This is a genomic window from Pseudomonas sp. TH21 (assembly GCF_016651025.1).
In the GTDB taxonomy this organism is placed as follows: Bacteria; Pseudomonadota; Gammaproteobacteria; order Pseudomonadales; family Pseudomonadaceae; genus Aquipseudomonas; species Aquipseudomonas aylmerensis.
Map to the genome: position 1 here is coordinate 4,992,020 of NZ_JAEKEQ010000001.1, position 56,863 is coordinate 5,048,882.

At 61.2% G+C, this 56,863-nt stretch carries 53 protein-coding genes and 1 tRNA gene (2 of these 54 cut by a window edge); 29 read left to right on the plus strand and 25 right to left on the minus strand.

Features of this window, described 5'->3' with window-relative positions; genetic code table 11:
- A protein-coding gene (locus tag JFU04_RS21945) for a bifunctional protein-serine/threonine kinase/phosphatase (RefSeq protein ID WP_201145706.1) crosses the window boundary here: on the plus strand, positions 1-183 show its 3' portion. Its footprint begins 1,488 nt before the window's first position; 183 of the gene's 1,671 nt are visible here — the last part of the coding sequence; its start codon lies beyond the left edge, outside the window; it ends in the stop codon at positions 181-183.
- Positions 184-244: 61 nt separating this feature from the next.
- Here JFU04_RS21945 and JFU04_RS21950 read toward each other — a convergent pair whose 3' ends face one another.
- The 8 genes from JFU04_RS21950 to ppsA form a co-directional block, all read right to left on the minus strand.
- On the minus strand, positions 245-1,225 hold the full coding sequence (locus JFU04_RS21950; RefSeq protein WP_015885346.1) for an OmpA family protein: 981 nt from the start codon (positions 1,223-1,225) through the stop codon (positions 245-247).
- Between the two features lie 107 nt (positions 1,226-1,332).
- Positions 1,333-1,923, minus strand: coding sequence for an RNA polymerase sigma factor SigX (gene sigX, locus JFU04_RS21955; RefSeq protein WP_003193286.1), 591 nt, complete (start codon positions 1,921-1,923; stop codon positions 1,333-1,335).
- 87 nt (positions 1,924-2,010) lie between these two features.
- Positions 2,011-2,835, minus strand: coding sequence for a mechanosensitive ion channel family protein (locus JFU04_RS21960; protein WP_003175519.1), 825 nt, complete (start codon positions 2,833-2,835; stop codon positions 2,011-2,013).
- A gap of 2 nt (positions 2,836-2,837) precedes the next feature.
- A complete protein-coding gene (locus JFU04_RS21965) occupies positions 2,838-3,083 on the minus strand; it encodes a hypothetical protein (protein WP_005790375.1) in 246 nt (81 codons plus the stop codon).
- A gap of 86 nt (positions 3,084-3,169) precedes the next feature.
- Positions 3,170-4,165, minus strand: a complete 996-nt coding sequence (locus tag JFU04_RS21970) for a zinc transporter ZntB (RefSeq protein ID WP_065909525.1) — start codon at positions 4,163-4,165, stop codon at positions 3,170-3,172.
- Between the two features lie 25 nt (positions 4,166-4,190).
- Positions 4,191-4,682, minus strand: coding sequence for a ribonuclease E activity regulator RraA (rraA, locus tag JFU04_RS21975; RefSeq protein ID WP_032887592.1), 492 nt, complete (start codon positions 4,680-4,682; stop codon positions 4,191-4,193).
- 187 nt (positions 4,683-4,869) lie between these two features.
- Complete coding sequence (locus JFU04_RS21980; RefSeq protein WP_201145707.1) at positions 4,870-5,859, minus strand: alpha/beta fold hydrolase; 990 nt, start codon at positions 5,857-5,859, stop codon at positions 4,870-4,872.
- Between the two features lie 106 nt (positions 5,860-5,965).
- Entirely contained in the window at positions 5,966-8,341 is a 2,376-nt protein-coding gene (gene ppsA, locus JFU04_RS21985; RefSeq protein ID WP_106802940.1) for a phosphoenolpyruvate synthase, read from the minus strand.
- A gap of 178 nt (positions 8,342-8,519) precedes the next feature.
- Here ppsA and ppsR point away from each other — a divergent pair, with 178 nt between their 5' ends.
- Positions 8,520-9,338, plus strand: coding sequence for a posphoenolpyruvate synthetase regulatory kinase/phosphorylase PpsR (ppsR, locus tag JFU04_RS21990; RefSeq protein ID WP_034128357.1), 819 nt, complete (start codon positions 8,520-8,522; stop codon positions 9,336-9,338).
- Between the two features lie 166 nt (positions 9,339-9,504).
- Here the strand turns inward: ppsR and JFU04_RS21995 are convergent, their stop codons facing one another.
- Positions 9,505-10,929, minus strand: coding sequence for an aminotransferase-like domain-containing protein (locus JFU04_RS21995; RefSeq protein ID WP_065909519.1), 1,425 nt, complete (start codon positions 10,927-10,929; stop codon positions 9,505-9,507).
- Positions 10,930-11,089: 160 nt separating this feature from the next.
- Here JFU04_RS21995 and JFU04_RS22000 point away from each other — a divergent pair, with 160 nt between their 5' ends.
- The 7 genes from JFU04_RS22000 (at position 11,090) to JFU04_RS22030 (ending at position 19,904) form a co-directional block, all read left to right on the plus strand.
- On the plus strand, positions 11,090-11,983 hold the full coding sequence (locus JFU04_RS22000) for a DMT family transporter (protein ID WP_162946161.1): 894 nt from the start codon (positions 11,090-11,092) through the stop codon (positions 11,981-11,983).
- A 35-nt stretch (positions 11,984-12,018) separates the two neighbouring features.
- Positions 12,019-13,881 (plus strand): molybdopterin-synthase adenylyltransferase MoeB, encoded by a 1,863-nt coding sequence (gene moeB / locus JFU04_RS22005; RefSeq protein ID WP_201145708.1) that lies wholly within the window; start codon positions 12,019-12,021, stop codon positions 13,879-13,881.
- A gap of 24 nt (positions 13,882-13,905) precedes the next feature.
- On the plus strand, positions 13,906-14,820 hold the full coding sequence (locus tag JFU04_RS22010) for a PLP-dependent cysteine synthase family protein (RefSeq protein WP_065909869.1): 915 nt from the start codon (positions 13,906-13,908) through the stop codon (positions 14,818-14,820).
- Between the two features lie 32 nt (positions 14,821-14,852).
- Complete coding sequence (locus JFU04_RS22015; protein WP_120449465.1) at positions 14,853-15,845, plus strand: serine O-acetyltransferase; 993 nt, start codon at positions 14,853-14,855, stop codon at positions 15,843-15,845.
- 2 nt (positions 15,846-15,847) lie between these two features.
- On the plus strand, positions 15,848-16,576 hold the full coding sequence (locus JFU04_RS22020; RefSeq protein ID WP_201145709.1) for an alanyl-tRNA editing protein: 729 nt from the start codon (positions 15,848-15,850) through the stop codon (positions 16,574-16,576).
- Between the two features lie 245 nt (positions 16,577-16,821).
- Positions 16,822-18,567, plus strand: coding sequence for an ABC transporter permease (locus JFU04_RS22025; protein WP_065909509.1), 1,746 nt, complete (start codon positions 16,822-16,824; stop codon positions 18,565-18,567).
- A 14-nt stretch (positions 18,568-18,581) separates the two neighbouring features.
- A complete protein-coding gene (locus tag JFU04_RS22030; RefSeq protein ID WP_106805608.1) occupies positions 18,582-19,904 on the plus strand; it encodes an ABC transporter ATP-binding protein in 1,323 nt (440 codons plus the stop codon).
- 482 nt (positions 19,905-20,386) lie between these two features.
- Here the strand turns inward: JFU04_RS22030 and prpD are convergent, their stop codons facing one another.
- The 6 genes from prpD to JFU04_RS22060 all read right to left on the minus strand — a co-directional run bounded on the left by prpD (position 20,387) and on the right by JFU04_RS22060 (position 28,900).
- Positions 20,387-21,871 carry a 2-methylcitrate dehydratase gene (prpD, locus tag JFU04_RS22035; protein ID WP_201145710.1) on the minus strand — a complete coding sequence of 495 codons (1,485 nt, stop codon included), beginning with the start codon at positions 21,869-21,871 and terminating at the stop codon, positions 20,387-20,389.
- A gap of 212 nt (positions 21,872-22,083) precedes the next feature.
- Positions 22,084-23,274 (minus strand): 2-methylaconitate cis-trans isomerase PrpF, encoded by a 1,191-nt coding sequence (prpF, locus tag JFU04_RS22040; protein ID WP_201145711.1) that lies wholly within the window; start codon positions 23,272-23,274, stop codon positions 22,084-22,086.
- An 11-nt stretch (positions 23,275-23,285) separates the two neighbouring features.
- Entirely contained in the window at positions 23,286-25,880 is a 2,595-nt protein-coding gene (gene acnD / locus JFU04_RS22045; protein ID WP_120449476.1) for a Fe/S-dependent 2-methylisocitrate dehydratase AcnD, read from the minus strand.
- Positions 25,881-26,078: 198 nt separating this feature from the next.
- Positions 26,079-27,206, minus strand: coding sequence for a bifunctional 2-methylcitrate synthase/citrate synthase (gene prpC / locus JFU04_RS22050; RefSeq protein ID WP_065909502.1), 1,128 nt, complete (start codon positions 27,204-27,206; stop codon positions 26,079-26,081).
- Between the two features lie 92 nt (positions 27,207-27,298).
- Positions 27,299-28,192, minus strand: a complete 894-nt coding sequence (prpB, locus tag JFU04_RS22055) for a methylisocitrate lyase (protein ID WP_065909500.1) — start codon at positions 28,190-28,192, stop codon at positions 27,299-27,301.
- A 3-nt stretch (positions 28,193-28,195) separates the two neighbouring features.
- Complete coding sequence (locus tag JFU04_RS22060) at positions 28,196-28,900, minus strand: GntR family transcriptional regulator (RefSeq protein WP_065909498.1); 705 nt, start codon at positions 28,898-28,900, stop codon at positions 28,196-28,198.
- Positions 28,901-29,170: 270 nt separating this feature from the next.
- Here JFU04_RS22060 and rloA point away from each other — a divergent pair, with 270 nt between their 5' ends.
- From rloA to JFU04_RS22085, 5 genes are all read left to right on the plus strand, one after another.
- A complete protein-coding gene (gene rloA / locus JFU04_RS22065; protein ID WP_065909496.1) occupies positions 29,171-29,704 on the plus strand; it encodes a retropepsin-like aspartic peptidase RloA in 534 nt (177 codons plus the stop codon).
- A 5-nt stretch (positions 29,705-29,709) separates the two neighbouring features.
- The gene (rloB, locus tag JFU04_RS22070) at positions 29,710-31,242 is read left to right on the plus strand and encodes an osmotic stress tolerance membrane protein RloB (protein WP_065909494.1); all 1,533 of its coding nucleotides are present in this window, start codon (positions 29,710-29,712) and stop codon (positions 31,240-31,242) included.
- Positions 31,242-32,228, plus strand: a complete 987-nt coding sequence (locus JFU04_RS22075; protein WP_106802933.1) for an alpha-L-glutamate ligase-like protein — start codon at positions 31,242-31,244, stop codon at positions 32,226-32,228. The genes rloB and JFU04_RS22075 overlap by 1 nt, the downstream gene beginning before the upstream one ends.
- Before the next feature lie 157 nt (positions 32,229-32,385).
- The gene (gene pabB / locus JFU04_RS22080; protein WP_201145712.1) at positions 32,386-33,729 is read left to right on the plus strand and encodes an aminodeoxychorismate synthase component I; all 1,344 of its coding nucleotides are present in this window, start codon (positions 32,386-32,388) and stop codon (positions 33,727-33,729) included.
- A gap of 253 nt (positions 33,730-33,982) precedes the next feature.
- Positions 33,983-34,339, plus strand: coding sequence for a helix-turn-helix domain-containing protein (locus tag JFU04_RS22085; RefSeq protein ID WP_120449487.1), 357 nt, complete (start codon positions 33,983-33,985; stop codon positions 34,337-34,339).
- A gap of 74 nt (positions 34,340-34,413) precedes the next feature.
- On the opposite strand, the gene thrH is transcribed toward JFU04_RS22085, so the two are convergent.
- Positions 34,414-35,031 carry a bifunctional phosphoserine phosphatase/homoserine phosphotransferase ThrH gene (gene thrH / locus JFU04_RS22090; protein ID WP_106802930.1) on the minus strand — a complete coding sequence of 206 codons (618 nt, stop codon included), beginning with the start codon at positions 35,029-35,031 and terminating at the stop codon, positions 34,414-34,416.
- A 153-nt stretch (positions 35,032-35,184) separates the two neighbouring features.
- On the opposite strand from thrH, the gene JFU04_RS22095 reads away from it, so the two are divergent.
- The 3 genes from JFU04_RS22095 to JFU04_RS22105 all read left to right on the plus strand — a co-directional run bounded on the left by JFU04_RS22095 (position 35,185) and on the right by JFU04_RS22105 (position 38,605).
- Entirely contained in the window at positions 35,185-35,919 is a 735-nt protein-coding gene (locus JFU04_RS22095) for a phosphoadenylyl-sulfate reductase (RefSeq protein ID WP_065909478.1), read from the plus strand.
- A 417-nt stretch (positions 35,920-36,336) separates the two neighbouring features.
- On the plus strand, positions 36,337-37,863 hold the full coding sequence (locus JFU04_RS22100; RefSeq protein ID WP_065909477.1) for an NCS1 family nucleobase:cation symporter-1: 1,527 nt from the start codon (positions 36,337-36,339) through the stop codon (positions 37,861-37,863).
- Between the two features lie 13 nt (positions 37,864-37,876).
- Positions 37,877-38,605: an aspartate/glutamate racemase family protein gene (locus JFU04_RS22105; RefSeq protein WP_201145713.1), complete on the plus strand. Its 729-nt coding sequence runs from the start codon at positions 37,877-37,879 to the stop codon at positions 38,603-38,605.
- Between the two features lie 326 nt (positions 38,606-38,931).
- On the opposite strand, the gene JFU04_RS22110 is transcribed toward JFU04_RS22105, so the two are convergent.
- Positions 38,932-39,855 (minus strand): LysR family transcriptional regulator, encoded by a 924-nt coding sequence (locus JFU04_RS22110; RefSeq protein WP_120449492.1) that lies wholly within the window; start codon positions 39,853-39,855, stop codon positions 38,932-38,934.
- A 106-nt stretch (positions 39,856-39,961) separates the two neighbouring features.
- On the opposite strand from JFU04_RS22110, the gene JFU04_RS22115 reads away from it, so the two are divergent.
- The gene (locus JFU04_RS22115) at positions 39,962-40,708 is read left to right on the plus strand and encodes a 3-oxoacyl-ACP reductase family protein (RefSeq protein WP_106802926.1); all 747 of its coding nucleotides are present in this window, start codon (positions 39,962-39,964) and stop codon (positions 40,706-40,708) included.
- Between the two features lie 86 nt (positions 40,709-40,794).
- Here the strand turns inward: JFU04_RS22115 and JFU04_RS22120 are convergent, their stop codons facing one another.
- A complete protein-coding gene (locus JFU04_RS22120; RefSeq protein WP_106802925.1) occupies positions 40,795-41,484 on the minus strand; it encodes an HAD-IA family hydrolase in 690 nt (229 codons plus the stop codon).
- Between the two features lie 105 nt (positions 41,485-41,589).
- Positions 41,590-42,438 (minus strand): oxidoreductase, encoded by an 849-nt coding sequence (locus tag JFU04_RS22125; RefSeq protein ID WP_201145714.1) that lies wholly within the window; start codon positions 42,436-42,438, stop codon positions 41,590-41,592.
- 98 nt (positions 42,439-42,536) lie between these two features.
- Between JFU04_RS22125 and JFU04_RS22130 the strand changes: the two genes are divergently transcribed.
- The 7 genes from JFU04_RS22130 (at position 42,537) to JFU04_RS22160 (ending at position 46,530) form a co-directional block, all read left to right on the plus strand.
- Positions 42,537-43,433 (plus strand): LysR family transcriptional regulator, encoded by an 897-nt coding sequence (locus tag JFU04_RS22130; RefSeq protein WP_201145715.1) that lies wholly within the window; start codon positions 42,537-42,539, stop codon positions 43,431-43,433.
- 28 nt (positions 43,434-43,461) lie between these two features.
- The gene (locus tag JFU04_RS22135) at positions 43,462-43,818 is read left to right on the plus strand and encodes a DUF2784 domain-containing protein (protein ID WP_201145716.1); all 357 of its coding nucleotides are present in this window, start codon (positions 43,462-43,464) and stop codon (positions 43,816-43,818) included.
- 83 nt (positions 43,819-43,901) lie between these two features.
- The gene (locus tag JFU04_RS22140) at positions 43,902-44,480 is read left to right on the plus strand and encodes a DUF4337 domain-containing protein (RefSeq protein ID WP_065909463.1); all 579 of its coding nucleotides are present in this window, start codon (positions 43,902-43,904) and stop codon (positions 44,478-44,480) included.
- Between the two features lie 133 nt (positions 44,481-44,613).
- On the plus strand, positions 44,614-45,273 hold the full coding sequence (locus JFU04_RS22145; protein WP_106802921.1) for a M24 family metallopeptidase: 660 nt from the start codon (positions 44,614-44,616) through the stop codon (positions 45,271-45,273).
- A gap of 16 nt (positions 45,274-45,289) precedes the next feature.
- Positions 45,290-45,643: a gamma-glutamylcyclotransferase family protein gene (locus tag JFU04_RS22150; RefSeq protein ID WP_120449503.1), complete on the plus strand. Its 354-nt coding sequence runs from the start codon at positions 45,290-45,292 to the stop codon at positions 45,641-45,643.
- A gap of 101 nt (positions 45,644-45,744) precedes the next feature.
- Positions 45,745-46,080 (plus strand): hypothetical protein, encoded by a 336-nt coding sequence (locus JFU04_RS22155; protein WP_065909457.1) that lies wholly within the window; start codon positions 45,745-45,747, stop codon positions 46,078-46,080.
- Between the two features lie 72 nt (positions 46,081-46,152).
- A complete protein-coding gene (locus tag JFU04_RS22160; protein ID WP_106802919.1) occupies positions 46,153-46,530 on the plus strand; it encodes a c-type cytochrome in 378 nt (125 codons plus the stop codon).
- A 70-nt stretch (positions 46,531-46,600) separates the two neighbouring features.
- On the opposite strand, the gene JFU04_RS22165 is transcribed toward JFU04_RS22160, so the two are convergent.
- Positions 46,601-46,690, minus strand: a tRNA-Ser gene (locus JFU04_RS22165).
- A 336-nt stretch (positions 46,691-47,026) separates the two neighbouring features.
- On the opposite strand from JFU04_RS22165, the gene JFU04_RS22170 reads away from it, so the two are divergent.
- The 3 genes from JFU04_RS22170 to JFU04_RS22180 all read left to right on the plus strand — a co-directional run bounded on the left by JFU04_RS22170 (position 47,027) and on the right by JFU04_RS22180 (position 49,769).
- On the plus strand, positions 47,027-47,719 hold the full coding sequence (locus JFU04_RS22170; RefSeq protein WP_201145717.1) for a crotonase/enoyl-CoA hydratase family protein: 693 nt from the start codon (positions 47,027-47,029) through the stop codon (positions 47,717-47,719).
- 211 nt (positions 47,720-47,930) lie between these two features.
- A complete protein-coding gene (locus JFU04_RS22175) occupies positions 47,931-48,671 on the plus strand; it encodes a 1-acylglycerol-3-phosphate O-acyltransferase (protein WP_201145718.1) in 741 nt (246 codons plus the stop codon).
- 126 nt (positions 48,672-48,797) lie between these two features.
- The gene (locus tag JFU04_RS22180; RefSeq protein ID WP_065909380.1) at positions 48,798-49,769 is read left to right on the plus strand and encodes a magnesium and cobalt transport protein CorA; all 972 of its coding nucleotides are present in this window, start codon (positions 48,798-48,800) and stop codon (positions 49,767-49,769) included.
- Here JFU04_RS22180 and JFU04_RS22185 read toward each other — a convergent pair.
- The 3 genes from JFU04_RS22185 to JFU04_RS22195 form a co-directional block, all read right to left on the minus strand.
- Positions 49,766-50,491, minus strand: a complete 726-nt coding sequence (locus tag JFU04_RS22185; protein ID WP_201145719.1) for an amidotransferase — start codon at positions 50,489-50,491, stop codon at positions 49,766-49,768. The genes JFU04_RS22180 and JFU04_RS22185 overlap by 4 nt on opposite strands.
- Before the next feature lie 94 nt (positions 50,492-50,585).
- A complete protein-coding gene (locus JFU04_RS22190) occupies positions 50,586-52,730 on the minus strand; it encodes a 3-hydroxyacyl-CoA dehydrogenase NAD-binding domain-containing protein (protein WP_201145720.1) in 2,145 nt (714 codons plus the stop codon).
- A gap of 16 nt (positions 52,731-52,746) precedes the next feature.
- Complete coding sequence (locus JFU04_RS22195; protein WP_201145721.1) at positions 52,747-53,952, minus strand: acetyl-CoA C-acetyltransferase; 1,206 nt, start codon at positions 53,950-53,952, stop codon at positions 52,747-52,749.
- A 649-nt stretch (positions 53,953-54,601) separates the two neighbouring features.
- Between JFU04_RS22195 and JFU04_RS22200 the strand changes: the two genes are divergently transcribed.
- A complete protein-coding gene (locus tag JFU04_RS22200) occupies positions 54,602-55,408 on the plus strand; it encodes a c-type cytochrome (protein WP_201146438.1) in 807 nt (268 codons plus the stop codon).
- 318 nt (positions 55,409-55,726) lie between these two features.
- Here JFU04_RS22200 and JFU04_RS22205 read toward each other — a convergent pair whose 3' ends face one another.
- Both JFU04_RS22205 and JFU04_RS22210 read right to left on the minus strand, forming a co-directional pair.
- A complete protein-coding gene (locus tag JFU04_RS22205; RefSeq protein ID WP_065909371.1) occupies positions 55,727-56,530 on the minus strand; it encodes a transglutaminase family protein in 804 nt (267 codons plus the stop codon).
- A protein-coding gene (locus JFU04_RS22210; RefSeq protein ID WP_065909369.1) for an alpha-E domain-containing protein crosses the window boundary here: on the minus strand, positions 56,527-56,863 show its end. Its footprint extends 614 nt past the window's final position; the window shows 337 of its 951 coding nt (coding positions 615-951); the start codon falls outside the window, past its right edge — the gene reads right to left on this strand; its stop codon occupies positions 56,527-56,529. Before JFU04_RS22210 ends, JFU04_RS22205 begins: the two co-directional genes overlap by 4 nt.

Below are 56,863 nucleotides of genomic sequence, written 5' to 3' on the forward strand. Positions count from 1 at the left end.
CCTGCGCAACGTTATGAAACCGCCGAGGAATGGTTGTTGACGCTGGAACAGGCCGATCGCCGCGAGCTGAGTGTTCGCCCAAGGCCGCTGTTGGAGCGCGAGCCGCTGAAGGTCTGGCGGACGTTGGCGCTGCTGTCGCTGCTGATCAACCTGGTGCTGCTGTATGGACTTTTTCACGGCTGATGCCAAATCGCAGGCGAAAAAAAGCCCGGCCTAAGCCGGGCTTTTTTCTACCACTCAGTAATTACTGAGCTTGAGCTTCAACCGACGCTTCTACGCGACGGTTAACAGCACGACCAGCTTCAGTTGCGTTGTCAGCAACTGGGCGGGATTCGCCGTAACCTACTGCGGTGATGCGGCTAGGAGCCACGCCGTCTTTAACCAGGACTTGCTTAACAGCGTCAGCACGACGCTGGGACAGCTTCTGGTTGTAGGCGTCTGGACCTACGGAGTCAGTGTGACCAGCAACTTCTACGTTGGTAGCTGGGTACTGAGCCATGAAGTCGGCCAGGTTTTTCACGTCGCCGTAGCTGTTAGGCTTAACAACGGACTTGTCGAAGTCGAACTTCACGTCCAGCTCAACACGAACAACCTGAGCAACTGGAGCTTCTGGCTCTGGAGTTGGCTCTGGAGCTGGAGCTGGGGTAGGAGCTGGAGCGGCTGCGCCAGCGTTACCGCCGAAGTTTACGCCCAGGCCAACCAGTGCGGAGTAGTCCCACTTGCCGTTGTCCAGACCGTAGTCAGCTTCAACACCGGCACGAGCGTACAGGTTGTTGGTGAAGTAGTACTTCACGCCGGTACCAACGGTAGCGAAGGTAGTCTGGTCGCGACCGCTGTGGCCGTCAGCCTGAACGTTGGTACGGCTCTGGTGACCGAAACCGCCTTCTACGTATGGACGCAGGCTGTCTACGCCAGCTTGACCGAAGTGATACTGGGCAACCAGGCTGCCGGTATCGCCTTTGATCTTCTGGTTACCAGTACCGTCGTTCGAACGGGTGTGGTTGGTCTTGTCGTAGGACAGGTTCAAGGACAGGTCGTCGGTCAGGAAGTAACCGATGCGAGCGCCAGGATTGAAGCCGTCTTCGATGTGCTTGACGCTATCGTTGTACTGCTTCTTGTAGAACAGCTCGCCTTCAACTGCGCCTTGGCCTTGTGCCAGAACGCCGAAAGAAGTAGCGGCAATAAGAGAACCAATGGCCAAGCCCAAGGTGTTTTTCAGTTTCATCCGTTAAATCCCCATCTGGTGATTGTAAAGCAGTCCCACAAACCGGGGGACAACTCGGCGACAAGTCTAACAGAACTTGCCTACACGTAAGAGATATTTGCCACGCACTAAGTTTCAGTCTCGCCCGCAAATTTCTCACGTAATTTATCTAGAGCACGTTTGTAACGCATTTTTGTAGCACTCAAACCCATGTGCATGATGTCGGCGATTTCCTGAAATTCAAGCTCTGCGACAAATCGTAGCACCAGAATTTCACGGTCAATCGGGTTCACATGCACCAACCAGCGATCGAGCCCGCCCTTCTCCTCGGGTGCCGGCGCCTTTTCTTCAGACGCTTCCTCAAGGGGGTCCAGACTCAAGGCGTCCATCAAGCGACGCTTTCGCCGTTCCTTCCGATACTGCGTGATGCACTCGTTGTACGTGATGCTGTATAGCCATGTCTTGAACTTCGATTTGCCCTCGAAGTTCTTCAGGCCGTACAGCACCTTGAGCATCACTTCCTGACAGACATCATCCGCATCTCTATCGTTCCCTAAATACCTTGAACAAACGTTGAACAAAGTGCGTTGATATCTGCGCATCAATTCTTCGTACGCGCGAGTTACGTGAAACAGCTCCGTGTGCGAGCGCGCGACCAACTCCTCATCAGAGAGCTCACGGGGGTCATAGCGCGTGGACAGCGTTTGGGCTTTATTCAAAACAAGTCGTGCCGACAGTCAGGTCAATGTCCGCCACAGCCCGGTCAGCCGGGTTTGCGGCGGCGTACATTAGCAGGGTTTGCCGGATTAGCGGCTACTGACCTGCTGCTCCAGGAGAATCCGATTGGACAGCGACACCAGGTCGCCGTCATCGGTCAGCACTGTCGTCTTGACTGTGCCGATCTCCTCGATTTGCCCTTCGACCTCGCCTACACGCACCTGTTGCCCTACCTGATACAACTCACGCACATAGATTCCCGCAAGAATCTGCCCGGCAATTTCCCGGCTTCCCAACCCCATGGCCAGCGCAACGGCCAGACCAACGGTAATCAAAACAATCACAATCACGTGGTTGAGCAGGTCAGTCTTGACCTCCAACTGGCTGATCGCGACCGAAATACTGATGATGATCACCAGCCCCTGAGCGATACGCCCCAGGCCAGCAGCATAGTCCAACCCCACGCCTTCGGCGGCGCCGCGCACCAGCCCATTGGCCAGTTGCGCCAGCAAAACACCTACCAGCAGTACCAGCGCGCCGCCGAAAACCTTCGGCAAATACAGCGCCAGCATGTCGAGCGTAGCTGAAACTCGCTCAAGTCCAAGTGATTGGGCCGCAGAAACCAGAAAAATCAGCAAAACGAACCAATAGACGATCTTGCCGATCAGGGTAGAGATCGGCACCTGCAGCCCGGCACGGCCTAACAGCTTGGTCAGGCCGGTGCCTGCCATCAAGCGATCCAGGCCCAATTTCGCAAGCAATTTGGACAGCAGGGTGTCGAGCAGCTTGGCCACGACAAAGCCCAGCAATACCAGGACCAGGGCACCAAACAGGTTGGGAATGAAATTCGCCACCTTGGTCCACAATGCGGTCATCGCGGTGACCAGGCTCTGGGTCCAGAGATCAAGTTCCATATTCAATCAGCCTTATCAGCAGTGCGAGCAAGAGGTTTACGACGGGAAACCGGTGATACGTGGGCCGAACCGTTGTTCAGGGCCATCATCAACGCCGGCAGCCAACGGCCGAGCAGACCGAACAAGTCCCCCGCCCCCACCTGACGGTTGGCGGTTTTCAACACGCGGCCCAGGCAGGCGTCGTCGTCACGGTTGGACGGCGACGCATTGAGCATGTCACGCAAAGACTGTTCGAACGGATCGTGCATAAAGACCTCTCGCAAGTGTTTTAAAAGACGAGGGTAAAATTCTTGGGGTCACATAGGACCCTTCCTACGTTCAGGTCATATTCAGCTCAAACCCAGCGCAATCGTCGAAATAGCCACCATTGTCCGAGCGCGACCGACACCATCAACAGGCACGCAATCACGAATCCATAGGGGCTGGCGGAGAACGGTATCCCGCCCACATTTATACCCAACAAACCGGTCAGGAAACTCATCGGCAGGAAGATCCCGGTGATGATCCCGAAGCGATACATGGTGCGGTTCATGCGTACGCTCAAGCGCCGGTCTTCGGTCTCAAGCACAAGCCCCACGCGCTCCCGGGTCAATTCGAGCTCTTCCAGGTAGCGGGTCAGGCTGTTGTTCAATTCGTTCCAGTAGTCGGCATCGTCATCACAAAACCACGGCAACCTGATCCGCGTAAGCTGGGCAAAAATTTCCCGCTGCGGCGACAGGAATCGCTTGAGCCCGGCCGCTCGGCGGCGGATCTGCAAGACGCTGCCATGCTCCGGCGTGTACCGTTCGTCGGTATCGAGTTTTTCTTCCTCGGCATCGACGATTTCCGACAAGTCCGTGACCAGATCCTGGACCTTGTTTGTCAGGTACTGCGCCATATAAAGGATGAGTTCCGACGCGGTTTTCGGCCCCTTGCCATCCGCCAACTGCACCAGCAGTTCGTCAGTGGCGCGCAGCGGGCGCAAACGCAACGAAATCACCCGACTGGCGGCCGCAAAGATGCGCACCGACACCATGTCTTCTGGCTCAGCCCCCGGGTTGAGGTTGATCCCGCGCAGGAACAGCAGCAATTCCGAGTCCGGCAGCGGCAACAGGCGCGGGCGGGTGTTCTCCTCCAGCAACAGGTCACAGGCAAACTCGCTCAAGCCGCTGGATTTGCGCAGCCAGGTCTGGGTTTGCGGGTGACTGCGGTCCCAGTGCAGCCACAGGCTTTCCTGGGGCTGCAGTTGCAAGTCGTCGAGCTCAGTCCGGGCAATCGAACGCGCACCGCCTTTACCGTCCAGCACCAGGGCATGCACCAGCCCCCACTGCGCGTTTTCTTCCTCGAACATCCTTACCCCTGTCGTCTATTGCGGTTTATTCAGGCATTTTCAGCGGGCTTGGCGAGACGATCACGCCGTTGTTATCCGCATAGATGTACTCGCCCGGGCGGAACGTCACACCGGCAAAGGTGACCACCACGTTCAAGTCGCCGATGCCGCGCTTGTCGGTCTTCATCGGATGACTGGCCAGGGCCTGTACCCCCAGGTCGGTCTGGGCGATAACGTCGACATCACGGATGCAACCGTAGATCACCAGCCCTTCCCAACCGTTTTTCGCGGCTTTTTCGGCGATCATGTCGCCCAGCAGCGCGCGGCGCAGGGAACCGCCGCCGTCGACCACCAGCACCTTGCCAGCGCCAGGCTGGTCGGCCTGCTCCTTGACGAGGGAGTTATCTTCGAAGCACTTGATGGTGACAATCTCGCCACCGAAAGAGTCTCGGCCGCCGAAATTGCTGAACATCGGCTCGACCACCTGTACCAGGTCCGGGTAGGCGTCGCACAAGTCGGGGGTCACGTAATGGTTCATTGAAAAATTCCTTTCCGTCAAAGAAGTGTCTTTCGAAAGAAGCACGTCCGAAGCAGGTGCGAAACATCCCATCCGCCTGGCCGCAACGCAATAGCCACTGCGCGACTGAATATGACCAGAAGCGTTTACCGCGTCATATCTTAGCCGCAACCACACACGAGTGAAACGCCCTTGGCAGAGCACTGCATCAAACGCTGGCCGCGACCTCGGCCGGGGCGCCGAACAACGGTGTCAGCGGATCTTTCAGCCATTGCGCCACCAGCGGCCACACTTCCATTTGTGCGGCTTTGCTGACCAGCATCTCCACATGCCCGAAATCACCGGTAAAACCTTGCTGACGCCCCAGGCACAGGTACTGTCGATGCTGCGAACCGATTTGTTCGAACAACTTGCGGCAGGCCCAATCGGGGTCCTGGTGGTCGCCTGCAGCACTGACGGCCAGCAGCGGCACGTCAACGTCGGCCAAGCCTTTCCACCAATCCTGCTTGCCTTCGCCAAAGCGGCCAAACAGGCCATTCCAACGCATGGCTTCGACCAGCACGCCTGCCGGCTCGTCCTCCGGGCCGCGCTTGAGCCGCGAGCCGGACAGTTGACCAAACCGCTTGAGCAGCAAGCGGCCGGTCCACTCCACCGGCGGGATTTTCAACGGCCAGTGGGTGCGACTGACCTGACAGCCAAACAGGGCCACCGAGGCCACCGCCGGCGCGCCAAGATGCTGCCCGCCGAGGGCCGCCGCCAGGGTCGTGCCGCCGAGGGAGTGGCCGATCCAATGCGGGATCTGCGCACTTTGTTCGCGCACAAACGCACCAATCGCCGGCAAATCGTAACGCGCGTAATCGGCGACGCGGTTCCTGGCGTAGTCGTGATTGCGCCGCGACAGGCCATGGCCGCGCATTTCCGGGATCCACACGTCGAATCCCTGGCGCGCCAGGTAAGCCCCCAGGCCGATCCCTTTGGGCGAATACCAGAAGCGCCGATTGGAAAAACTGCCATGCAACAAAATGACCGGGATGCCCCGGTTTTCCGGGACATCGGCCAAGCCCAAACGGGTAACGGCCAACTCGACGGTACCGTCGGGGCTGTTGCCGGGTTTGAGGCGATACACATCTTCACTCAGGTCGCCACGACGTTCAGCGCTGATCAAGGCGACGGGAAACAGGTTGCTGCTGCTTTGCATAATGCTCTTGCACAAAAAAGGGCGGCGTCCGGAAGGAGTTCCGCCCTGCACAGATAAGAATGCCGGTCACCCTTGACGGGTGACCGGCACTTTTGACGTATCGACCTTAAGCCGAAGCTTGGCCTTCGGCCAGGAAGAACCAGGTTTCCAGCACGGAATCGGGGTTCAACGAGACGCTTTCGATGCCCTGCTCCATCAGCCACTTGGCCAGGTCAGGGTGATCGGAAGGGCCTTGGCCGCAAATCCCGATGTACTTGCCGGCCTTGTTGCAGGCCTGGATGGCGTTGGCCAACAGCTTCTTGACGGCCGGGTTACGCTCATCGAACAGGTGGGCGATGATCCCGGAGTCGCGGTCCAGGCCCAGGGTCAGCTGGGTCAGGTCGTTGGAACCGATGGAGAAACCGTCGAAGAATTCCAGGAACTCTTCGGCCAGGATCGCGTTGGACGGCAATTCGCACATCATGATGACGCGCAGGCCGTTTTCGCCCCGGGACAAGCCGTTTTCGGCCAGCAGGTCCACCACCTGGCTCGCCTCGCCCAGGGTGCGCACGAAGGGCACCATGATCTCGACGTTGGTCAGGCCCATCTCGTTACGCACGCGCTTGAGGGCGCGGCATTCGAGTTCGAAGCAGTCACGGAACGCTTCGCTGATGTAACGCGAGGCGCCACGGAAACCCAGCATCGGGTTTTCTTCTTCCGGCTCGTAGAGCTTGCCACCGATCAGGTTGGCGTATTCGTTGGACTTGAAGTCCGAGAGCCGCACGATGACCTTTTTCGGGTAGAACGCCGCTGCCAGGGTGCTGATGCCTTCCACCAGCTTCTCGACATAGAAGCCCACCGGGTCGTTGTAGCCGGCGATGCGCTTGTCGACGCTTTCCTTGATGTCCAGCGGCAGGCCGTCGTAGTTCAACAGGGCCTTGGGGTGCACGCCGATCATGCGGTTGATGATGAATTCCAGGCGGGCCAGGCCCACACCGGCGTTCGGCAACTGCGCGAAGTCGAAGGCGCGGTCCGGGTTGCCGACGTTCATCATGATCTTGAACGGCAGGTCAGGCATGGCGTCGATGGAGTTTTGCTTGATGTCGAAGCCCAGTTCGCCTTCGAAGATGAAACCGGTGTCGCCTTCAGCGCAGGACACGGTCACGCCCTGGCCGTCCTTGAGCAGTTGGGTCGCGTTGCCGCAACCCACTACCGCAGGAATCCCCAGCTCACGCGCGATGATCGCCGCGTGGCAGGTACGCCCGCCACGGTTGGTGACGATGGCGCTGGCACGCTTCATCACCGGCTCCCAGTCCGGGTCGGTCATGTCGGACACCAGCACGTCGCCTGGCTGGACTTTGTCCATCTCGGACACGTCCTTGATGATCCGCACCTTGCCGGCGCCGATGCGCTGGCCGATGGCGCGGCCTTCCACCAGGACGGTGCCGGTTTCCTTGAGCAGGTAGCGTTCCATGACGTTGGCCGAAGTGCGGCTTTTCACGGTTTCCGGACGTGCCTGCACGATGTACAGCTTGCCGTCGTCACCGTCCTTGGCCCATTCGATGTCCATCGGGCACTTGTAGTGCTTCTCGATGATCATCGCCTGCTTGGCCAACTCGCTGACTTCAGCGTCGGTCAGGCAGAAGCGCGCGCGCTCGGCCTTGTCGACTTCAACGGTTTTCACCGAGCGACCGGCCTTGGCCTCGTCGCCGTAGATCATCTTGATGGCCTTGCTGCCCAGGTTGCGGCGCAGGATGGCCGGGCGACCCGCTTCGAGGGTGCCCTTGTGTACGTAGAATTCGTCGGGGTTGACCGCGCCTTGTACGACGGTTTCGCCCAGGCCGTAGGCGCCGGTGATGAACACCACGTCACGGAAACCCGATTCGGTATCCAGGGTGAACATCACGCCGGCGGTGCCGGTTTCCGAACGCACCATGCGCTGCACGCCAGCAGACAGGGCCACCAGCTTGTGGTCGAAACCCTGGTGCACGCGGTAGGAAATGGCGCGATCGTTGAACAGCGAGGCGAACACTTCCTTGGCCGCGCGGATCACGTTTTCCACGCCACGGATATTAAGGAAGGTTTCCTGCTGGCCGGCGAAGGAGGCGTCCGGCAAGTCTTCGGCGGTGGCCGAGGAGCGCACGGCAACCGCCATGTCCGGGTTGCCGGCCGAGAGCGTCGCGAAGGCGCTGCGGATTTCTTCGTTGAGCTTCTCGGGGAACTCGGCGTCCATGATCCACTGGCGGATCTGGGCGCCGGTCTTGGCCAGGGCGTTGACGTCATCGACGTCCAGAGCGTCCAGCGCGGCGTGGATCTGAGCGTTGAGGCCGCTCAGCTCAAGGAAATCGCGGTAAGCCTGGGCCGTGGTGGCGAAACCACCGGGCACCGACACACCAGCGCCTGCAAGATTACTGATCATCTCGCCGAGGGATGCGTTCTTGCCCCCCACGTGCTCTACATCATGGACGCCGAGCTTATCGAGGGAAACTACGTACTCTACCAAGGTGATCTCTCCACTTTCTGTGTTGGAAAAGCTCAGGACGCCGGCGGCTCAGTAGGAGCTAACGCCAGCGCTTGTGGCCTGGACCTGGAAAATAAGTGAGAATGCGGCCCACTGCGGGACGGCAAAATCGCGCCTATCATATCCAAGATTCGCCATCAGCTTAAGGCCCAGGGCTCAAATGAAACGATCTGCTTTCTTTATCTCCGACGGCACCGGCATTACAGCCGAAACACTGGGCCAAAGCCTGCTCGCGCAGTTCGAAAACATTACCTTCGCCAAATTCACGCGGCCCTACATCGACAGCGTGGATAAAGCGCGGGCCATGGTACAACAAATCAATCTGGCGGCTGAAAAAGACGGCTTTCGCCCGATCATTTTCGACACCATCGTCAATCAAGACATCCGTGAGATCCTCGCAACCTCCAATGGTTTCATGATCGACATCTTCTCGACCTTCCTGGCGCCACTGGAGCAGGAGTTGAGTGAACATTCCTCCTATTCGGTCGGAAAGTCCCATTCCATCGGGCATAACTCCAACTATATGGAGCGTATCGAGGCGGTGAACTTCGCCCTCGACAACGACGACGGCGCCCGCACGCACTACTACGACAAGGCCGACCTGATCCTGGTCGGCGTGTCGCGTTGCGGCAAGACCCCGACCTGCCTGTACATGGCCATGCAATTCGGTATCCGTGCGGCCAACTACCCGCTGACCGAGGACGACATGGAGCACCTGACGTTGCCCACCGCCCTGCGCGCCCATTCGCACAAGCTGTTTGGCCTGACCATCGACCCGGACCGCCTTACCGCGATCCGCAACGAACGCAAGCCCAACAGCCGCTACTCCAGCTATGCCCAGTGCGAATTCGAAGTGCGCGAAGTGGAAAATCTGTTCCGCCGCGAAAACATTGCGCATATCAATTCCACGCATTTCTCGGTGGAAGAGATTTCGGCGAAGATTTTGGTGGAGAAGGGCGTGGAACGGCGCTTCAAGTAATACAGGCAGGCGCTGACTGTGGCGAGCGGGCCTGCCCCGCGTTGGGCGGCGAAGCAGCCCCCATCAAGATGAATGCGGTGTATCAGACGGTCCTCAGTGACGGGTTTTGGGGCTGCCAGGCGGCCCAACGCGGGGCAAACCCGCTCGCCACAAGGACCGCCGTCATCTACAGGTGAAAGCGCCCGCCGCCCTGCCCCAGCGCGGTGGCCAGCGCATCAAACCCCGCCCGCAACAGCTGATCATCCCCCGACGTATTGCAGATGCTCGCGCGGATAAACTGCGGCACCGCCGTCTGTCCCACGGCAAAGGCCTCGGCGGTGGCGATCAGGTAGTTGTTCTGCTTGAGCTCCGCCTCGATTTCCGACGCGCGCCACGGCTCCGGCACTTCGATCCAGAAATGCGGGCTGTTCAGGTGGGTGCGGTATTGCAGGCCCGCCAACAAATCCTGCACCAACGCCTTGCGCCGGCTGATCTCGTTGATCTGCTGGCGCAGCAGGTATTCCGCCGTGCCGTTTTCGATCCACTGGGTGGCCAACTCCAGGGTCACCGGCGTGGCCATCCAACAGGTGGAACGCAACGCCGCCGAGATACGGCTGACCAGCGCCGGTGGCGCATGCACATAGCCCACACGCAGCCCGGCCGACACCGCCTTGCTCAAACTGCTGATCAAAATCGTACGTTCAGGGGCGAAATGACTGAGGGGTGGCGGCCGGTCTTCCACCAGGACGCCGTGGGCTTCGTCCTCGAGGATCAGCAGATTGTGTTCGCGGCACACCTTCACCAGCGCTTCGCGCCGCGCCACCGATAACACTGCCGTGGTCGGGTTCTGGATGGTCGGCGTGCAATACAGCGCCGACACCCGGTGATTACGACAGACCTCATCCAGCGCGCTCGGCAGCACACCTTCCTCATCCATCTCCAGGCCGATCAAGCGCACGCCGAGCATGCGCGCGGCGGTGATCAGCCCTGGGTAAGTAAGTTGTTCGGTCACCACCGTGTCACCAGCGCGCAATAGCGCCATCATCGCGCAGAGCAGGCCATGCTGGCCGCCGTTGACGCAGATAACCTGTTCGGGGATCGGGTGAAAATCGCGCTGCACCAACCACTGCGCGCCCGCATCGCGATAACGCGGCAGGCCGGCATCCGGGGTATAGGCGCTGATGTCCTGGAGGAACTTGGCATTGGTCGACAGGGTTTGGAAACTCTGGGCCAGGAAGGCGGTTTCCTGCCCCGGAATATGCATGTTGCGGCTCATGTCGAAGTATTGGCGCGGCTCCTCGCTGAAATTGCGAAAGCCTTCATCACGCTGGCGCTCCATCCCACGCTTGCGCACGAATGTGCCGTCACCCACCCGCGCCACTACCAGCCCGAGGCGTTCCAGTTCGCCGTAGGCCCGGCTGATGGTACCGATGGTCACCCCGAGATTGTCGGAAAGCACCCGATGGGGCGGCAGTTTTCGTCCGGGTTCAATCAAGCCTTCGAGGATGCCCCGTTCCATGACATCGGACAGGCGCTTGTACTTCACGCCCTGCCCGTTGGACAACCCCTCACGCATAATTGACACCATGTCAATATTTGTTTTGACAGCCATCTTTCGCCCTAATAGTGTGCTTTTACGGGTTCAATCGCCGAATTTTACAACTCATTACAAGCTCAATATAGAGTTCAATTTCGGCTCAGGGAAGCAATAAACGATGCCAATGTCCGCCGTTCTCGAAAACACCGCGAAAACAAAAACTCAAAAACAGTGGTTGGCCGCACTGGTCACCAGCGTGATGTTCCTGATCGTGTGCCTGAGTTGGGGCACCACTTGGCTGGGGATCAAGATTGCCGTGGAGAGCGTGCCGCCGCTGACCTCCGCCGGCCTGCGCTTCCTGATCGCCTTCCCGCTGTTCCTGTGTTTCGCCCTGGTGCGCCGCGAGCCGATCCTGTTTCCCCGCGAGAGCCGCTGGTTCTTCGTGTTCGTGACGCTGTCGTACTTCAGCGTGCCGTACTACCTGCTCAACTACGGTGAAATGCACGTGTCGTCGGGCCTCACCGCCCTGCTGTTCAGCTGCATGCCGGTGTTTATCCTGATCTTCTCGGCGCTGTTCCTGCGCGAGCGCATCTACTTTTCCCAGGTCGTCGGCATCGGCATCGGTTTCGGCAGCCTCTACATGATCATCAAGAGCCAGGGCCTGCACCTGGACCACGCCGAGTTCTTCGGGGTGCTGGCAATTCTGACCGCCGCGATCATGCATGCCTTGTGCTACGTCATTACCAAGCAGAAAGGCAGCGCCATCAGCGTGATCACCTACAACACCCTGCCCATCGGCATCGCCGGGTTGATGCTGTTCGTGGCCGGCCTGTTTTTTGAAGCGCCGACCTTCGATGCCATCACCCTGCGCTCCTGGAGCGCACTGTTCTACCTGGGGCTGGTGGCGTCGGTGGGCGGCTTCATCGTGTATTTCATGCTGCTCAAGCGCTTGAGCCCGATCATTCTGTCGTTCGTGTTCATCATTTTCCCGGTATTCGCGGTGATCATCGGCGCCTGGTACGAAGGCGTGGCGATTTCCCGCGACCTGATGCTGTACTCGGCCATCCTCCTGGCCGGCTTTGCGATCACCAAATTGCCGATTGAAAAACTCCTGGCCAAGAAAAATTGACCGGCCCGGCCCTCCCACCACTACGCGAGAGAAACATGGACGTCCTCCGCCCCCTTGCCCTCGAACAGATCTACGCCCACGCCAGCCGCAGCTATCCCGAGGAATGCTGTGGCTTCGTGTTTGCCGATGGCAGCGTGTACCTGGGCAGCAATATCCAGAACGAGCTGCACCGCAGGAACCCCGAGATGTATGCGCGCAGCGCCGCCAACGGCTACACGTTTTCAGTGGCCGATACGCTGCTGATGAACAAAGCGTTTCGCAGCGACAACCCGGTGGTGGTGATCTACCACTCCCACCCGGACGTTGGCGCCTATTTCAGCGACGAGGACCAGGACAAGGCCCTGTTCATGGGCGAGCCGATCTACCCGGTCAGTTACCTGGTGGTCGATGTCCGCCAGGGCCAGGCCCTGGGCTCCAAGCTGTTTGCCTGGGACGGCCAGCATTTCGCTCCTCACCCCTTCAACGACCTGCACACGGAGTTGTCCATGAACGCTGTCTCTTTCCCCGACATTCTGGTTCGCGTGGCCAAGCTGCCGGAATCGACCCTCGAGGGCACCGGATCGACATTGCGCGAAGTCATTGAAAACCTCTGCAGCAGCCACCCACAGCTGCGCCCGCACCTGTTTCACGAAGCCAACAACCAGCTCAAGGAACACTTCCTGTTTACCGCCGAGGAAGAACTGATCGGCGCCGATGACCGGTTGCCGGAGAAGGCCAGGATCGAAGTGCTGCTCGCCACGTCCGGCGGCATCGACGTCGACACCCTGAGTAATGAAGAAGTACAGCGTTACGTGCGCCACATCACCCTGCCCGGCGTCGGTCGCGAAGGCCAGTTGAACCTGAAAAAAGCCAAGGTGCTGATCATCGGCACCGGCGGCCTGGGCTCGCCCATCAGCCTGTACCTGGCGGCGGCTGGCGTCGGCACCCTGGGCCTGGTGGATTTCGACGTGGTGGAAAGCAGCAACCTGCAACGCCAGATCGTGCACGGCAACAGTACCCTGGGCATGCCCAAGGTCGAATCCGCCAGGCAGCGCCTGCAGGACCTCAACCGTCATATCCAGATCAACGCCCACGATACCGCCTTGACGGCCGACAACGCCCTGGAACTGGTGGGCGCCTATGACCTGGTGATCGACGGCACCGACAATTTCGACACCCGCTACCTGGTCAACGATGCTTGCGTGCAACTGGGCAAGCCCCTCGTATACGGTGCTATCTACCGTTTCGACGGGCAGATCAGCGTGCTCAACTATCAAGGCGGGCCGTGCTATCGCTGCCTGTTCCCCAGCGCTCCCCCGGCGGAACTGGCCCCCAACTGCAGCGCCGGCGGGGTGATCGGCGTGCTGCCGGGAGTGGTCGGGATGATCCAGGCCACCGAGGCGATCAAATTGCTCATCGGCATCGGCGAGCCGCTGTCCGGCCGCTTGATGCGCTTCGATGCGCTGGCGATGAAGTTCAGCGAGATCCGTTTCAAGCGCCGCGCCGACTGCCCCTGCTGTTCCGAGTTGCGCCACACTGAAACCCGGGCGCCCGCGGTCTGTGCCGACGCCATGCCGAGCCAACCGTCGCTGGCCGAAGAGCGCTACATCAAGCCTCGCGTGCTCAAGCAGGTGCTCGAACACCACCGCAGCGCCGACGTCCTGCTGGACGTGCGTGATGCCAGCGAACTGGAGGTATGCAAATTACCGGGGGTGGTGCATATCCCCCTGGCCGAACTGGATGGCCACCTCGACAGCCTCAGCCGGGACAATACCCACTACCTGATCTGCTACGCCGGCACCCGTGCCGAGCAAGCGGCCAGCACCCTGCTGGCGGCGGGTTTCGCCAACACCAAAGTCTTGCAAGGCGGCATGAAACACTGGGTTCGCGACGTCGAACCCGACATGCCTTTGTACTGACCTCCGGCCATGGGCTCCTACCTGATGCTGCATAACTCAATCCTCGACGCCATCGGCCACACGCCGATCGTGCGCATGGCGCAGTTTTCCGAAGACCTCGGCATCGAGGTCTACGCCAAACTCGAATCCCTCAACCCCGGCGGCAGCCACAAGGCGCGCATCGCCCTGGGCATGATCCTCGACGCTGAGCGCCGGGGCGTACTGATCCGCGACTCCGGGCAGACCATCATCGAGCCCAGCGGCGGCAATACCGGCATCGGCCTGGTGATGGCCGGCAATGTGCTCGGCTACAAAGTGGTGCTGGTGATCCCCGACAACTACAGCCCGGAAAAGCAGAAGCTGCTGCGCCTGTACGGCGCCAAGGTGGTGCTGTCGGACAGCCGCCTGGGCAACAATTCCCACGGCGAAAAGTGCATGGAGCTGCAACTCGAAAACCCCAGCTTCGTGATGCTCAACCAGCAACGCAACGGCGCCAACCCGCAAACCCATCGCGACACCACCGCACGGGAAATCCTCCGCGCCTTCGGTGATCGCCGGGTGGACTATTTCGTCAGCGGCATCGGCACCGGCGGCCATATCACCGGCATCGGCGAAACCCTGAAGGACGCGTGGCCAGCCATGCGCGTGATGGGCGTGGAGCCGGAAGAGTGCGACCTGCTGAAAAACCAGCACGCGCCGCACCATATCCAGGGCCTGTCGATCGGGCTGATACCGAGCATCCTCAACCTGGACATTCTCGACGGCATGCTCAAGGTATCGCGCCAGGAATGCATCGACATGATGAAACGCATCATGCGCACCGACGCCATCAGCCTGGGCCTGTCCTCTGCCGCGAACATGGTGGCCATCGCCAGGCTCGCCCCCGAACTGCCGCCCGAAACGGTGGTGCTGACCATGGTCTACGACAATGCCGACAGCTACCTGCCCAGTTTCGAATAATCGACAACCATCCAGCATACGGGGGTGCCTTCATGGGCGGCTTTATCGACATGCAACAGTTGCACGATGAGTTACTCACCCACCTCATCAAGACGCTCACGCCGGCGCAGATGAAGCAACTGGAGCCGCACTTGGCGCCGTTGATCCAGAACGCCGCCCAGGCGGTGGCCGAGGACCTCATCGCCTATGCCTACCGTGACCCGGCGTCGCGCGGGCGTGGCGAGTTGATCCTGGAATCCTACGCCTCGTTCAAGGCAGTGTTGTACTACCGCCTCGCCCACCTGGTGTGGAATTTTCCTGACCAGATGAACGGCATGTTCTCGCGCATCGCCCTCAAGCTGAGCAACCAGGGCAAGGTCCTCTCCGGCGCCGAGATCCACCCAGCGGCGCGCATCGGCCGACGCTTCGTGCTCGATCACGGCTACGGCACGGTGATCGGCGAGACCTGCGAGATCGGCAACGACTGCTACATCCTCTGCGGCGTCACGCTGGGCGCGCGCGGCATCGCCAACAACCCCGATGGCAAGCGCCATCCGCGCCTGGGCAACAACGTCGAAGTCGGTTCCGGCGCCCGCGTGCTGGGCTATGTGCTGATCGGCGACAACGTGTTTATCAGCCCCTCCTGCGTGATCACCCAGGACGTTCCGGCCGGTACCAAGGTCAAGGTGGTCAACCAGATCCAGCTGCAGAAAAACGATGAGTCGGACCACAGCAACTACCTCGGCGCCTTCGCCCTCGATGAGCGTTTGCACGTGGTCGGCGAGGTGAATGCCAGCCACAAGGTCACGGTGCTGGACGCCGACTTCCACGCCTTGCCGGGGCTGATGCTCGAACCCACGGTGAAGGAGCGCCATCACCTGCAGTTTCGCCTGCACCGCATCGAGTCGGGCAATCAACTGCCGCGCCTGCCGCTGAACCTCAAAGTGTGCGGGCCGGAATTTGAAATCACCCTGCTCTCTCCCCCTGGCTTGAGCGCGATGGTGCGCCACCTGCTGCAAGCCAGCCCACTGATTGTCGGAGGTTGAACATGTCCGTGCACACCATGGAAACCCTCGCGCTGTTTGACACCGCGCCCTACCAGAACGCCTTCAGCGCGCGGGTGATCGCCGTCAGCGAACACGGCATCGCCCTGGAGCACACGCTGTTCTATCCAACGGGCGGCGGGCAACCGGGCGATACCGGCCACTTCACCCTGGCAGACGGCACTCGGGTCGAGGTCATCGGCACGGTGCGCGACGCGGTGCAGCGCTCGATCATCTGGCACCAGGTGGAGCACTGCCCGGCCCCATTGATCGCCGGGGTACAGGTGGACGCCGGCATCGATTGGGCACGCCGCTATCAACACATGAAAATGCACACCTGCCTGCATCTGCTGTGCTCGCTCATCGACGCGCCGGTGACCGGCTGCAGCATCAGTGCCGACAAGGGCCGACTGGATTTCGACCTGCCGGAAATGACCCTCGACAAGGACACCCTCACCCGCGACCTGAACGCGCTGATCGCCCAGGCCCACGAGGTGAAAACCCTGTCGATGCCCGCTTCGGAATACGCCACCCTGCTGCAGATCACCCGCACCCAGGCGGTCGCACCGCCGGTGATCCAGGGCTCGGTACGGGTGATTGAAATTGGCGGTATTGACATCCAGCCGTGCGGCGGCACCCATGTGATCAACACCGAGGAAATCGGCCGGGTGTTCTGCGAAAAGATCGAGAAGAAGAGCAAGCACAACCGCCGGGTGATCCTGCGCTTTGAGTAACCGTCGAGTCGCGACCGGGGCGCCGCTGCCCAGGTCGCGGTTCGTACAGCAAACTGACAGCAAATTTATGCGCTTGTAACATTCAGAAACGTACAATTCCGCCAGCATCGTCGCGATGCCCCTGACTCACGGAGAAGAGCGTCCGCCCCTTCTCGGTGAGTCGTTCGTACAAAAGCTACGCTCATCCCCATAACGCCCCTCTGACCCTGAACGCTGCTGGAATGACTGCCTATGAGCAACGGCCGATGAAAAAAGTATTCCGTCATTACATCCCCGCGTCCACGTTGCGCTTGCTCCCCAACCGCTGGGACCTGGTCGCCCTGCCGCTGGTGATCGGCTTCTTGCTGTTTTTCTCCATCACCGCCCGGGAGACGTGGGCTCCCATCGCCACCCTGCAGAGCGACGTGATTTCCCTCGACCCGGCCAACCTGCCGGAATACGCGATGCGCACCACCCTGCGCATGCTCGCGGCGATGGTCGCGGCACTGGTTTTCACCCTGCTCTACGGCACCCTCGCGGCCAAGAGCCGGCGTGCCGAAAAACTGCTGGTACCGGTGCTCGACATCCTGCAGTCGGTGCCCGTGCTCGGTTACATCTCGTTTACGGTGACGTTCTTCCTGTTGCTGTTCCCCGGCCGCGTGCTGGGAGCCGAATTCGCGGCAATCTTTGCGATTTTCACCAGCCAGGCCTGGAACATGACGTTCAGCTTCTACCAGTCCTTGCGCATGTTGCCCCATGACCTGGTCGAGGTATCCACCAACCTGCGGCTGTCCGGCTGGCAGAAGTTCTGGAAACTCGACGTGCCCTTCGCCATGCCAGGCATGGTCTGGAACATGATGATGAGCATGTCCGGCGGCTGGTTCTTCGTGGTGGCCTCCGAGGCGATCACCGTCGGCGACAAGACCATCACCCTGCCGGGCGTGGGTTCGTACCTGGCACTGGCCATCGCCCAGAAAGACCTGCACGCGGTGGGCTATGTGATCCTGGCGATGATCGCGGTGATTTTGATCTACGACCAATTCCTGTTCCGGCCGCTGGTCGCCTGGGCCGACAAGTTCCGCATGGAGACCACCGCCTCACAGGGCATTGCGCCACAATCCTGGGTGCTCAATCTGGTCCAGCGCACGCGCGTGGTCCAACGCATCCTGCGCCCGGTGACCCGCACTATCAGCCGCCTGGGCAACAGGCGCTTCAGCCTGTCGCGCGGCGTGCGCACGGCAACGCCGGCGGCCAGTGCGACGCGGTCCAAAGTGATCGACTGGGTGTGGGGCGCACTGATCGCGGTGCTCACCGCCTATGCGCTCTACCACATCGTGCGGTATGTCGGCACCGAGGTGACCTTCAGCGAAGTCGGGCACGTGTTTGTGCTGGGCCTGATCACCCTGCTGCGCGTCGCGGGGCTGATCCTGATTGCGTCGCTGATCTGGGTGCCGCTGGGCGTAATGATCGGCCTGCGACCGGCGCTGGCGGAAAAAATCCAGCCACTGGCGCAGTTTCTTGCGGCCTTCCCGGCGAACCTGCTGTTCCCGGTGTTTGTGATTGTGATCCTGCACTACGACCTCAATCCGGACATCTGGCTCAGCCCGCTGATCGTGCTCGGCACCCAGTGGTACATCCTGTTCAACGTGATCGCCGGCGCCAGTGCCTTCCCCAACGACTATAAGGAAGCGGCGGCCAACTTCCGCATTCGCGGCTGGCTGTGGTGGCGCAAGGTGATGTTGCCGGGCATCTTCCCGTACTACGTCACCGGCGCCATTACCGCGTCAGGCGGAGCGTGGAACGCCAGCATCGTTTCCGAGTACGTGTCCTGGGGCAAGGACACCGTGGTTGCCCACGGCCTGGGCGCCTACATCGCACAGACCACGGCGGCCGGCGATTTTCCGAAAATCGCGCTGGGCGTGGTGGTGATGTCGATCTTTGTGGTGGCGTTCAACCGTGCGGTCTGGCGGCCGATGTACGCCATGGCTGAAAACAAACTCCGCTTGAATTGATGGGATTCGCTGCGATGACTACCGACACCGTACACACCGCCGACACTCCGGAAATCTATTCACTGAAAAACGTGAACCGGGTGTTCGGCAAAGGCAAGGATGAACTGCAGGTCCTCAGCGGTGTGGACCTGAGCCTGCACGAAGGCGAGATTGTCGGCATGCTGGGTCGCTCAGGCTCCGGCAAATCCACGTTGCTGCGCATCATCGCCGGCCTGATCCAGCCGTCCTCGGGCGAAGTGCTCTACAACGGCGCGCCGCTGAACGGCCCGGCCGAGGGTGTGGCCATGGTGTTTCAGACCTTTGCGCTGTTTCCCTGGCTGACCGTGCTGGAAAACGTCGAAGCCGGCCTGCAAGCCTTGCAAGTCGAGCGCAAGGAAACCCGCCGGCGTGCCCTGGCCGCCATCGACCTGATCGGCCTGGACGGGTTTGAAAACGCCTACCCGCGCGAGTTGTCCGGTGGCATGCGCCAGCGTGTGGGATTTGCGCGCGGGCTGGTGGTCAACCCGACGCTGTTGTTGATGGACGAACCGTTCTCGGCCCTGGACGTACTCACCGCCGAAACCCTGCGCACCGATTTGCTGGATTTGTGGAGCGGCAAGCAGTTGCCGATCAAGTCGATCCTGATCGTGACGCACAACATCGAAGAAGCGGTGCTGATGTGCGACCGCATCCTGGTGCTGTCGTCCAACCCCGGCCGGGTGGTCGCCGAAATTAAGGTGCCGTTCGCGCACCCGCGCAACAGGCTGGACCCGACCTTCCGGCAAATGGTCGACGACATCTACGCGCTGATGACCGACCGGCGCAGCGCCGATGCCAGCCGCGGCCTTCCCGAATTGAAAATGGGCAGCCTGCTGCCGGAAGTTTCCACCAACCTGATGGCCGGCCTGATCGAAACCCTGGCCGCCGAGCCCTACAACGGCCACGCCGGCCTGCCCACCGTAGCCGAACGGCGCTTGCTTGAAGTCGACGACCTGTTCCCGGTGGCGGAGATGCTGGAGCATTTGGGTTTCGCCGAACTCAAGGGCGCCGACATTACCCTGACCGACGCCGGCAAGCTGTTCGCCGACTACGGCACCCAGGAACGCAAGACCTTGTTCGCCGAGCATCTCATCCGGCACGTGCCACTGGCCGCGCGCATTCATCAAGTCTTACTCGAGCGCAGCGGCCACCGGGCGCCACGGGTGCGCTTCGAGCAGGAACTGGAAGACTCGATGACCGAAGCATTCGTCGAAAAAACCCTGGAAAGCGTAGTGGCGTGGGGGCGGTATGCGGAGATCTTCTCCTATGACGACCACACCGAGACGTTCAGCCTGGATGATGTGGAAGGCAGCATGTAAGCGTCGAGACGAACGTACCTCCAAATGTGGGAGCGGGCTTGCTCGCGAAGGCGGTGTGTCAGCGCCACATGAGCTGACTGGTCCACCGCATTCGCGAGCAAGCCCGCTCCCACATTGGATCGATGGTGCTGCCTAGGATGCCATCGCGGGCAAGCCCGGCTCCCACACAAGCCGGGTCCGACACGCAGCCTGGATCACGAACAAATCGACAAACCGGTTTACCGGAGTGCCTGCAAGCCCGTCTGCACGACACCGACCACCTGTGGGAGCTGGCTTGCCTGCGATCAATTCACCTCGGTCCCCAGGGAATCGAGGCGATGCCATCGAGGGCAAGCCCGGCTCCCACACAAGCCGGGTCCGGCACCGACCACTTGTGGGAGCTGGCTTGCCTGCGATGAATCCACCTCGGTATGCCAGAAGTATCGAGGTGATGCCATCGCGGGCAAGCCCGGCTCCCACACAAGCCGGGGCCGACACGCTGCCTAGATCACGAATAAATCGACAAACCGGTTTACCGGTGTGGCTTCAAGCCGTGCCTGGTCTTTGCACAAGGCAAAAATCTCGGCGCTGCGCTGCGCGGTGAAGCGTGTGGCCAGGTTGGCCTTGAACTTGTCCTCCAGCAACGGAATGCCGTCCACCCGACGCCGACGATGACCGATCGGGTATTCCACCGCGACCTTCTCGGTGCTGGAGCCGTCCTTGAAAAACACCTGCACCGCGTTGGCGATCGAGCGCTTGTCGGCTTCCAGGTATTCGCGGCTGTAGCGTGGGTCTTCGACGATGACCATCTTGTCGCGCAGCTCATCGATGATCGGGTGCGCCGCGTGGAATTCATCTTCGTACTGCTCGGCCACCAGGTCGCCGAACACCAGCGGCACGGCGGTCATGTATTGCAGGCAGTGGTCACGGTCGGCGGCGTTGGCCAGTGGGCCGACCTTGGAAATGATGCGAATCGCCGACTCATGAGTGGTGATCACGATGCGTTCGATCTGGTGCAGGCGCTCCTTGACCTGCGGGTGCAAGGTCACCGCCGCCTCGCAGGCGGTTTGCGCGTGGAACTCGGCGGGGAAGCTGATTTTGAACAGCACGTTCTCCATCACATAGGTGCCATACGGCTGGGACAGGCTGAACGCACGCTTGTCTTCGGGCTTGAGGGCCAGGTCCTTGTTGGTGTGGCTGAACAGCACATCGTAGAACCCCCACTGCGGCGCACTCAGCACACCGGGGATGCCCATCTCACCGCGCAAGGCGATGTCCGCCAGGCGTACGCCACGGCTCGACGCGTCCCCCGCCGCCCAGGATTTGCGCGAGCCGGCGTTCGGCGCATGGCGGTAGGTGCGCAAGGCCTGGCCATCGACAAAGGCGTGAGACAGCGCCGCCAGCAGTTGTTCGCGATTGGCGCCCATCAGCTTGGCAGTGACGGCAGTCGAGGCGACTTTCACCAGCAGCACATGGTCAAGGCCGACGCGGTTGAAGGAGTTTTCCAGGGCAATCACGCCCTGGATCTCATGCGCCATGATCATCGCTTCCAGCACCGCACGCACGGTCAGCGGCGCATCGCCATTGGCCACGCGTTTTTGCGAGAGGTGATCGGCCACGGCCAGGATGCCGCCGAGGTTATCCGACGGGTGGCCCCACTCGGCGGCGAGCCAGGTGTCGTTGTAGTCGAGCCAGCGCACGATGCAACCGATGTCCCAGGCCGCCTTGACCGGGTCGAGGCGAAACGACGTGCCCGGCACCCGCGCGCCGAACGGCACCACCGTGCCCTCGACCATCGGCCCCAGGTGCTTGGTGCACTCGGGGAAACGCAGGGCCAGCAGCCCGCAACCGAGGGTGTCCATCAGGCAGTTGCGGGCGGTGTCCAGTGCCGCCTCGGAATCGATCCGGTAATCGAGGACGTAGTCGGCGATGTCCTGCAACACCTGGTCGTAGTCAGGGCGGTTGTTCTGGTCGACGTTGGCGCTCATGGCAGTTCTCCAAAAGTTAGGGGTTGTTCCATCCTCAGGGTCAGGTTGATGTGTCATGGCAGGTCTGATTGCCTGCCTTGGTCCTACGCAAATCCTCGCCCCCTTTGCAGGCGCTGGCTTGCCGGCGATAGCGGTTTGTCAGTTCAGACAAGTGTGGCCTGACACGCCGTCATCGCGGGCAAGCCCGCTCCCACAAGGGAGCGGTGTTGACGTTAGAAAGCGTCGCCGGGAATGCGCACCCAGCCTTCCATCAATACCCGCGCACTGCGGCTCATGATGGCTTTTTTCACGACCCACTCACCGTTCACCTGGGTCGCTTCCGCGCCGACGCGCAAGGTGCCGGACGGATGCCCGAAGCGCACGGCATTACGCTCGATGCCGCCTGCAGCGAGGTTGACCAGCGTGCCGGAAATCGCCGCTGCCGTGCCGATCGCCACCGCGGCGGTGCCCATCATCGCGTGGTGCAGCTTGCCCATGGACAGTGCGCGCACCAGCAAATCCACATCGCCGGCCTTGATCGCCTTGCCGCTGGACGCCACGTAATCCGCAGGTTTAGCCACAAACGCGACCTTCGGCGTGTGTTGACGCTGGGCGGCTTCGTCCAGGTGCTTGCTCAGGCCCATGCGCAACGCGCCATGGGCGCGCACGGTTTCGAACATCGCCAGCGCCTTGGGGTCGCTGTTGATCGCGCCCTGCAGCTCGGTGCCGGTGTAGCCGAGGTCTTCGGCATTGATGAAAATCGTCGGGATGCCGGCGTTGATCAATGTCGCCTTGAAGGTGCCGATACCCGGAACTTCGAGGTCGTCGACCAGGTTGCCGGTAGGGAACATCGAGCCACCACCGCCCTCCTCTTCCGCCGCCGGATCGATGAACTCCAGCTGCACTTCGGCAGCCGGAAAGGTCACGCCATCCAGCTCGAAATCGCCGGTCTCCTGCACCGCGCCGTCAGTGATCGGCACGTGGGCGATGATGGTCTTGCCGATATTGGCCTGCCACACCCGCACCACGGCCACGCCGTTGTGGGGCACGCGCGCCGGGTCGACCAACCCGGCGCTGATGGCGAACGAGCCGACTGCCGCCGACAGGTTGCCGCAATTGCCACTCCAGTCGACAAACGGCTTGTCGATGGAGACCTGGCCAAACAGGTAGTCCACGTCGTGATCGGCGCGGGTGCTTTTGGCGAGGATCACGCTCTTGCTGGTGCTCGACGTGGCGCCGCCCATGCCATCGATCTGTTTGTCATAGGGGTCGGGGCTGCCGATGACCCGTAACAGCAAGGCATCGCGTGCGGCGCCCGGCACCTGCGCCGCTTCGGGCAGGTCCTTGAGGCTGAAAAACACGCCCTTGCTGGTGCCGCCACGCATGTAGGTGGCGGGGATCTTGATTTGCGCTGCGTGTGCCATGGTTATCCTCTTCAGGCGGTCGCCGCCGATTCCAGGAAGTCCTGGGCAAAACGTTGCAACACGCCGCCCGCCTCGTAGATCGACACTTCTTCGGCGGTGTCCAGGCGGCAGGTCACCGGCACTTCGACACGTTCGCCATTCTTGCGGTTGATCACCAGGGTCAGCCGCGCACGCGGGGTGCGCTCGCCGACCACGTCATAGGTTTCGCTGCCGTCGATCTGCAGGGTGTGGCGGTCGGTGCCCGGCAGGAATTCCAGCGGCAACACGCCCATGCCCACCAGGTTGGTGCGGTGGATGCGCTCGAAGCCTTCGGCGGCAATCGCTTCCACACCGGCCAGGCGCACGCCCTTGGCCGCCCAGTCGCGGGACGAGCCCTGGCCGTAGTCGGCGCCGGCAATGATGATCAGCGGCTGCTTGCGTTCCATGTAGGTTTCGATGGCTTCCCACATCCGCGTGACCTGGCCTTCCGGCTCGATACGCGCCAGCGAACCCTGCTTGACCTTGCCGTTCTCCTGCACCATTTCATTGAACAGTTTCGGGTTGGCGAACGTCGCGCGCTGCGCGGTCAGGTGGTCGCCACGGTGCGTCGCGTACGAGTTGAAGTCGACTTCCGGCAGGCCCATCTTCGCCAGGTATTCGCCGGCGGCGCTGTCGAGCATGATCGCGTTGGACGGCGACAGGTGATCGGTGGTGATGTTGTCCGGCAGCACCGCCAGCGGACGCATGCCCTTGAGCGGACGGGCGCCGGCCAGGGCGCCTTCCCAATACGGCGGACGGCGGATATAGGTGCTCTGCGGGCGCCACTCGTACAGCGGCGCCACTTTGGGGCCGGTGTCTTCGTGGATGGCGAACATCGGGATGTACACGGCGCGGAACTGCTCCGGCTTGACCGAGGCCTTGACCACGGCGTCGATTTCTTCATCGCTTGGCCAGATGTCCTGCAAGCGGATTTCCTTGCCCTCGGCGTCCAAGCCCAGTACGTCCTTTTCGATGTCGAAACGGATGGTGCCGGCAATCGCATACGCCACCACCAGCGGCGGTGAGGCCAGGAACGCTTGCTTGGCGTACGGGTGGATGCGCCCGTCGAAGTTGCGATTGCCCGACAGCACGGCGGTGGCGTACAGGTCGCGGTCGATGATCTCTTGCTGGATCACCGGATCGAGTGCACCGGACATGCCGTTGCAGGTGGTGCAGGCGAAGGCCACCACGCCGAAGCCAAGCTTTTCCAGCTCATGGCCCAGGCCGGCTTCTTCCAGGTACATGGCCACGGTTTTCGAGCCCGGGGCCAGCGACGACTTGACCCACGGTTTGCGCGTCAAGCCGAGCTTATTGGCGTTGCGCGCCAGCAGGCCGGCAGCGATCACGTTGCGCGGGTTGCTGGTGTTGGTGCAACTGGTGATGGCGGCGATGATCACCGCGCCGTCGGGCATTTGCCCCGGCACTTCATCCCATTGGCCGGAAATACCTTTGGCGGCCAGGTCGCGGGTGGCGACGCGGGCGTGCGGGTTGCTCGGGCCGGCCATATTGCGCACGACGCTGGACAGGTCGAACGTCAGGCCGCGCTCGTATTGCGCGCCCTTGAGGTCATCGCCCCACAAGCCGGTGTGGCGAGCGTACTGCTCGACCAGAGTGACTTGCTCGTCTTCGCGGCCAGTGAGTTTCAGGTAGGCGATGGTCTGCTGATCGATATAGAACATGGCCGCGGTGGCGCCGTATTCCGGCGCCATGTTGGAGATGGTTGCGCGGTCGCCCAGGGTCAGCTTCGAGGCGCCTTCGCCAAAGAACTCCAGCCACGCACCGACGACTTTCTGTTGACGCAGGAACTCGGTCAACGCCAACACCATGTCGGTGGCGGTGATGCCCGGCAGCAGCTTGCCGGTCAGCTCTACACCGATGATTTCCGGCAGGCGCATCCACGATGCACGCCCGAGCATCACGCTCTCGGCTTCCAGGCCGCCGACGCCGATGGCGATCACGCCGAGGGCATCCACGTGCGGGGTATGGCTGTCGGTGCCGACGCAAGTGTCGGGGAAGGCGACGCCGTCGCGCACCTGGATCACCGGGGACATTTTCTCCAGGTTGATCTGGTGCATGATGCCGTTGCCTGGCGGGATCACGTCGACGTTCTTGAAGGCCTTTTTGGTCCACTCGATAAAGTGGAAACGGTCTTCGTTGCGGCGGTCTTCGATGGCGCGGTTTTTCTCGAAGGCGTCCGGGTCAAAACCACCGGCTTCGACCGCCAGGGAGTGATCGACGATCAGTTGAGTCGGCACCACCGGGTTGACCTGGGCCGGGTCGCCGCCTTGCAGGGCGATGGCATCGCGCAGGCCGGCGAGGTCCACCAGCGCGGTCTGGCCGAGGATGTCATGGCACACCACACGCGCCGGAAACCACGGGAAATCGAGGTCGCGCTTGCGCTCGATCAATTGGCTCAGCGAGGCGTTGAGAGTCGCCGGGTCGCAACGGCGTACCAAGTTCTCCGCAAGCACGCGGGAGGTGTAGGGCAAGGTGGCGTAGGCACCGGGGCTGATTGCATCGACAGCCGCGCGGGCGTCGTAGAAATCCAGGCGGCTGCCGGGGAGCGGTTTGCGAAATTCAGTGTTCATCGTCAGGACTCGGTCACGGTAGTTACAAAAGAAGAACCGAAGCAGATCCAGAATTGGAATGTGATCAAAATGTGGGAGGGGGCAAGCCCCGATGGCGGTGGTTCTGTGCCAGCTGTATCAACTGACAGACTGCTATCGGGGGCAAGCCCCCTCCCACATTTGACCTCATACCCATTCCCGGATCGCCGGGTGCCTCACTCAGCGACGTTCGATTGGCACGAACTTGCGCTGCTCGACGCCGATGTACTCGGCGCTTGGACGGATGATGCGGTTGTTGGCGCGCTGCTCGAACACGTGCGCGGCCCAGCCAGTGAGGCGCGAGCACACGAAGATCGGCGTGAACAGCTTGGTCGGGATGCCCATGAAGTGGTACGCCGAGGCATGGTAGAAGTCGGCATTCGGGAACAGCTTTTTCTGCTCCCACATGGTCTTGTCGATGGCTTCGGACACCGGGAACAGCACCTTGTCGCCTACTTCGTCGGCGAGTTTTTTCGACCAGCCCTTGATCACTTCATTACGCGGGTCGCTGTCTTTGTAGATCGCGTGGCCAAAGCCCATGATCTTGTCCTTGCGCGCCAGCATGCCGAGGGTGCCCTCGACAGCTTCCTCGGCCGAACCGAAGCGCTCGATCATTTCCATCGCCGCTTCGTTGGCGCCGCCGTGCAGCGGGCCACGCAGCGAGCCGATGGCGGCGGTGACGCAGGAATACAGGTCGGACAGGGTCGAGGCACACACGCGGGCGGTGAAGGTCGAGGCGTTGAACTCATGCTCGGCGTAGAGGATCAGCGACACGTTCATGACTTTCACGTGCAGCTCGCTCGGCTTCTTGCCGTGCAGCAGGTGCAGGAAGTGGCCGCCAATGGTTGGCTCGTCGGTCACGCAGTCGATGCGCTTGCCGTCGTGGCTGAAGCGGTACCAGTAGCACATGATCGCCGGGAACGCGGCCAGCAGGCGATCGGTCACGTCGCGCTGCACGCTGAAGTCTTTTTCGGGTTCGATATTGCCCAGGAACGAGCAACCGGTGCGCATCACGTCCATCGGGTGTGCGTCAGCGGGGATGCGCTCCAGCACTTCCTTCAACGCTTGCGGCAGGTCGCGCAGCTTGCCCAGCTTGGCGCTGTAGGCCGCCAGCTCGGCTTTGGTCGGCAACTCGCCGTACAGCAGCAGGTAGGCAACTTCTTCAAACTGCGCATCGGCGGCCAGTTCGCGCACGTCGTAGCCGCGATAGGTCAGGCCGGCACCGGCCTGGCCCACGGTCGACAGTGCGGTCTGCCCGGCCACCTGGCCACGCAGGCCAGCGCCACTCAGTACTTTTGCTTCAGCCATGTCTGTTCTCCAATCTTGAATTTATTCGGGAGGCGTTCGTCAACCTCGACCCTGCAGGAGCCGGCTTGCGGCCCCTGCAGGGTTGGCAGGCATTACTTTTTCGCGGCAAACAGTGCGTCGAGCTTCTGCTCGAAGGTGTGGTAGTCGATGCGATCGTAAAGCTCCATGCGGGTTTGCATGGTGTCGATCACGTTCTGTTGGGTGCCGTCGCGACGGATCGCGGTGTAGACATTCTCGGCGGCCTTGTTCATGGCGCGGAAAGCCGAGAGCGGGTACAGCACGATGGAAACATCGGCAGATTTCAACTGTTCGACGGTGTACAGCGGGGTCGCACCGAACTCGGTGATGTTGGCCAGGATCGGGGCTTTCACGCGGGAGGCGAACAGCTTGTACATGTCCAACTCGGTGATGGCTTCCGGAAACACCATGTCGGCGCCGGCCTCGATGCACGCGGCGGCACGCTCCAGGGCCGATTCCAGGCCTTCGACGGCCAGCGCGTCGGTGCGCGCCATGATCACGAAGCTGTCATCGGTGCGTGCATCCACGGCGGCCTTGATGCGGTCGACCATTTCCTGCTGCGACACGATTTCTTTATTAGGACGATGACCGCAGCGCTTGGCGCCCACCTGGTCTTCGATGTGGATGGCGGCGGCGCCAAACTTGATCATCGACTTGACGGTGCGCGCCACGTTGAACGCCGAGGAGCCGAAGCCGGTGTCCACGTCCACCAGCAGCGGCAGGTCGCACACGTCGGTGATGCGGCGCACGTCGGTGAGTACGTCGTCCAGGCCGGTGATGCCCAGGTCCGGCACGCCCAGGGAACCGGCAGCCACCCCGCCACCCGACAGGTAGATCGCCTTGAAACCGGCGCGCTTGGCCAGCAGCGCGTGGTTGGCGTTGATTGCACCGACCACCTGCAGCGGCTGCTCGCTGGCGACCGCGTCACGGAAACGCTGGCCTGGAGTGCTTTTGTTGTTAGAACTCATGACTCACCTCTTCAGGGGGGCGCCGTCGGGGAAATGACGGGCAATGTTGCGTTTGGAAGCGCCGATGTGCCGGCGCATCAACAATTCGGCCAGTTCGCCGTCGCGGTCGGCAATCGCATCCAGGATGCGATGGTGCTCGGCGAAGGCCTGGCGTGGACGATTGGGGGTGGCGGAAAACTGGATGCGGTACATGCGCACCAATTGGTACAGCTCGCCGCAGAGCATTTGGGTCAGGGTGCGATTACCGGCGCCTTGAATTATCCGGTAATGAAAATCGAAGTCGCCTTCCTGCTGGTAGTAGCCGAGGCCAGCCTGGAATGCTTCGTCGCGCTCATGGGTGTGCAGCACCTGGCGCAACTCCTCGATTTCCGCGTCGGTCATGCGCTCGGCGGCCAGGCGACACGCCATGCCTTCCAGCGACTCGCGGATTTCATACAGTTCGATCAGCTCGGCATGGCTCAACGACACGACCCGGGCGCCCACGTGGGGCACGCGCACCAGCAGGCGCTGGCCTTCCAGGCGGTGGATCGCCTCGCGCAACGGGCCACGGCTGATGCCGTAAGTGCGCGCCAGTTCCGGCTCGGAGATCTTGCTGCCGGGGGCGATCTCACCCTTGACGATGGCGGCCTGGATACGGCGAAAGACGTTCTCCGACATCGTTTGGGATTCGTCCGACGCGATTATCGGAGCTTCTGGCTGACCCAGCATATTGTCGACACCTTCAAAAGCAATGCCGCAAAAACTAGCTAATCAGGCCTGCTTAGTCAAAGAATAAATCCACATTGTCGACAATCGTCTAATAACCCTTGATGCACCCGCCCCCGGCATGGCCGGCTGCCAGCGCTGGCGCCAAAAAAGCATCATGTTAGAATGCCCGCCGCATTTGCCTGACATCGCTTGATGAAACGGCGCACCAGAGATTGAGCAGCAATGCCAGTCGCCATGAATGGAACATCGCACTGCACCGCCTCAGGATCTATGAGACTCAAGCCCTTCCCCCTGTTTTGCCTACTGTTCGTCCCCGGTCTTGGCATTGCCGCCGAGAAGACCGTGTATGGCCTCAACGAATACGCCCAGTTGGCCGGCATCGACCTCGAAGTCGCGGCCAAGCTGGACACGGGTGCCAAGACCGCGTCCCTCAGCGCCCGTGACATCAAGCGCTTCAAGCGCAACGGCGAGTCCTGGGTGCGCTTCTACCTGGCGATCGACACCGCCCACTCCCATCCCATCGAACGCCCCCTGGCCCGCGTCAGCAAGATCAAGCGCCGCGCCGGTGACTACGACCCCGATGAGGACAAGAACTACACTGCCCGCCCGGTGATTGCCCTCGACATCTGCATGGGCACCGCTTTACGCAGCATCGAAGTGAACTTGACTGACCGCAGCGCCTTCCAATACCCGCTGCTGATCGGCTCCGAAGCGTTGAAACGCTTTGATGCGCTGGTCGACCCCAGTCTTAAATATGCAGCAGGCAAACCCGCCTGCGCCGCCGACGCTCATACCGCCGAGTAAACCGAATGCGCTCTCTGACCCTGCACCTGAAAATCCTCATCACCATCCTGGTGGTGCTGGGTATTTCGGTCACCGCCTACCAGATCTTCGTGCTGGGGATTCCCGTTACCGAGGACGCCACTGACGACTTGTGGAACATCGACGCCAAGGTCGAGTTCGTCGCCAACCCCAAGGACCCGGTGAAGATCCAGATGTTCGTGCCGCCGCTGAGCCGCGACTTCGTCAGCCTCAATGAAAGCTTCATCTCCAATAACTATGGGGTGAGCGTCAATCGCATCGACGGCAACCGCAAGGTCACCTGGTCCGCGCGTCGGGCCAAGGGCAACCAGACCCTCTACTATCGCCTGGTATTGACCAAGCGCTACAGCGGCGAAAAGGTCAAGGTCAAGGGCCCGACCTTCCGCGACAGCATTGCCGTGGAAGGCCCGGAAAAAATCGCCGCCGAAGCCCTGCTGGCGCCGATTCGCCAGCACTCGGCCGACGTCGAGACCTTTATCAGCGAAGCCATCAAGCGCACCAACAACCTCAACGACGACAACGTCAAGCTGCTGCTGGCGGGCGACCCGTCGACGCCGCACAAGGCCAAGATCGTCGAGTTGCTGCTGTCCATCGCCCATGTGCCGGTGGAAAAAGTCCACACCATTCGCCTGGTGGCCGACCAGCCGCAAGCCCCGGAACTGTGGCTGCGCAGCTTCAATGGCAATGACTGGCTGTACTTCAACCCGGAGACCGGCGAGCAAGGCCTGCCCGCCGACCGCCTGCTGTGGTGGACCGGCGATGAAAACCTGATCACCGTGGATGGCGGCAAGAAAGCCATGGTCACCTTCAGCCTGAACAACAGCGAGATGAACGCGATTCGCCTGGCCAAGCTGACCGACGAGAACACCGACGCCAACTTCCTCGAGTACTCGCTGTACGGCTTGCCGCTGCAAACCCAGCAGACCTTCATGATCATGGTGATGATCCCGATCGGCGTGCTGGTGATCCTGATCCTGCGCAACCTGATCGGCCTGCAGACCCTCGGCACGTTCACGCCGGTGCTGATCGCCCTGGCGTTCCGCGAGACACAGTTGGGCTTCGGGATTGTGCTGTTCACCATTATTACCGCGCTGGGGCTGTCCCTGCGTTCCTACCTGGAACACTTGAAGCTGCAGATGCTGCCGAGGCTCTCGGTGGTGCTGACCTTCGTGGTGGTGCTGATCGCCGCCATCAGCCTGTTCAGCCACAAGCTGGGGCTGGAGCGCGGACTGTCGGTGGCGCTGTTCCCGATGGTGATCCTGACCATGACCATCGAACGCCTGTCGATCACCTGGGAAGAACGCGGCGCCAACCATGCGCTGAAAGTCGCGATCGGCACGCTGTTCGCCGCCTCCCTGGCGCACCTGATCATGAGCGTGCCGGAGCTGGTCTACTTCGTGTTCACCTTCCCGGCGATCCTGCTGATCCTGGTGGGCTTCATGCTGGCCATGGGGCGTTATCGCGGCTACCGCCTGACCGAACTGGTGCGCTTCAAGGCTTTCCTGAAGGCTGACTCGTAATGTTCGGCTTCTGGAAGACCTGGAAGGCCCTCGAAGCGCGGGGGATCATGGGCATCAACCGGCGTAATGCCGACTACGTGCTCAAGTACAACAAGCGCAGCCTGTACCCGATCGTGGATGACAAGATCATCACCAAGGAACGGGCCATGGCTGCCGGCATCCACGTGCCGGAAATGTACGGGGTGATTTCCACCGAGAAGGAAATCGACAAGCTCGACGAGATCATCGGCGGGCGCAGCGACTTCGTGATCAAGCCGGCGCAGGGCGCCGGCGGCGACGGCATCCTGGTGGTGGCGGACCGTTTTGAGGGCCGCTACCGCACGGTGTCGGGCAAGATCATCAGCCATGAAGAGATCGAGCACCAGATTTCCAGCATTCTCACCGGCCTGTACTCCCTGGGCGGCCACCGCGACCGCGCGCTGATCGAATACCGCGTGGTGCCCGACCAGATATTCAAGAGCATCAGCTACGAAGGCGTGCCGGATATCCGCATCATCGTGCTGATGGGCTACCCGGTAATGGCCATGCTGCGCCTGCCGACCCGCCAGTCCGGCGGCAAGGCCAACCTGCACCAGGGCGCGATCGGTGTGGGTGTCGACCTGGCCACCGGCCTGACCCTGCGCGGCACCTGGCTGAACAACATCATCACCAAACACCCCGACACCACCAACGCTGTGGATGGCGTGCAACTGCCCAACTGGGACGGTTTCATGAAGCTCGCGGCCGGCTGCTATGAGCTGTGCGGGCTGGGTTATATCGGCGTGGACATGGTGCTGGACCAGGAGAAAGGCCCGCTGATTCTGGAACTGAATGCGCGGCCGGGGCTGAATATCCAGATCGCCAACGACTGCGGCCTGACCCTGCGCACTCACGCGGTCGAAGCGCGACTGGAAACACTCAAAGCCGCCGGCGTGACGGAAACCGCCGAGGAGCGAGTGAAGTTTGTGCAGGAGATGTTCGGGCATATACCGCTGGTGGAAGGCTGAGGGCATCATCGCCGGCTTGCCGGCGATAGCAGCCTGGGTAGCAATGAAGCGCTCAGGATAGGTCCTCGATCTAACTATCCCCGACATCCCCCCTAGGACGAGATCCTACAGAAGACTACAATCCCCTCCCCCCAAGCCAACGGCTGATCCACCCCGCATGTCGACCTGCTCCGTACAACCAGTGCCCTACCGGGCCAACCCCGCCGAGTATTTTGCGGCGATCCGCCATGCCCCTGGCGCGGTGCTGCTCGACAGCGGCCGCCCCTCAGCCGAGCGCGGTCGTTACGACGTGCTCAGCGCGTGGCCACTGGCGACGTTGACGGTACAACCTGACGAAAGCGGCAGCGACTTCCTGCAACGTCTACGCGAAAACCTGACACAGCTGGGTGAGGCGGCGATTCCCCAAGGTCTGGAGCTGCCGTTTGCCGGGGGCCTGATTGGCTACCTGAGTTACGACTTTGGCCGGCACCTGGAACACATGCCGCAGCTGGCCGTGGACGATTTGCACCTGCCGGACGCACGCTTTGGGCTGTACGCCTGGGCACTGATCAGTGATCACCTGAAGCAGACCAGCCAACTGGTGTTTCATCCCTCGCTGGCCGACAGCGAGCGCCCACGGCTGACGGCGCTTTTCAGCCAGGGCGTTGTCGACACCGCCGCGACCTTCAAACTCCAGGGGCCAATGGCACCGGACCTCAGCGCCGAGGCTTATCGCCAAGCCATCGTGCGCATCCAGGACTATATCCAGGCCGGCGACTGCTACCAGGTCAACTTCGCCCAGCGTTTCCGCGCGCCGTGCAGCGGCGATCCCTGGGCGGCCTATTGCGCGCTGCGCGAAGCCTGCCCCACGCCATTCTCAGGGTTCCAGAGCCTGCCGGATGACGGCGCGCTACTCAGCCTGTCGCCGGAGCGTTTCGTGCATATCAGCGAACGCCGCGTCGAAACCCGTCCGATCAAGGGCACCCGCCCCCGGGGCCTCACGCCGCAGGAAGACGCGGCCAACGCCGCCGAACTGCTGGCCAGCCCCAAGGATCGCGCGGAGAACCTGATGATCGTCGACCTGCTGCGCAACGACCTCGGTCGCACCTGCCGTACCGGCTCGGTGCATGTCCCGGAACTGTTCAGCCTGGAAAGCTACCCCAACGTGCACCACCTGGTGAGCAGCGTGACCGGTGAATTGGCCGACACCAAGGATGCCCTCGACCTGATCGCCGGCAGCTTCCCCGGCGGCTCCATCACCGGCGCCCCGAAGATTCGCGCAATGCAGATCATCGACGAGCTGGAACCGACCCGACGCGGCTTGTACTGCGGCTCGCTGGTGTACCTGGACGTGCGCGGCGAGATGGACAGCTCCATCGCCATCCGCAGTTTGCTGGTCAAGGACGGGCAGGTGTGCTGCTGGGGCGGCGGCGGGATCGTCGCGGACTCGCAGTGGGAGGCCGAATATCAAGAGTCGCTGACCAAGGTACGGGTGTTGTTACACACTTTGGAAAACCTGTAGGGCGGTCTTTCCGGCCTCCTGGCCACCCTGGCAAAAACCTGAATCAGAGCCGTTGTGGACGGCGCATGGGCGGGCGGATAGCGTCAACCGCCCATCAGCCCACTGTGAAGGATCACAGGAAGCGACTGCCAGTTCGTCAGAAATCATTTCCGTGATTGCATCTCTGCCCACCTGCACCTACGATCTCCCAAATTGGGAGGTTGCAGCGATGCGGATAATCGCCCTACGACCAGATCAATGCGGAGACCGTGTGATGAACATCAAACCGATACATTCCCAGGAGGACCTGACCGCTGCGCTTGCCCGCGTGGAACAGATCTGGGGAGCAGCAATAGGCTCACCTGAGGGTGACGAGCTGGAAATTCTCGCCATACTCATCGAAAAATACGAGGCGGAGCATTTTCCAATGCCGCCTTCGGACCCGGTGGAAGCGATCAAATTTCGCATGGAGCAACTGGGCATGACCGCCCGTGATCTTGAGCCCTTCATTGGGACGAGCGGGCGAGTCTCCGAAGTGCTGAATCACAAGCGCAAGCTGAGCCTTTCGATGATCAAGCGCTTGCATGAAGGCCTGCGCATTCCTTATGAGCGGCTGCTGGCAGGGGCCTAGAATCTTTCGCCAGCAAGCCGGCGCCTACATGGATTACACATGACCTGCAGGCGCCGGCTTGCCAGGGATAGTCGTTACAGGCTCAACTGCCGATTCGAGGCCTTGATGAACTCTTTCTTCAAATCCTCGAACGTATGCACCGCCGGGAATTGCGGGAACTCTCGAATCACATTCTCCGGCGCATGGAACAAAATCCCACGGTCGGCTTCGCCCAGCATGCTGGTGTCGTTGTAGGAATCGCCAGCGGCGATCACGCGGTAGTAGAGCGTCTTGAACGCCAGCACCGATTGGCGCTTGGGGTCTTTCTGGCGCAGTTGGTAGCTGACCACGCGGTCGTTTTCGTCGGTGATGAGGCGGTGGCACAACAACGTCGGGAAGCCCAGCTGGCGCATCAGCGGCTGCGAGAACTCGTAGAAAGTATCGGACAGGATCACCACCTGGAAGCGTTCGCGCAGCCAATTGACGAACTCAATGGCGCCGTCCAGCGGCTTGAGGGTGGCGATCACTTCCTGGATGTCGGCGAGTTTCAGCCCGTGTTCGTCGAGGATGCGCAGGCGTTGCTTCATCAGCACGTCGTAGTCGGGAATGTCCCGGGTGGTGGCCCGCAAAGATTCAATACCGGTTTTTTCGGCGAAGGCGATCCAGATTTCCGGAACCAACACCCCTTCCAGGTCAAGACAGGCAATTTCCACAAGACGCTCCCATTGGTTTTATTGAATTGAGCCAGCAAAAAAGGACTGCCGAACTCTAGCGATTCAAGCCCGCCGCCGCAACGCAGGGCGGATTTTGATACCATCACTTCCCTATAGAGCGCTCAGCGCCACTGACCTGTAGGAACCGTCCTGATGAACCAAGCCTTCGACGTCGCTGAACTCGCCGCGACTTACGCCAACAAATCCGCCCAGGATATTCTCAAGCTGGCTTTCAGCCAGTTCGCTGATGACCTGTGGATTTCCTTCAGCGGCGCCGAGGACGTGGTGCTGGTGGACATGGCCTGGAAGCTCAACAAGAACGTCAAGGTGTTCAGCCTCGACACCGGCCGCCTGCACCCGGAGACCTATCGATTCATCGAGCAGGTGCGTGATTTCTACAAGATCGATATCGAGCTGATCTCGCCGGACCAGAGCAAACTGGAACCTTTCGTCAAAGAGAAAGGCCTGTTCAGCTTCTACAAGGACGGCCATGGCGAATGCTGCGGCGTGCGCAAGATCGAGCCGTTGCGCCGCAAGCTCTCGGGCGTCAGCGCCTGGGCTACTGGCCAGCGCCGTGACCAGAGTCCTGGCACACGCAGCCAGGTGGCGGCACTCGAAATCGATACGGCGTTTTCCACCCCGGAACGCACCCTGTACAAGTTCAACCCGCTCGCGCAGATGACCAGCGAAGAAGTCTGGGGCTACATCCGCATGCTCGAACTGCCCTACAACAGCCTGCATGAACGCGGCTTCATCAGCATCGGCTGCGAACCCTGCACCCGCCCGGTGCTGCCGAACCAGCACGAGCGCGAAGGTCGCTGGTGGTGGGAAGAAGCCACGCAGAAGGAATGCGGGCTGCACGCCGGGAACATCATCAGCAAGGCCTGAGGGCCGACTTGGTTAAAAAATCTGGGAGCGGGCTCGCCGTAGCAAGCCCGCCCTGCATTTGTTGTTTGTTGCCAGCAATCATGTACACACAGATGTAACCATCGGTGCCATTTATGTGTGCAATTTTTCTGAGCCCGCACCATAACGTAACACCTCGACACGTCCTTCCCTTCCCCTCCTGAATCGACCCCAGGCAGCGTAAAAATAAATAGCTGTTCGAACGGTCAATTTATATCGCTTTAGATTCAGCTAGTTATTTGCCAACCCTGCAAAAACGAAATTACCCGCCGTTTTCATAGAACGAAAACTGGCACGCATGTGGCTTAAGGTGAAAAACTCTTTGTATACAATAAATACAAAACCTACATACACTTTGCCATCGACGGCTTGCCTGCCGATGTGCTGGAGCCTGCCGGAATGCGTACTAGTCTCTCCAATAATATCGCACTGGATCTGCCCTCCTCCCTGAGCCCCGAGACCACAGGTCCCGGCCCGCTGGTACTGAGCCCGCGCCTGCACAACAAGGACCTGGCCCCCACCAAGGTCGAAGGCCGGCGCTGGGGCCGCTACAGCATCTTTGCGCTGTGGACCAACGATGTGCACAACATCGCCAACTACTCGTTCGCCATTGGCTTGTACGCCCTGGGCCTGGGTGGCTGGCAGATCCTGTTATCCCTGGGGATCGGCGCAGCGCTGGTGTATTTCTTCATGAACCTGTCGGGGTACATGGGGCAGAAGACCGGTGTGCCGTTTCCCGTGATCAGCCGTATCAGTTTCGGCATCCATGGCGCGCAGATCCCGGCACTGATCCGCGCGGTGATTGCGATTGCCTGGTTCGGTATCCAGACCTACCTGGCCTCGGTCGTTTTCCGCGTGTTGCTTACCGCGATTCATCCAGGCTTCGCCGCCTATGACCACAACTCGATCCTGGGCCTGTCGTCCCTTGGCTGGGCGTGTTTTGTCGCGATCTGGCTGGTACAGCTGGTGATCCTGGCCTACGGCATGGAGATGGTGCGGCGCTATGAAGGCTTCGCCGGGCCGGTGATTCTGCTGACCGTGGCCTCGCTGGCCGGCTGGATGTACTTCCAGGCGGGCGGCAACATTGCCTGGTCGATCCGTGAACCGCTGAGCGGCGGCGAGATGTGGCGCAATATCTTTGCCGGTGGCGCGCTGTGGCTGGCGATCTACGGCACGCTGATCCTCAACTTCTGCGACTTTGCCCGCTCCTCGCCGTGCCGCAAGACCATCCTGGTCGGCAACTTCTGGGGCCTGCCGGTGAATATCCTGGTGTTCGCGGCGATCACCGTGCTGCTCTGCGGCGGGCAGTTCCAGCTCAATGGCCGGGTGATCGAAAGCCCGACCGAAATCATCGCGGCCATCCCCAATACGTTTTTCCTGGTGCTCGGTTGCCTGGCGTTCCTGATCGTCACCGTGGCGGTGAACATCATGGCCAACTTTGTCGCGCCCGCCTTTGTGCTGAGCAACCTGGCGCCCAAGTACCTGAACTTCCGCCGCGCCGGGTTGATCAGCGCCACCGTGGCGGTGCTGATCCTGCCGTGGAATCTCTACAACAGCCCGCTGGTGATCGTGTATTTCCTCTCTGGCCTGGGCGCGCTGCTGGGGCCGTTGTACGGGGTGATCATGGTCGATTACTGGTTGATCCGTAAAAGCCAGGTGGACGTGCCCCAGCTGTATAGCGAAGACCCGAAAGGCGTTTATTACTACAGCCGTGGGGTGAATATGCGCGCGGTCGCGGCGTTCATTCCTGCAGCGGTGATCGCCATCCTGTTGGCGCTGTTGCCGGGATTTGCCAGCGTCTCGCCGTTTTCCTGGCTGTTTGGCGCCGGTATTGCAGGGTTGCTGTACCTGCTGATCGCCAAGCGCCAGGCGTTCTACGCCGATGTCAGCGGCGAAAGCATTGCAGTCGATAACGTCAGTCATTAATCAAGGACCTCCCATGCGTATCCTCGTGGTCAACGTCAACACCACCGAATCCATCACCGAGACCATTGCCCAGCAGGCACGCGCTGTGGCGGCACCGGGCACCGAGATTGTCGGGCTCACGCCGTACTTCGGTGCGGAGTCGGTGGAGGGCAACTTTGAAAGCTACCTGGCCGCCATCGCCGTGATGGACCGCGTGATGGCCTACGACCAGCCGTTTGATGCGGTGATCCAGGCCGGCTACGGCGAACACGGCCGTGAAGGTTTGCAGGAATTGTTGAACGTGCCGGTGGTGGACATCACCGAAGCGGCCGCCAGCACCGCGATGTTTCTCGGTCATGCCTATTCGGTAGTGACCACCCTGGACCGTACCGTGCCGCTGATCGAGGACCGCCTGAAACTCGCCGGCCTGTACCAGCGCTGCGCCTCGGTGCGCGCCAGTGGCATGGCCGTATTGGAGCTGGAAGAAAACCCGCTGGCGGCCATGGAAGCCATTGTGCGCCAGGCAGAGTTGGCCATCAGCGAGGACAAGGCCGAGGTGATCTGCCTGGGTTGCGGCGGCATGGCCGGGCTGGATGAGCAGATTCGCCAGCGCACCGGGGTGCCGGTGGTGGATGGCGTGACGGCGGCGGTGACCATCGCCGAATCCCTGGTGCGGCTGGGGTTGTCGACGTCGAAGATTCGCACGTATGCCACGCCGCGGCCGAAGAAAGTTATCGGCTGGCCGGGCAGGCTTGGTCGGTAGACCGAGGTGGGGCTATCGCAGGCAAGCCAGCTCCCACATTGGAATGGGGTCGGCCGGGCAGGTTCGGTCGGTATACCGAGGTGAGGCTATCGCAGGCAAGCCAGCTCCCACATTGGAATGGGGTCGACCGGGCAGATTTGGTCGGTAGACCGAGGTCGGGGTATTGCTGGCAAGCCAGTTCATACATAGGAATGGTGTCGACAGGGCAGGTTTGATCGGTAGGCCGAGGTGGGTGTATCGCAGGCAAGCCAGCTCCTACAATGGAATGGGGTCGGTTGTGGGAGCCGGGCTTGCCCGCGATGGCGTCACCGCGGTTCGAGGTCGGGTCAAATCGCGCTGAATCGCTGGCCCAGCTGGTGCTCGGCAAACTGCTCGATGATGAAGTCCACAAACGCCCGGGTCTTGCCGGGCAGCAGTTTGTGTTCGGCGTAGTAGATCGAGATAGTGCCGTCATCGACGTACCAGTCGGGCAGCACCCGCACGACCGCGCCGCTGTCGAGGAACGGCACGGCCATCGGCATGCTCACCAGCGCGATGCCCAGGCCCTGGGCGCTGGCGCAGCAGGCGGCTTCCGAGTCGCTCATGGTCATGCCGGGCTTGAGCACCAACGGGCGCTGTTCGCGCCCGATACTGGTGAGTTGCCAGGAACGAATGCGCCCGGTTTGCGGCGAGCGGATCAGGATGCCCTTGCAGCGGGCCAGGTCTTCAGGCGAAAGGACCGGCGGGCGCCGCGCCAGGTAATCCGGCGAGGCCACCAGCACCCGATGCGCCGGCGACAGCTTGCGCGCGACCACCCCTTGCGGCAGCTCGAAACCACCGCCGATCGCGGCATCAAAGCCTTGGCCGATCAGGTCGACCTGGCGGTTATCGAAATGCCAGTCCGGGCTGATGTCCGGAAAGCGCCGCATGAATTCGCCCAGCAGCGGCACCACATACCGATTGCCGAACACCGTGCCCATGCTGACCTTGAGCGTGCCTACCGGCCGCCCTTCGGCGCTGGCCAGGTTGGCCACGGCATTCTGGATGGTGGTGAGGCTGGCGCTGACTTCTTCGAGGAACAGTTTGCCGGCTTCGGTCAGGGTCAGGCGCCGGGTGCTGCGCTGGAACAGGCGCACGCCGAGGCGCGCTTCCAGCTTGGCGACGCTTTTGCCGACCGCTGCCGGAGTCAGGCTCAGGTGTCGCGCCGCCTCGGCAAAACTGCCACCCTCGGCGCTGCGCACGAAGCATTCGATACTGCCAAAGCTTTCCATATCAACCCATTCAAAACTTTTGGTTTACACAGACTATAGCAATCACGGTCTACCGGGTGGCCGGGGTGAGGTCGATACTCGCCTCATCAACTACTCGGAGATCGACATGACCACACAAAACCTCACCGGCAAAGTCGCCTTGATCCAAGGCGGTTCTCGCGGCATCGGCGCCGCCATCGTCAAGCGCCTGGCCGCACAAGGCGCAGCGGTCGCCTTTACTTACGTCAGCTCGGCCGCCAAGGCGCAAGCCCTGCAGGACAGCGTAATCAGCGAAGGCGGCAAGGCCCTGGCGATTCACGCCGACAGCGCCGATGCCACGGCGATTCGCAACGCCGTCAATGCCACCGTCGAAGCCTTCGGGCGCCTGGATATCCTGGTGAACAACGCCGGCGTACTGGCCATCGCGCCGCTGGAAGATTTCACCTTGGAAGATTTCGACCAGACCCTGGCGATCAACGTGCGCAGTGTATTTATCGCGACCCAGGAAGCGGCCAGGCACATGGGCGAAGGCGGCCGGGTGATCAATATCGGCAGCACCAATGCCGAGCGCATGCCGTTTGGCGGCGGTGGCCCGTACGCGATGAGCAAGGCGGCGCTGGTGGGACTGACCAAAGGCCTGGCGCGCGACCTGGGGCCACGGGGCATTACCATCAACAACGTGCAGCCGGGTCCGGTGGACACCGACATGAACCCTGCAGACAGTGACTTCGCCGAAAGCCTGATCGGCTTGATGGCCGTGGGCCGTTACGGGCATGTCGAAGAGATTGCGAGTTTCGTCGCGTATCTCGCCGGGCCTGAGGCCGGTTACATCACCGGGGCAAGCCTGACCATTGATGGCGGTTTCAGCGCGTAACCCTTGCAGGAGCCCGGCGTGCCGGCGATAGCGGTCTTGAAGACGCCATCGCCGGCACGCCGGGCTCCTGCATTTGATTGTGGGATTTAATTGAACGGCGGCAGGCCATACGCAGCCAGGTCGAACTCCGCGAGTTTGCGGATGATCTGGTCGGCGTGGTGGTACTTGCTGTCGGCCATGGCTTCGTCGGGCACCGCAATGGCGGTCATGTGGGCGGCCTTCGCGGCGGTCACACCGAACGGCGAATCCTCGAACACCAGACAATCTTCAGGCGCCACGCCGAGTCGGCGCGCGGCGGTGAGGAAGATATCTGGCGCTGGCTTGGCGGCACCGACTTCCGGGTCGTCAGCCGTCACAATGGTGTCGAACAACCCGAACCACTCGCGGTGCAACGTGGTTTTGTGGCCAAACGAATTGCGCGACGAACTGGTGCCCACGGCAATCGGGATGTTGTGCGCCTTCAAGTGCCGCACCAGCGCTTCGGCGCCAGGCATGCCCAGGGCCTTGGGAAAGCGCTCGCTCATCAGCGGTTCGCGGATCTCGAGAAACTCGGCCGGGGTGATCGGCAGGTCCAGCGCCTTGACCACATAATCGGCCAGGTCCTGGGCACCGCGTCCGATGATGTGCTGCTTGATGCCCCAGTCGTAGGTACGCCCGTAGCGTTCGGCGATGATCTGCGTGACTTCGGTGTAGATGCCTTCCGTGTCCAGCAACAATCCGTCCATATCAAAAATCACGGCCTTGATCGGACCGACTGCAGTACGCGGTGCATTCATCAGTAAAACACCCTGGGGAAGGACTAAAAGGATTCAGCACAATAGCGGCCCGGGTTGCCTGCAAGCAACCACCGGGGCCACGATTACCTTCGTCCCCCCCAAGGCTCAATCAGGAAAATCCGCCCCCTGCGTCACGTCCGCCCACGCTTCAAAGTCAGCACTCAATGCCTTGACCTTGGAGCGTGCAAAGCCCAGTGCAGCCTTGCCCAACAGCAAGCGCAGGGGCGGCTGCTCGGCCTCCACTGCCTTGACGATGGCAATCGCCGCGCGCACCGGATCACCCGGTTGCTTGCCGCTGTAATTGCGCACGGTGCTGGCACGGGCCGCCGCGGTATCGCGGTAGTCGTCGATGGCGTGCGCGGCTTCGTTGGCCGAACGTCCAGCCCAGTCGGTACGGAACGGCCCCGGCTCCACCAGCAGGACCTTGATCCCCAGCGGCGCAACTTCCTGGGACAGCGCTTCGGACAACCCCTCCACGGCAAACTTGGTGGCGTTGTAGAAACTCAGGGAAGGGAACGCAGCAATACCGCCCACCGAAGAAATATTCACCACCGTGCCCGAGCGCCGCGCACGCATGCCGGGCAATACCGCGCGGGTCATGGCGCTGAGGCCCCACACGTTGATTTCGAACATGCGGCGCACTTCGTCCAACTGGCTTTCTTCGAACGCGCCGAAGTAGCCGATCCCGGCATTGTTGACCAGCACATCGATATGCCCGAAGTGCGCATGCGCCGCCTGCACCGCCGCCTCAACCTGGGCCTGGTCCGTCACGTCCAGGGTCAGCACCAATGCGTGGTCTTCGTGACCGGCAACGATGTCCTGCACCTGTTGCGGATTGCGCGCGGTCACCACCGTCGGGTAGCCGAGGCTCAAGGTGTGCAACGCCAATTGACGGCCGAAACCGGTGGAGCAACCGGTGATAAACCAGACAGGTTTTGCAGTTGAATCGGTCATGAAGGGCCTTCCTCGTGAGGTGAGGAAAAAAGTATGCGCGCGGGTGTTCTTGTTAAAAAGATGCATAATCCGCAAGCCCCTTTCGGAAAAACCACACAATGGACGCGCCGGATTTCCAGCAATTGCGCCTGTTCCTACAGGTCGCGCGCACCAAAAGCTTCACCCAGGCGGCGGATGCCGTCAGCCTGTCGGTGTCGACCGTCAGCCAGCGCGTCGGCGCCCTGGAAAAACAGCTGGGTGTGCGCCTGCTCAATCGCACCACCCGCAGCGTCAGCCTGACCGAGGCCGGCACACAGCTGCTGGAAAAAATCACGCCGCTGCTCGAAGAGCTGGAAACCAGTTTGCACAGTGTCGCCGCCGCTACCGTCGAGGCCAGCGGCACTTTGCGCCTCAACATTCCCTCCACCGCCAGCCGCATGGTGCTGCAACCGCTGTTGCAGGGTTTCCTGCACAAACACCCGGGGATCAATCTGGAAGTGGCCGTGGATAACGCGCTGGTCGATATCGTCGCCCAGGGCTTCGATGCGGGAATCCGCTACGACCACGTACTGGCCGAGGACATGGTGGTGATCCCGGTGGCCCGGCAACTGCGCTTTGTGATTGTCGCCACTCCCGGCTACTTGCAGGGGCGCAACGTGCCGACCCATCCTCACGATTTGCTCGAGCATGAATGCGTCAACTACCGCAGCGCGCAAACCGGCCTGATGCACCGCTGGGATTTCGAAAAAGACGGCAAACCGCTGCGGGTCACGGTCAAGGGCCGACTGGCGACCAATGACATCGAACTGATGATCAGGGGCGCACTCGACGGCTTCGGCTTTGCCTACGTGGCGCGCTCCAGTGTCGAGGCGTATTTGCACAGCGGCGAGTTGGTGGAAGTCCTGGGCGACTGGATTACCCACAGCGCGCTGTATTTGTACTACTTCAACCGCAGCAACACGCCAAAGAAACTGCGGGTGTTTATCGACTACCTGCAACAACAACTCGGCGACTGACCCAGGCCCCCTTAAAAGCGAACCCATCATGCTCTATCGCGTAATCGCCGACGGCCTCGTGCTGTTTCACCTGTGCTTCATCCTGTTCGTGCTGTTCGGCGGGCTGCTGGCCCTCAAGAGGCGGCCCGTGATGTGGCTGCACCTGCCCGCCGCCGCGTGGGGCGTGGCGGTGGAAGTGTTCCACCTGCCCTGCCCGCTGACCCGCTGGGAAAACCTGTTTCGCCACCTCGCCGGACAGGACGGCTATGCCGGCGGATTCATCGAGCACTACATCCTCACGCTGATTTACCCGGCCGGGCTGACGCCACAGATCCAGCTGGGGCTGGGCGCGCTGGTACTGCTGATCAACGCGGCGGTGTATGTGCGCTTGATCAGGCGCAGGTAGGAAATTTGCAGCGTTACGTACAGGATTGAGACAGCTGGCGTGGTGAAGAATCAGACTCCCTCATTCCGTTCGTAGACTCCCCCATGTCCGAAGCCTTCGAAGTCCCCAGCCCCCACGAAAAACACCTCGAACACACCACCGAACATGCCCACGGCCGCGGGGATAATTTCGCCAGCCGCATCGCCGTGATGACCGCGCTCATGGCCACCCTCGGTGCCATGCTCAGCTACCAGGCCGGTTCCACCGAAAGCGAAGCGGCGATGGACAAGAACAACGCCGCCATCATCAAGACTGAAGCGGCCAACCAATGGAACTACTACCAGGCCAAATCCAGCCGACAAAACCTGGCGGAACTGGCCACGCATATCCCCGGTGTGGACGCTGCGCATTACAAGGATGAGATCGAGCGCTACAAAAGCCAGAAGGAAGACGTGCGCAAGCAGGCGGAGAAACTTGAAGCCACCTCGAAGGAATGGGACGAGAAATCCGAACAGGCGCTGCACCAGCATCACCGCTGGGCCCAGGCGATGACCGCGATCCAGATCGCGATTTCGCTGGCCGCGATCACCTTGCTGACGCGCAAGGAGTGGCTTAAACGGATGTCCTACACGGCCGGCGGCATCGCCTTGGTATTGGGCGGCCTGGCGTGGCTGCACGTCTGAACCTGCAGGCGCAAGCAGTGTGCTGTCGACAGAAAATGTCGGCACACAGCGCGTTTGCACTTTGGCTGCTCCGCTCTATCGCTATATAGTAAAATGCACAGCGCCTGATGCTGCTCAACGCGAGGAAAAGCCGGTGTCCACACAACCCAAAGAAGCCGTGGGCGCCGCCTACAGTATCGACTCCATGCGTTTTGCCCAGGCCATGACCTGGCAAGCCATCGAACAGCTTTCCCAGCGCATCCGCCCCGGCATGCTGGAGTCCGAAGCTCGCGAGCTGGGCAAGCAGGTGCTCGCCGACCTCGACATGCAACGCATCTGGCACCCGCTGCTGGTGCGCTTCGGCGCCAATACCCTGAAGGCCTTCAACCAACGCTCCGACGGCGACCCGGTGCTGGGCGAAAACGATATCTTCTTCATCGACATGGGCGCCGTGTGGCAAGGCCACGAAGGTGATGCCGGCGCGACCTTCGCCACCGGCAACGATCCGCAAATGCTCGCCTGCGCCAGCGCCGCCAAAGAGCTGTTCGACCGCGTGCAGGCCCGCTGGAAAAACGCCAAGGTCGTCGGCCTCGAGCTGTACCGCTACGCCGAAGAACAAGCCCAGGCCATGGGCTGGCGACTCAACCTCGACATCAAGGGCCACCGCGTCAGCGATTTCCCCCACGCCGTCCATCGCGGCGGAGACCTGGGCGACTTCGAGCACTACCCGAACGCCGGATTGTGGATCCTGGAAATCCAGATCGCCCACCCAACCAAGCCGTATGGCGCCTTCTACGAAGACTTACTCGCCTGACCTTTAAGGAACATCCATGGACCGCTCCACCGAACACCCCGTGCTGTTGTTTTCCTACGGCACGTTGCAAGACAAAGCGGTGCAACTGGCCAACTTCGGCCGCGAGCTGACAGGCCAGCAGGACGCCATGCTCGGCTATTCACAAAGCTGGGTCGAGATCACCGACCCAGAGGTGCTGGCAAGCAGTGGCAAGACCCATCACCCGATCGTGGCGCCGACCACCGAGCCAGGTGCCCAAGTCGAGGGCAGTGTGTTTCAGATTACCGAGCAGGAATTGGCCGCCGCCGATGCGTATGAAGTGTCGGACTACAAGCGCGTGTCGGTGGCGCTGGCGTCAGGCCTCACGGCATGGGTGTATGTACAAGCCTGAAGATGAAATTTCCGGTAAATGATTTCAATCTCACAGGCCGGAGATTAGAGTGGCGCGCCTTCGAGAATTGAATCTCGATTTTTAGCCCATGGAGTTACCCCGTGAAGTACGTCAGTAAAGTGGTTGCAGCAGCTGTTCTCGGTTTCACCCTCGCAGGCTGCACCGGCACCGCCATCAAATCCCCGCAATACGACAGCAGCCAATACACCGTTCTCGGTCACAGCGAAGCCAGCGCCACCGGCATCATGCTCTTCGGCGTCATCCCGATCGGCCAGAACAGCCGCTTCGTCCGCGCCCAGGATGCCGCAATCAAGGCAAAAGGCGGCGACGCGCTGATCAACACCCAAGTCCAGGAAAACTGGTTCTGGGCTTGGGTACTGAGCGGTTACACCACCAAGATTTCCGGTGATGTGATCAAGCTGAAAACCGCACAGTAAGCGCACGACGTGAAAAAGCCGCTTATCTCTTCGGGAGAAAGCGGCTTTTTCATGCAATAAGGCCTGATAAAAATGAAAATCTTGGTCATCGCTTCGCTGGGGATCTTATCGCTGGCTCAAACACCCCTGGCCGTCGCGGAAAACAGCAACGGGAAAAACCTCTACCTGCAACGATGCGCGATGTGTCACGGCGCCGACATCAAGGCAACAGGCCCGCTGGCGCATAAAAGCACGCCTCCCACACCTGACCTCACGACCGCCGCTTTCAAGAAGCGCCTGAGTGATTATCCGGGCGTTATCGTTTCTTCGATAATACTTCGCCCTAACGGCGACTTGATCCCGAGAACGTTACGAGAGAACGGCGTAAAGCTGGCGCCGCACGCTTGGAGCATCCAGGATCTGCGTGATTTGAATCAGTACATGAGTGGCGTGATTTCGAAAGCGAGGTGATTTTCAGACGCCAGAAACCACAAACCCCCGGTTTTCTCTGGGAAAACCGGGGGTTTGTGTTTACTTAATGTGGCGGTGAAGGAGAGATTCGAACTCTCGATACAATTTCTTGTATACACACTTTCCAGGCGTGCTCCTTAAGCCACTCGGACACTTCACCGTATCTCGTCAAACCAGTTCAGTCTGTCGAGGCGCGCTAATGTAGTCGAAAGCCTTTCTGATGGCAAAGGTTTTTTTCAGAATTTTCATGCGCTTAGACCGCTATACCGGGAGGTGCCCGGCAAGGGGTGGTGATTCTGCCATTCTTGGGCATGAGCAGCACGCGTCTGGAACGGCGATTGCGCCCTGCCTTAGGCTATTGGGCGACCGGCATGCGGGAAAAGTCTGACTGGGTAGTCAGTCACGGCGCTTTACCGGGACGGGCGTGGTGGGTAACGTCTGTGCATACGCTTCTATAAACAGCCTATCTATAACAAGTCCTACAAGGAACCGCGTCATGAGTGAGTTGATTGCTTACCACCTCGAAGACGGTATCGCGACCCTGACCTTGAGCAACGGCAAGGTGAATGCCATTTCTCCCGATGTGGTCAGTGCGTTTAATACAGCGCTGGACCAGGCCGAGAAGGACCGCGCGGTGGTGATCATCACCGGGACGCCGGGGATTTTGTCGGGTGGTTATGATTTGAAAGTGATGACGGCCGGCCCTAAAGAGGCAATCGGCCTGGTGACGTCGGGCTCGACGTTGGCGCGTCGCCTGTTGTCGCACCCGTTTCCGGTGATTGTGGCGTGCCCTGGGCATGCGGTCGCCAAGGGCGCATTCCTGTTGTTGTCGGCGGATTATCGGATTGGTGTGGAAGGGCCGTTCAGCATTGGCCTGAATGAAGTGGCAATCGGCATGACCATGCACCACGCCGGGATCGAGTTGGCGCGGGATCGGCTGCGCAAATCCGCGTTTCATCGTTCGGTGATCAACGCCGAGATGTTCGACCCGCAAGGCGCCTTGGGCGCAGGCTTCCTCGATAAGGTGGTCGCACCGCAAGAGCTGCATGCTGCAGCGCTGGAAGCGGCCCGTCAGTTGAAGAAGCTGAATATGAACGCCCACAAACACACCAAGTTGAAGGTGCGCAAAGCGCTGCTGGAAGCGCTGGACGATGCGATCATCCAGGACCAGGGCCATATCCTCAGCTAAAGCCTGCAGCCGCATAAAAAAGCCCGACCTTGAGTCGGGCTTTTTCTTACAGATAAATTCGAATCATCCTCAGCCGCTCTAGCCTGCCCATGTCAGCAGATGTTGAAACATGTACTTAAACATCGCCTATCTCCTCCCTCTACAGGGGTAATTGCCGAATACAGTGCACAACCGTACACTGCGCCACCTTTTGTCCCGATGGGCTGTTTCGATGCTTTTTCTGTTGCGTATGTTGTTGATGGGCCTGCACTTTATGGTCGCCGGCGTACTGGGCGTGCTGATCGGTGTCTGTCGGCCGTTCAACCCGGATAACAGCCGTTTATGTGCTCGCCTCTACGCGCTGCCAGCCATGTGGATCCTGCGCCTGAATGTGAAGGCCGACGTGGACTCGCTGCGCAACAAGCCCGGTACATGCGTGATCATTGCCAACCACCAGTCCAACTATGACCTGTTTGTGTTCGGCACCGTGGTGCCGCACCGCACGGTGTGTATCGCCAAGAAAAGCCTCAAGTGGGTGCCGCTGTTCGGCCAGCTGTTCTGGCTGGCGGGCAATGTGCTGATTGATCGCGGCAACGCGCACAAGGCGCGCCGCGCGATGCTTACCACTACACACACCTTGCAGCATGAGGACACGTCGATCTGGGTGTTTCCGGAAGGCACGCGCAACCTGGGCAAAGGCCTGTTGCCGTTCAAGAAAGGTGCGTTCCATATGGCGATTGCCGCCGGTGTACCGATCGTGCAGGTGTGCGTGAGCAATTACGTCACCCACATGCAGCTCAATCGCTGGAACAGCGGTGATGTGCTCATACGCTCGCTGCCGCCGATTCCTACGTCAGGCCTGACTGCAGACGACATCCCGCAGTTGATGCAGGCCTGCCAGGCGCAAATGGATGAATGCATTGCAGGGATGGACCGCGAACTGCAAACCGCCTGGACACCCGCGCCTTTGTGATTTTGTGGGGCCGCACCGCCCCCCATGCTGCGGATAAAAATGCACGCTGCGCCAACGGCCACAAGGGAACGCCATTCAGGCTAAGCTGCCCAACACCTGTCCTCCCAATAAGAAGTGATCAGTATCATGGGTAGAGTTGTTGCGGCCGCTGTCTACAGCGCCGGAAAGAAAGTCACTGACATCACTCTCGACGAAGGCGCGGCCTGGGCCGCCAAACCCGACCACTTTGTGTGGATCGGCCTGGAAGAACCCAGCGCACAGGAGCTGGCCAACCTGCAACGCCAGTTCAACCTGCATGAATTGGCCATCGAAGACGCCCTGGAAAAACACAGCCGCCCCAAGCTGGAAACCTTCGGCGATGCGCTGTTTATCGTCACTTATTCACCGGTGCGCGACAACGGCAAGCTGGAGTTTATCGAGACACATATTTTTGCCGGCAACGGCTACATCATTACCGCACGCAACGGCCACTCGGCATCCTACGGCTATGTGCGCCAGCGCTGTGAGGCGCGGCCGCTGTTGCTGGAGCATGGCGAAGATTTCGTCCTCTATGCGCTGCTCGATTTCGTCACCGAGAACTACCAGCCCGTGAGCGAGGCGATCCATGCCGAGATCGATGAGCTGGAGCGCAATGTGCTGTGCAACTCCCTCAGTGAAGTCGATATCCAGAACCTCCACGGCCTGCGCCGCGACGTGCTGCGGCTCAAGCGCTACGTGGCGCCGATGGTGGAGATCAGCCAGGAGCTGCAGAAGCTGAGCTTCCCGTTTATCGACAAGAATATGCGCCCGTATTTTCGTGATGTGCAAATCCACGTGACGCGGCAGATGGAAGATCTCACCACCCTGCGCGACATCGCCAGCCAAACCATTGAAATCGGGGTGTTGCTGGAGGCGTCGCGCCAGAGCGTGGTGCAGCGCAAGTTCGCCGCGTGGGCGGCGATTCTCGCGTTCCCCACCGCGGTGGCGGGGATTTACGGGATGAACTTCCAGAACATGCCCGAGCTGCAATGGCACTACGGCTATTTTGCCGTGCTCGGATTTATCGCGGTGGGCTGTACCAGCCTGTGGGCCAGTTTCAAGCGCTCGGGCTGGCTTTAAACCCGGGCCTCGGGCTTGTGCGCCACGAAGCGCATCATCCATTCCGCCACGGTCACGCCGTGGTGGTCACGCTCCAGGCTGGACACACCGTTGGTGTAGACCTTTTCGCCCAGGGTCGTCTGAAGAATCTCCAGCAATTCGCGGGAATAGTCGTGGATAAACTCCGGGTGGCCTTGGAAGCACAGCACCTGGTCACCGATGTGGTACGCGGCGAACGGGCAAAAATCGCTGGAGGCAATGACCGTGGCGTTGTCCGGCAGCGTGGTGACCTGGTCCTGGTGGCTGATCAATAGCGTCAGCTCTTCCACTTCAGGGCTCATCCACGGCGCCTTGGCATCGAGTTTGTAGTCGTGGATGCCCATGCCCCAACCCTGGCCGGCACGCTCGGTCTTGCCGCCCAGCAGCAGCGCCAGCAATTGGTGGCCGAAGCAAATGCCGAGCAACTTGTCGCCACGCTCGTAGCGTTCGAGCAGGTACGTCTTGAGGGTCTGGATCCACGGGTCGGTACCGAAGGAGTCGGCCTTGCTGCCGGTCACCAGATAGGCGTCAAACACTTCACCGTCCGCGGGGTATTCGCCCTGCACCACGTTGTACACGACGAACTCGGCGGGAATCGGCTGCTTGGAGAACAGGCGCTTGAACATCTGCCCGTACCCTTGGTATTGATCGATCAAGCCTGGACGCAGGATATCGGTTTCCAGGATACAGACGCGTAGCGACATAAAAAATACCTGACACGGTGATGGGAATAATGCACACCCCAGAGCCTGCCTTGAAATACCCTGACAAGGCAAGCCCCGCGCATACCCAAAACCGTCAGAACGTCGCGTTCTGTGCCGCTTTCTCCAGCAACAACGCCGGCGGCGAGAACCGCTCGCCATATTGCTCGGCCAGATAACGGGCGCGGGCGACAAAGTCGTTCAGGCCGTACTGGTTGATAAACTGCAACGCGCCACCGCTCCAGGCCGCAAAGCCGATGCCGAAAATCGATCCGATGTTGGCGTCGGCGGTGGACAGCAACACGCCCTCCTCCACGCAACGCACGGTTTCGATAGCCTGGATAAACAGCAAACGGTCGCGTACATCCTGTGCCGAAATCCGTTGCCCGGGCTGTTCAAAGCGGCTTTTCAATTCCGGCCAGAGATACTTCTGCCCGCCCGCCGGGTACTCGTAAAAGCCGCCCCCCGCCGCTTTGCCCACGCGCTTGTACTCGTTCACCAACAGGTCAATCACCACCGTCGCCGGATGGCTCGGCACGCTTTTACCTTCCGCCTGCAGATCCTTGGCCGCCTGCTGTCGGATATGGCTCATCAAGCTGAGAGACACTTCGTCAGACACCGCCAACGGCCCCACCGGCATCCCCGCCTTGCGCGCCTCGGTCTCGATCATGGCGGCGGCCACCCCTTCGCCGAGCATGGCAATGCCTTCATTCGTGAAAGTGCCGAACACCCGCGAGGTGAAAAAGCCGCGACTGTCGTTGACCACAATCGGGGTCTTCTTGATCTGCAGTACGAAATCGAACCCCCGGGCCAGGGTTTCGTCCGAGGTGTGCGCGCCCTTGATGATTTCTACCAGGGGCATCTTGTCCACCGGGCTGAAGAAATGCAGGCCGACAAACTTGCCTGGGTCGGGCACCGCCGTGGCCAGGCCGCTGATGGGCAAGGTCGAGGTGTTGGAGGCGATCACCGCTTCGGCACCGACCACCTGTTGCGCAGCCGCAGAGACCCTGGCCTTGAGTTCGCGGTCTTCGAACACGGCTTCGATAATCAGGTCGCAACCAGCCAGGTCGGCGTCATCCTGCGTAGGATGAATGCGCGCGAGGGTGCTTTCGCGCTGATCCGGGGTCAGTTGCCCACGGCTGACCTTCTTGTCCAATAACGCCGCCGAGTGCGCCTTGCCCGTGTCGGCCGCCGCCTGGTTGATGTCCTTGAGCACCACCTCAATGCCGGCGCAGGCACTGACATAGGCAATGCCTGCGCCCATCATCCCGGCGCCGAGCACGCCGACTTTGCGCGTCACATAAGGCGCAAAGCCCTCGGGTCGGGAACGACCGGCGTTGATCTCATTGAGCTGGAACCAGAAGGTGCCGATCATGTTTTTCGCCACCTGCCCGGTGACCAGCTCGGTGAAATAGCGGGTTTCGATCAGGTGCGCGGTGTCGAAATCCACTTGGGCGCCCTCGACGGCGGCGCAGAGGATTTTCTCCGGCGCCGGGAAGCAGCCCTGGGTCTTGCTGCGCAAAATCGACGGCGCTATTGCCAGCATCTGCGCAACCTTGGGGTTCGACGGCGTGCCGCCTGGAAGCTGATAACCCTTGGTGTCCCACGGCTGCCTGGCCTCTGGATTAGCCAGAATCCACGCGCGGGATTTGGCCAGCAGCTCATCGCGGTTCAGCGCCAGCGCCTGGATCAAACCAGCCTGCAACGCCTGTTGTGGGCGGACTTTCTTGCCTTCCAGCAGATACGGCAGGGCTTTTTCCAGGCCGAGCATGCGCACCATGCGCACCACCCCGCCGCCGCCCGGCAGCAGGCCGAGGGTCACCTCCGGCAAGCCGAGCTGCACCGATTTGTCATCCAGCGCGACGCGGTAGTGGCACGCCAGGCAAATCTCCCAGCCGCCGCCCAACGCGGCGCCATTGATCGCGGCGACCAGCGGTTTGCCCAGGGTTTCCAGGCGTCGCAGTTGCGCCTTCAGCACCCGCACGCCGTCGTAGAAATCCTTGGCGTGGGCCTTGTCGACCTTGATCAGTTCATTGAGGTCACCGCCGGCAAAAAAGGTTTTCTTTGCCGAGGTGATGATCACGCCGGCAATCTGCTCCTTTTCCGCTTCCAGGCGCGTGACGGTGGCCGCCATGGCCTCGCGATACACGCCGTTCATGGTGTTGGCACTCTGGCCGGGCATGTCGAGGGTCAGCACCACGATCTGGTCCTGGCCTTTTTCGTAACGAATGGCTTCGGTCATGACAAATTCCTTCGGCTCAGAGGCGTTCGATAATGGTGGCGATGCCCATGCCACCGCCCACGCACAGGGTGGCCAGGCCGTAACGTTGCTGGCGCGCCTCCAGTTCGTCGAGCAGGGTGCCGAGGATCGCGCAACCGGTGGCGCCCAGCGGATGGCCCATGGCGATGGAGCCGCCGTTGACGTTGACCCGCGCGGGGTCGATGCGCATGTCCTTGATGAACTTGAGCACGACAGACGCAAACGCTTCGTTGACTTCAAACAGGTCGATGTCTTCAACGCGCAAACCCGCCTTGGCGAGGGCCTTGCGGGTAGCCGGCGCCGGGCCGGTGAGCATGATGGTCGGATCGGTGCTGGTCACCGCCGTGGCGACGATTCGCGCCCGCGGTTGCAGGCCCAGCTCGCGCCCCTTGGCCTCGGAGCCGATCAACATCAGCGCAGCGCCGTCGACAATCCCGGAGCTATTGCCCGGCGTGTGCACATGGTGAATGCGTTCTACATGGCTGTAGACCCGCAGCGCGGTGGCGTCGAAGCCCATCTGGCCCATCATTTCGAAGCTCGGCTTGAGCTTGCCGAGGCCTTCGAGGGTGGAGTCACCGCGGATAAATTCATCCTGGTCGAGCAGCACAATGCCGTTCTGGTCCTGCACCGCGATCAGCGACTTGCTGAATGAACCGTCGGCGCGCGCCCTGGCTGCTTTCTGCTGGGACTGCAGGGCAAAGGTATCGACGTCCTCGCGCGTGAAGCCCTCGAGGGTGGCAATCAGGTCGGCGCCGATGCCCTGGGGCGTGAAGTGGCTGTGCATATTGGTGTGCGGATCGAGTACCCAGGCGCCGCCATCACTGCCCATCGGCACGCGGGACATGGATTCGACGCCGCCGACCACCACCAGGTCCTCAAAGCCGGAACGCACTTTCATCGCGCCGAGGTTGACCGCTTCCAGGCCCGAGGCGCAGAAGCGGTTGATCTGAACGCCGGCGACGCTGACGGCCCAGTCCGCGACGAGCGCGGCGGTCTTGGCGATGTCCGCGCCCTGGTCCCCCACGGGCGTGACGCAGCCGAGCACGATGTCATCCACCTGGTGCGTGTCGAGGTCGCTGCGTTGCGCCAGCGCTCTCAGCAGACCGGCCACCAAGTCGACCGGCTTGACACTGTACAAGGCACCATCGGCCTTGCCTTTGCCCCGGGGCGTGCGTATCGCATCAAAGATCAAAGCTTGGGTCATGACATCCTCGAACCGCTGTGCATGTGTGCCCCTACCTTAGGCCCGATTGACACGGTTTCAATGACGGATGCGCTCATTGCTTTTGACCACCACGCTCGGACGAACGGTAGGCTTACGCGCGTATTGCTTGATTAATCGTTTTAGCTGTCTAGCCAAGGCATTGGCGCCAAGATGGCGATAGGCCTCATAGCGTTTTAAGCTGAAATCCTGATTAGCTGATATTAAATGGATCTAAGCCACGCAGAACGAGGGCTCTAAGGTTCAATCAGTAGGAAGTTGCTGCCGGGTTTTGCTGGAGCAACTGTAAGAAAAGCGACACGTCATAACGGCATAGTAGATTTTACCGGCACGCATTTGACGCTCAGGAATAACAACAAAAGGCAGTCAGCCATGTTCAAACATTCGAAAGTACGTCAGGCGGGACTCATTCTTTTCGCCACCACACTGATTCTGATCCTGCCCAACCTGACCAAGGTCATTGGGTGACCACTCACTCGCCACATTCCGTGCATACACAGCACCAGGACTGCAGTTTTTGGCAGCACCTGCCGGGACATTGCGTATAGCGGTCCTGTTGCAGGCGCTGCCGTTTTGCGTGCGAATTTGCGCTATCGTGAGCCCCATCGTCCCCTCGCATCGGGCTTATCCGTTGAAATTCATCCTCGCCCTTCTCGCCTTGTTCATTGCCGTACCTGCCACGGCAGCCTCGTTGAGCATCGAACTCGACCACACGCGCAAGACCTGGCAGACCACCGACCTGCTCAAGCATCCGGACGCGCAGACCGTGCAGATCGTCGATGACGTTTCCTACAAGCGCAATATGACTTATCGCGCGGTACCGCTGGCCGTGCTCCTACCGGGTCTCACGCCCGAAGCTCATCTGCAAGCCGTCGCCCTGGATGGATTTGCCGCCGAACTGGCGGCGGCGCCGTTGCTGCAAACCCGCGGCGCCCGCGCCTGGCTGGCCGTGGAGGACCCGGCTCACCCCTGGCCCGCGCTGGCCGACGGCAAGCCGAGTGCGGGGCCGTTCTACCTGGTGTGGACCGATCCGCAAGCTGGGCATATCAGCCCTGAGCAGTGGCCGTTCCAGATTTCCACGATCAAACAGTTGAAGACGGTGGCCGAGCGCTTCCCCGCGCTGTTGCCCGACCCGGCGCTGGCCGCCAATGACCCGGTCAATCAGGGCCTCGCGTTGTTCCAGAAAAACTGCCTGGCCTGTCATCGCCTCAATGGCGCCGGCGATGCGCAGGTGGGGCCGGACCTGAATATTCCCTACAACCCCACCGAGTATTTCGGCGCCGACTTCCTCAAACGTTATATCCGCGACCCGCAGAGCCTGCGGCATTGGCCACAGGCAAAAATGCCAGCATTCGCCGCCAGCGTGTTACCAGACAGCGAGTTGGATTTATTGGTGGGTTATTTGAAGCATATGGCGGGGCGTAAGCAGCAGCCGTGAATGCTGGGTGATGGGTAGGTGGGCTTGTTCTGGCAACTGAGATTGTTGTGTCTACCGGGCTTGTTGTGGCGAGCGGGCTTGCCCCGCGTTGGGCTGCGCAGCAGCCCCGATAAAGCAGAATGCATTGTGTCAGGCACTCCTCAGTGCAGGGTTTTAGGGCTGCTGCGCAGCCCAACGCGGGGCAAGCCCGCTCACCACAACAAGCCGCTTGCCAGAACAAGCCCACTCACCACAACAGGCCCGCTTGCCACAACAAGCCCGCCTGCCACAACAAGCCCGCTCACCACAAACCTCAGCAGTTGCCCTTCGAGCAGTCGTTTACTGCTGCTGGACGGAAATCACCGGCGTCGGCGCAACGAACACCTTGGCATGCATCTGCTCATGCCCGCCGCCACGGCGCATGCCGCGTACCGGGCAGGCGTCGAGGTAGTCCAGGCCGACCGCGAGTTTCAAGTGCCGCTCCGGCCGGGCCAGTTGGTTGGTCACATCAAAGCTGTACCAGGCGTCATCCAGCCAGGCTTCGGCCCAGGCGTGGCTGGCCAGGTGCGCGGTGTCTTCGGTGTACAAATATCCAGACACATAACGCGCAGGAATCCCCAGGCTGCGCGCGCAGGCCAGGAACGCGTGGGTGTGGTCCTGACACACACCCGCATGCCCTGCAAAGGCCTGGGCGGCGCAGGTGTCGACTTCGGTGGAGCCCGGCGTGTAGACCATCGACTGGTGCAGGGCGTGCATCAGGTCGATCAGCGCCGTGCGATCGCGGCGCTGATGGCAATGCTGTTGGGCAAAACCGCGCAAGGCCTCGTCGGGCTCGGTCAGGCGCGTGCAACGCAGGAATGGGAAAGCCGACTGGCTCTCGTGTTCGGCCTCGCGCAGTTCGTCGATATCCACCTGGCCACGGGCGCCGATGATGATGGCGTCGTGGGGTTCGTCCAGGGTCAGCACATGCAGGATGTTGCCGAACGGGTCCACCTGCGCACGCACTGGACGTGGCAGGTCCAACTGCCAGCTGAGCACATGCTGGCGCTCGCTGTCGTGGGGCGTGAGGCGCAGGTACTGGATGCTGTTGCGCACCTGGTCTTCATAGCGGTAGGTGGTTTCGTGGCTGATGGAGAGTCTCATGCGGCCTCCAGGTAGGAACTGTAGATGGCGTCGCCGAGTTGGCGGACCAGGGGAATAAAGTCGGTCAGCCAGGCGTGCAGGCCTTCCTCGAGAATCTCATCGATAGCGGTAAAGCGCAGGCGCGCGTCCATTTCGGCGGCCAGGCGCTGGGCCGGGCGGCCGTTGAGGCCGGGCAGGCTGGCGAGGATCTGGTCGATCTCTTCGCTGCAGGCGCGCAGCGAACGCGGGACATCGGCGCGCAACAGCAACAGTTCCGCGACTTGTCGCGCGCCGGGGGCGTCGCGGTAAATCTCGGTGTAGGCCTCGAACGACGACAACGCGCGCAGCAAGGCA

Excerpts from the sequence above, each read along its gene's own strand:
- JFU04_RS21950 (WP_015885346.1), bottom strand. The coding sequence starts at position 1,225 with ATGAAACTGAAAAACACCTTGGGCTTGGCCATTGGTTCTCTTATTGCC.
- JFU04_RS21960 (WP_003175519.1), bottom strand. The coding sequence starts at position 2,835 with ATGGAACTTGATCTCTGGACCCAGAGCCTGGTCACCGCGATGACCGCA.
- JFU04_RS21965 (WP_005790375.1), bottom strand. The coding sequence starts at position 3,083 with ATGCACGATCCGTTCGAACAGTCTTTGCGTGACATGCTCAATGCGTCG.
- JFU04_RS21970 (WP_065909525.1), bottom strand. The coding sequence starts at position 4,165 with ATGTTCGAGGAAGAAAACGCGCAGTGGGGGCTGGTGCATGCCCTGGTG.
- rraA (WP_032887592.1), bottom strand. The coding sequence starts at position 4,682 with ATGAACCATTACGTGACCCCCGACTTGTGCGACGCCTACCCGGACCTG.
- JFU04_RS21980 (WP_201145707.1), bottom strand. The coding sequence starts at position 5,859 with ATGCAAAGCAGCAGCAACCTGTTTCCCGTCGCCTTGATCAGCGCTGAA.
- ppsR (WP_034128357.1), top strand. The coding sequence starts at position 8,520 with ATGAAACGATCTGCTTTCTTTATCTCCGACGGCACCGGCATTACAGCC.
- JFU04_RS21995 (WP_065909519.1), bottom strand. The coding sequence starts at position 10,929 with ATGGCTGTCAAAACAAATATTGACATGGTGTCAATTATGCGTGAGGGG.
- moeB (WP_201145708.1), top strand. The coding sequence starts at position 12,019 with ATGGACGTCCTCCGCCCCCTTGCCCTCGAACAGATCTACGCCCACGCC.
- JFU04_RS22010 (WP_065909869.1), top strand. The coding sequence starts at position 13,906 with ATGCTGCATAACTCAATCCTCGACGCCATCGGCCACACGCCGATCGTG.
- JFU04_RS22015 (WP_120449465.1), top strand. The coding sequence starts at position 14,853 with ATGGGCGGCTTTATCGACATGCAACAGTTGCACGATGAGTTACTCACC.
- JFU04_RS22020 (WP_201145709.1), top strand. The coding sequence starts at position 15,848 with ATGTCCGTGCACACCATGGAAACCCTCGCGCTGTTTGACACCGCGCCC.
- JFU04_RS22025 (WP_065909509.1), top strand. The coding sequence starts at position 16,822 with ATGAAAAAAGTATTCCGTCATTACATCCCCGCGTCCACGTTGCGCTTG.
- JFU04_RS22030 (WP_106805608.1), top strand. The coding sequence starts at position 18,582 with ATGACTACCGACACCGTACACACCGCCGACACTCCGGAAATCTATTCA.
- prpD (WP_201145710.1), bottom strand. The coding sequence starts at position 21,871 with ATGAGCGCCAACGTCGACCAGAACAACCGCCCTGACTACGACCAGGTG.
- prpF (WP_201145711.1), bottom strand. The coding sequence starts at position 23,274 with ATGGCACACGCAGCGCAAATCAAGATCCCCGCCACCTACATGCGTGGC.
- acnD (WP_120449476.1), bottom strand. The coding sequence starts at position 25,880 with ATGAACACTGAATTTCGCAAACCGCTCCCCGGCAGCCGCCTGGATTTC.
- prpC (WP_065909502.1), bottom strand. The coding sequence starts at position 27,206 with ATGGCTGAAGCAAAAGTACTGAGTGGCGCTGGCCTGCGTGGCCAGGTG.
- prpB (WP_065909500.1), bottom strand. The coding sequence starts at position 28,192 with ATGAGTTCTAACAACAAAAGCACTCCAGGCCAGCGTTTCCGTGACGCG.
- JFU04_RS22060 (WP_065909498.1), bottom strand. The coding sequence starts at position 28,900 with ATGCTGGGTCAGCCAGAAGCTCCGATAATCGCGTCGGACGAATCCCAA.
- rloA (WP_065909496.1), top strand. The coding sequence starts at position 29,171 with ATGAGACTCAAGCCCTTCCCCCTGTTTTGCCTACTGTTCGTCCCCGGT.
- rloB (WP_065909494.1), top strand. The coding sequence starts at position 29,710 with ATGCGCTCTCTGACCCTGCACCTGAAAATCCTCATCACCATCCTGGTG.
- JFU04_RS22075 (WP_106802933.1), top strand. The coding sequence starts at position 31,242 with ATGTTCGGCTTCTGGAAGACCTGGAAGGCCCTCGAAGCGCGGGGGATC.
- pabB (WP_201145712.1), top strand. The coding sequence starts at position 32,386 with ATGTCGACCTGCTCCGTACAACCAGTGCCCTACCGGGCCAACCCCGCC.
- JFU04_RS22085 (WP_120449487.1), top strand. The coding sequence starts at position 33,983 with ATGAACATCAAACCGATACATTCCCAGGAGGACCTGACCGCTGCGCTT.
- JFU04_RS22095 (WP_065909478.1), top strand. The coding sequence starts at position 35,185 with ATGAACCAAGCCTTCGACGTCGCTGAACTCGCCGCGACTTACGCCAAC.
- JFU04_RS22100 (WP_065909477.1), top strand. The coding sequence starts at position 36,337 with ATGCGTACTAGTCTCTCCAATAATATCGCACTGGATCTGCCCTCCTCC.
- JFU04_RS22105 (WP_201145713.1), top strand. The coding sequence starts at position 37,877 with ATGCGTATCCTCGTGGTCAACGTCAACACCACCGAATCCATCACCGAG.
- JFU04_RS22110 (WP_120449492.1), bottom strand. The coding sequence starts at position 39,855 with ATGGAAAGCTTTGGCAGTATCGAATGCTTCGTGCGCAGCGCCGAGGGT.
- JFU04_RS22115 (WP_106802926.1), top strand. The coding sequence starts at position 39,962 with ATGACCACACAAAACCTCACCGGCAAAGTCGCCTTGATCCAAGGCGGT.
- JFU04_RS22120 (WP_106802925.1), bottom strand. The coding sequence starts at position 41,484 with ATGAATGCACCGCGTACTGCAGTCGGTCCGATCAAGGCCGTGATTTTT.
- JFU04_RS22125 (WP_201145714.1), bottom strand. The coding sequence starts at position 42,438 with ATGACCGATTCAACTGCAAAACCTGTCTGGTTTATCACCGGTTGCTCC.
- JFU04_RS22130 (WP_201145715.1), top strand. The coding sequence starts at position 42,537 with ATGGACGCGCCGGATTTCCAGCAATTGCGCCTGTTCCTACAGGTCGCG.
- JFU04_RS22135 (WP_201145716.1), top strand. The coding sequence starts at position 43,462 with ATGCTCTATCGCGTAATCGCCGACGGCCTCGTGCTGTTTCACCTGTGC.
- JFU04_RS22140 (WP_065909463.1), top strand. The coding sequence starts at position 43,902 with ATGTCCGAAGCCTTCGAAGTCCCCAGCCCCCACGAAAAACACCTCGAA.
- JFU04_RS22150 (WP_120449503.1), top strand. The coding sequence starts at position 45,290 with ATGGACCGCTCCACCGAACACCCCGTGCTGTTGTTTTCCTACGGCACG.
- JFU04_RS22160 (WP_106802919.1), top strand. The coding sequence starts at position 46,153 with ATGAAAATCTTGGTCATCGCTTCGCTGGGGATCTTATCGCTGGCTCAA.
- JFU04_RS22170 (WP_201145717.1), top strand. The coding sequence starts at position 47,027 with ATGAGTGAGTTGATTGCTTACCACCTCGAAGACGGTATCGCGACCCTG.
- JFU04_RS22175 (WP_201145718.1), top strand. The coding sequence starts at position 47,931 with ATGCTTTTTCTGTTGCGTATGTTGTTGATGGGCCTGCACTTTATGGTC.
- JFU04_RS22180 (WP_065909380.1), top strand. The coding sequence starts at position 48,798 with ATGGGTAGAGTTGTTGCGGCCGCTGTCTACAGCGCCGGAAAGAAAGTC.
- JFU04_RS22185 (WP_201145719.1), bottom strand. The coding sequence starts at position 50,491 with ATGTCGCTACGCGTCTGTATCCTGGAAACCGATATCCTGCGTCCAGGC.
- JFU04_RS22190 (WP_201145720.1), bottom strand. The coding sequence starts at position 52,730 with ATGACCGAAGCCATTCGTTACGAAAAAGGCCAGGACCAGATCGTGGTG.
- JFU04_RS22195 (WP_201145721.1), bottom strand. The coding sequence starts at position 53,952 with ATGACCCAAGCTTTGATCTTTGATGCGATACGCACGCCCCGGGGCAAA.
- JFU04_RS22205 (WP_065909371.1), bottom strand. The coding sequence starts at position 56,530 with ATGAGACTCTCCATCAGCCACGAAACCACCTACCGCTATGAAGACCAG.